Genomic DNA, 57,671 nt, shown 5'->3' on the forward strand with positions numbered 1-57,671 from the left:
CCAGCCGCTCCCGGGTCTTCATGCTCAGCTTCGAGCGGTGCAACGACTCGGCGTGCACTGCCCGGATCGCCTCCGCGACTTCCTCGGTGATCGCCCGGTGCCCGGTCGGCGCCGGCGTCCACCGTCCGTCCGCCATCCCGATCAACCCATGCTCGGCGTACCGAGCGGCCATCCGCTTCAGCGTGCGCTCGCTGACCGAAGCAAGACCCAGGTGCCTGGCCTCCTGGCGTCCCATGGCCTCCAGCTCAGCCACCTTCGCCCGGCGACGCTCCCCCAAGGACGTAAGAGCCGGGTCGTATGCAGGTCGCGGCTCACCCGGCAGGGCCCAGTACCGGCTGCCGCTGCGGTACCCCGTCTCCACTTCGAGCAGGTGCGCCGCTCGAAGCCTCGCTTGCTCAAGCTGAACGCCGTCCAAGTCTTCTCGACGCGGCTGCTGCCCTTCTGCACTCACACCATCCTCCCGGCGGGATAGACCCAGGTGGCGTCTGCAAGCGGTTGTGCCAAGTCCATGGCCAGCCGCCGGTGCCACAGCAGATGCACGGCGTACGCACGAGCGGCCGCCGGCACCGACGTCGCCGCGACCAGATCCCCGAACAGCCGAGGGCGTTCACCAACCAGGTCGAGGACTTGACCCTGGAGATCAAGAGGGTCGGCCATCGGGCGACGCCGCGCGGACAGCGCGTCGAGCCCAGCGCCCACCTGACGGCGCCACCCCGCCACCACCACGTACCGCCACCCCGCCGCGGCCGCGGCCACCGCTGACGCGGCGAACTTCACCGCATCCCGTTCCTTGATCAGATGACCAGGGCGGACATCGATGAGAATCGCCGTCCCCGGCAGGATCGCCAGGAAGTCCGGCGTGTGGTCCATCCAGCCGCCATCGACGGAGAACCGAAGCTTGAACGGCTGGGACAGCACCTCCTCCATCCCGCCGATGAAGTCCTAGGCCAGGAGAAGACGGCGCTCGGCGAGACTTTCGAACCCATGCATGCGGCCCGTGGCCTGGACATACTGCAGGCCGGGACGGTTCCGCTGCCCGGCACGCCACGTGAACCCGCGCACTGGGACCGAGGCCAGGGCGGGCCTACTGCTGAGGTCCCGAACCGAGCACACCACCTGGGCTCCCGACGTCTTCCACGTCACCGTCCACCGCCGGGTCCATCCAGGACGCGTATCCAGGCATCCGGAAGCAGCCGGCTCAACGCCACGGGGCAAATCAAGATCGTCAAGGGTGCAGAGGTGCGACCACACGGGCCGGGGTCCAGGATCTCGTGGCTCGACTGCTGAGTCCATGCAGCCAGCACAGCAGACCCGGGATGGCCTGCACAGGGATTCTCGCGAAGTCATCGCAGGTAGAGGCAGGCGTCGTCATCCCGCGGGCCAACTACAACGCTAAAGGGCCAACTAGAACGCTAAGTCTCAATCCGACTCGTGTGACTTAGCGCTGCAGTTGGCCCCGATGGACAACTAGAACGCTAAATCACGGACACCGTTGACCTGCGGAAATGCCACAGAGGGCTGATGTGGGCGGTCCATGCTCAGGAAGTCGCCGGCGGAGGCAAGGTTGGCGGTCAGGGCGTCGGGGAGGCCTCCGTGAGTGACATCCAGTCGCGGACCGTCTCCTGGTGCGAACCGTTCACCGTGCTCGCGGCCACTGCCTCGGCTTGCTCGATGGAGCATGGCGCTCCTGCGCGGGTGAGCAGGACCAGTGGCCACCCGGGGCCCGTGCCGACTGGCTCGCCATCGAAGGGCGTCCACTCCCAGGGGCCGTCGAACTGCCATGCCCGTCCAGTGGCGTCGGAGACCTCGTCGCCCAGGTCGAGGTGGGCGTAGGGCCGCATCAACAGTTCAAAGTCGAACGGTATCCCGTCGTCGGGATGAATGGTGTATCCCGAGCCGTCGAGATGGCTCCCGTCCGGAAACTCGCGGTAGGACACGCCGCGGCGCAGCACCGCCACCGTCTGTCGCGGGCGGGGCAACCAGCCCGTCTCACGGGGCGGGTCATGCCGATCGACGGCCGTCACGTGGACCACGGTCGGGGGCACTCCAACCCGACAGATGTCGCCTGCCTTCAGATGTTGGGGCAGCGGTTCGGTACGGAACAGTTCCGCCTGCACGTCAGGCGCGACATGCTTGCCAGTGTCCACGCCCAGGGCAACGACGCCGTTCCAGTGGATGAAGTCGCTGTCGCTGTCGATTTCCCACCAGGGCCAGCGCACAGACACGGTGCCCCAGGTCACGCCCTGCTCGACTCTGGCCGGCGTGAAGGGACAGGCGATCGACAACACGTCGCCGACCCGGAAGTCCCGCGCATCCGCATCCATCATCGGGCCAGGGTAGAGGGGGCCTCTTCGCGTTTCTCCGGCGCCTACCCGCCGGGCTGACCCGGGCGTGGGGCCGAGCACGATGCGCACCGGGGCCAAGTACAGCGCTAAGTCACAACTCGCCGCCGATGGACCAACCAACTGGCTTGTTCGAATATGTGTTCGTTACGTTGGCAGAAGAGATTCGGCCAGGTCGGCTGAAACAGGCGACGGCTGGAGGTGCCCCATGGACTGTGGCGTCCACCTGCACGTCGCCAGCGGCTACTCGGCCCGCTACGGCGCCTCACACCCTGTTGACCTGGTGCGACGTGCCGCCGAGCGCGAGATCGGCATGCTCGCGCTCACCGACCGGGACACCGTCGCTGGCACTGTCCGCTTCGCCAAGGCCGCCGCAGCCGCCGGCATCCGACCGATCTTTGGTGTCGACGTCGCAGTCGCACCCTGGACACCGCCGCACCCAGCCGCCACCCGCCCCCGGACTCCGGATCGCGGTGGCGCTCACGTGGTGGAGCCGAAGCTACGGGTGACGCTGCTGGCGCAGCACGCCGCGGGGTGGGCGCGGCTGTGCCGTCTGGTCTCCGCCGCGCATGCAGGTGCGGCTGGCGGCCCGCCAGTGGTGCCCTGGGAGACCCTCGCCACGTACGCGGACAAGGGCCTGACAGTGATGCTGGGGCCGTCGTCCGAACCGGTGCGCGCGTTGACGGCCGGGCGGCCGGACCTCGCCGAGCAGCTGATCGCGCCCTGGCGCGAGCTGGTCGGCGCTGGTCTGCGGCTGGAGGCGGTGTCGTGGGGGCTGTCCGGTACGGGGCCGGGTTCGCTGCGGCTGGCCGCCCGCACGATCGGCCTCGCCGACCAGCTCGGCATCCCGGCGGTCCTGACCAACGCGGTCCGCTACGCCGACGCCGGCCAGCACAAGATCGCCGACGTCCTGGACTCAGCCCGGCTGCTGCGTCCGATCGACCGGCGCCGCCTCGACTGCGGCGAGCGCTGGCTGAAGGGACCGGCCGCATTGGCGGAGGCCGCCGAGCAGATCGCTGAAGCTGCGGGAGCAGGCAGCGGCCGCGCCGCCGCGCTCCTGGCCGAGACGGCCCGGACAGCGGAGGCGTGCGTCGTGGACCCTCGTGCCGACCTCGGTATGGGCCGGCCTCACTTTCCTGAGCCCACGGTCGTAGGCGCCGCCGCGACACCGGGCGGGGCGATGGAGCTGCTGAGGCGCCGGTGTGAGGCCGGCATGTTCGCGCGCGGCCTCGACAGTGACCGGCGGGCTGTCGGCCAGCTGGAGTACGAGCTCGGCGTCATCGGCCAGCTCGGGTTCGAGCCGTACTTTTTGGCGGTCGCCCAGGTCGTCACGGACATCCGAGCGATGGGCATTCGGGTCGCGGCCCGTGGGTCCGGGGCCGGCTCGATGGTCAACCACAGTCTCTTCGTGGCCACCGCGAACCCGCTCACCCACAACCTGCTCTTCGAGCGCTTCCTCTCCGTTCGCCGGTCCTCGATGCCGGACATCGACCTCGACGTCGAGTCCGCGCGCCGGCTGGAGGTGTACGACCGGATCATCGAGCGCTTCGGCGCGGAGCGGGTTGCCGGAGACCTACCGGGCCCGCCACGCCCTGCGCGACACCGGCCTCGCGCTCGGTCTGGCCCCGCAGGCCGTCGACATGGTCGCGAAGTCGTTCCCGCACATCCGGGCCTGCGACATCCGCGGCGCCCTCGCCGAGCTCCCCGAGCTGAAGAAGCTGTCCGCCGAGGCCGGCTCGTACGGCCCGCTGTGGGAGCTTGCCGAGGGTCTCGATGCCCTGCCGCGCGGCTACGCCATGCACCCGTGCGGCGTCATCATCTCCAACTCCTCGCTCCTGGACCGGCTGCCGGTGCAGCCCACCCCGGCCGGGCAGTACCCAATGGTCCAAGCCGACAAGCACGACGTCGAAGACCTCGGGCTCGTGAAACTCGACGTGCTCGGCGTGCGCATGCAGTCGGCGATGGCGCACGCCGTCACCGAGATCCGCCGCACCACCGGCCGCCAGCTCGACCTCGACAACCCCGACCACGTACCTCTGGACGACCGCGGAGCCTTCGCTCTCATCTGCGCCAGCGACACCGTGGGCATGTTCCAGCTGGAGTCCCCCGGCCAGCAAGACCTAGTCGGCCGGCTCCAGCCGCGCGGCGTCCAGGACGTCATTGCCGACATCAGCCTGTTCCGTCCGGGCCCGGTCAAGGGCGGCATGCCCGCCCTCTACATCGCCGCCCGCCACGGCGCCGCACCCCACTACCCCCACCCCGACCTCGAACCGGTACTCGCCGACACCTACGGCGTGACCATCTGGCACGAGCAGATCATCGGCATCTTCGCGGTGATGACCGGCTGCGACCGCGCCCTCGGCGAAGTTGCCCGCCGCGCCCTCGCCGACCCCGAACGGCTGCCCAGGGTCGAGGGCTGGTTCCGCCGCGAAGCCGGCGACCGCGGGTACTCCCCCGCGGTCCTGGAGGAGGTGTGGGAGATCGTCGCGGCGTTCGGCGCGTACGGGTTCTGCCGCGCGCACGCCGTCGCCTTCGCCGTGCCCGCCCTCCAGTCGGCCTGGCTCAAGGCCCACCACCCCGCGGCCCTCTATGCCGGGCTGCTGGAGCACGACCCCGGGATGTGGCCGGCCCGGGTGATCGTCTCCGACGCCCGTCGCCACGGCGTGCCCGTCCTGCCTATCGACATCAACCGATCCGCACCTGACTACCGCATCGAGCAGACCGAGACCGGCGCGTGGGCGGTGCGGATGTCGCTGGCCTCGGTGAAGGGGATCTCGGGCCTTGACCCCGGATTTTGAACACGTCTATGCGGCTTGGGTCAGGGTAGTTGCAGCTGGCTGGAGGTCGTTCTCGTAGGCGATCGGGGACCGGTAGCCGAGGCGGGAGTGTCGGCGGCGGGTGTTGTATCGGGTCAGCCAGCGGAACGCGTCCAGCCTGGCCTCGCGCTCGCTCGACCAGGCTTTGCGGCCTTTGAGTGTCTCCCTCTTGAAGGCGGCGTTGAAGCTTTCTGCGGCTGCGTTGTCGGCGCTGGATCCGATCGCGCCCATGCTCTGCCGGACCCCGGCTGACCTGCAGATTTCAGCGAAGGCCCTGCTCGAATATTGGGATCCGTGGTCCGTGTGCATGATCGCTCCGGCCAGGTTTCCACGGGTCCGCTCGGCTGCCGCCAGGGCGTCGATGACGAGTTCGGTTCGCATGTGATCGGCGATCGCCCACCCGGCCAGCCGGCGCGAGCACAAGTCGATGACGGTCGCGAGGTAGAGCGGCTTCGCGCCGCTGACCGGCAGGTATGTGATGTCGCCGACGTATTTTCTGTTGACGTCGGCTGCGGTGAAGTCGCGTCCGATCAGGTCCGGTGCCTTCGACGCGGCTTGGTCCGCGACGGTGGTGCGGTGCCGGCGGCGCAACCGGACTCCCTCGAGCCCGATGGTCCGCATGATCCTGGCGACCCGCTTGTGGTTGACCACCGGACCCTCCTCGTCGCGGAGTTCCGCGGTGATTCTGGGGGCTCCGTAGGTGCCGTCGGAGTCCTGGTGGATCTTGCGTATCCGGGCCGCGAGCCCGGCCTCGACGCTCTGCCTGGCCGCTCTCGCGGCCGCGGTGCGACGCCAGTAGTAAAAGCTCGACCGGGCCAGGCCGAGGATGTCGCAGAGCCGCTTCACGCCGTGACGGCGCTGGTGATCGTCAACGAACTGGTAGCGGTTCACCAGCGCGTCTCCGTCGCGAAATACCGGGCCGCCTTGCGGAGAATGTCCCGTTCTTCCTCGAGCTCGCGGATCCTCTTGCGGGCGGCGGCCAGCTCCGCCTGAACGGCGTCGCCGACGGCCTGCGAGGCGGCCGGCGGTGCGGAGTGGGCGCCAGGTCGGCGGCCGTCGGCGGCCCGGATCCAGTTCCTCAGCGTCTCGGTGTTCACCCCGAGATCAGCGGCGACCGACTTGATCGTCGCTCCCGGCCTCGACCGGTACAACGCGACCGCGTCCGCCTTGAACTCGGCGGGATAGTGCTTCATCCCCACAGGGACTCCGTTCTCCTGGACCATCAAGATCCAAGTGTCTCCGGTGTCCAAAACCTGGGGTCAAGGTCCCTCCGAGGAGCAGGTCGCCCGGATCGCCGCCGGGCAGCCGTACAACGGTGTCCAAGACGTCTGGACGCGCGCTCGCCCGGCACTGCCGATCGCCGAGCGCCTCATCCAGATCGGCGCCCTCGACCCGCTGCGCGGCCCGCTCACCCGCCGCGACCTGCTCCTGCAGACCGCCGAGCTCCACCGCCACACCCTGGCCCGGCCCGCCACCGGGCAACTGCCTCTCGACGGCGAGCTCGTCACCGCCGCGCCGTCGGGGCTTCCGGAGATGACCAGCCGGGAGACGCTGGACGCCGAGCTGCACATCCTGAAGATCGACGTGTCCCAGCACCTGATGGAGCACCACCACCGGCTGCTCCGCGAGGTCGGCGCCACCGACTCCGCCCACCTCAAATCGCTGCACCCCGGGCAGCAAGTGCTCGTCGCCGGCGTCCGCGCCTCCACCCAGACACCCCCGATCCCTTCTGGGAAGCGCGTCATCTTCGTCACGCTCGAGGACGGCTTCGGGCTCGTCGACATCGCGTTCTTCGACGACAGCCACGACGCCGTCGCCCACACGGTCTTCCACTGCGGACTCCTCCTGGTTCGCGGCACCGTCGAGGCCCGCGGACCGCGACGCACCGTCGTCGGCCAGATGGTCTGGAACCTCGACGAGCTCTCCGCCGCCCGCCGCGACCACGGACCCGAAGCCGTCCTCGCCCTCCTCGGCCAGACCACGCCCGCCCGCACGCCAGCGCAGCCGTCGCGGAGCCTCGCCAACGGGACCAGCGGAGCCCGCCTGCACCCATACGCAGACCTCCAGCCCGCTGGCACCCGCGCCGCCGACCTCAAAGCCCTCGGCTACACCAGCCCCGGATCGGCCGGGTGAGCACCATGACCGAACGCCGGATCCTCCACGCTCACTTCCATTTGCCCCAGGGCGCGCGACCAGACCTGTTTGAGCGCCTCCTCGCGCTCGCTGAGGGGCTCACCCCGCGGGTCCAGGCAATCCCGCCGGACGCCGCGCACCTCGATATCACCGGCTCGCTACGCTACTGGCAGCGCGATGCGGCGGGCCTGGCTGCGCTTCTGCGGATGCGGACCATGGCCCTGTACGGGGTGCAGAGCACGTGCGCGATCGCCCCGACCCGGATGCTGGCGACGATGGCGGCCGCCGTGACCCCGCCCGGCGCCACCACCGTCATCGAGGCCGACGAGGTCCGGACGTGGCTGCGGCCGCGCCCGGTCGCGGCCCTCTACGGCGTCGGCCCCGCCACCGCGGCCAAGCTGCGTACGTACGGTCTGCACACCATCGGCGACCTCGCCGACGCACCCCTGCCCGCGCTGACCCGGATCTTCGGCGCCGCCACCGGCCGCTCCCTCCACGCCCACGCCCACGGCCACGACCTGCGCACCGTCCAGCCCCAGCCGGTCGCCAAGTCGGTGGGCGCGGAGCGGAGCTACGACATGGACGTCCTGGACCCCGTGGAGCACCGCAGGAGTCTGCTGGAGCTCGCCGAGGAACTCGGAGCCCGGCTCCGCGACGAACACCAGGCCACCGGGAACCTCGCCCTGTCCGTCCGGTACGCCGACCGCTCCACGAGCTCGCGCAGCCGTACGCTGCCCGAACCCACCGCCCACACCCGACCGCTCGCCACCACCGCCTACGAGCTGTACGGCCTCCTCGCACTCCAGCGCGCCCGCGTCCGCTCCATCAGCCTGCGCGCACAAGACCTCCGGCCCGAAACCGAGGCCGCGGAGCAGCTCACCCTGGACCCCGCCGACGACCGCGCCCGCGCGCTCGAGGCAGTCACCGACCGCGCCCGCGCCCGCTACGGGCACGGCACCATCCGCCCCGCCGCTCTCGCCGCCACGAGCGGCCGACGGCCGGGCGCACCACCCACGAGAGGACCCCGCTCATGACCACCCCCGCCCCTGCGCCGCGCCCGGGAATCGCGACTTGGAATCCCGACCAGGCCGGACCATGCCGGCGCTGCCAGAGAACATGCGCGAGATACGGAATCGGGGGGAACCCGCTCTGCCAGGAGTGCCGAGTCCTGGTGTTCGCGGCCCAGCAGAAGCCGGCGCACTCGGGATCTTGACGCGGGATGTGGCCGTACCTGTTCCGCCGCCCCGGCGGCGGCGGGGGAGGCTGGTGGTGCCAGGCGCGGAGCGGCGGTGAAGGAGGCCATCCCGAGTGGTCAACCGCCGGCGCCCGGCGGCGCGGCAACTCGCGGCCCGCGTCAGGCCCGGGAGAGGAGCTCGTCGTACTCCACGTCCGACAGGTCGGTGGCCTGTACGTAGATCCCGACGCCGTCGAGCTGGTTCTTCAGGGTGTAGCTGGAGGAGTGCACCATCTTCAGCTTGATCTTGGTGCCCTCAGGGCACCAGGAGATCAGTGCGATCTTGATCCGCTTGCCCTCGCCTTCGGCCTTGGTGAAGGTGAAGTCGTACGCCACGAACCGGGGCTCGTCTGCGGGAAGGTTCTCCAGGAGTCGTCGTGCGTCCACGTTCCGCTGGAGTCGGGAACGATCGCGCTCAGGTCATCGCTGAGCCGGTAGAAGACCGTGTTCACCTTCCGCGTCTTCAGCTCCTGGAACGCCTTGAACACACTGTCTTCCACGGCGGTACCACTGCTCATGCCTGTCCTCCTGCTGGCTCGTCCGTCACGCCTTGTCCGAGTGATCAACGAACCGGCCTTCGGCGAGTTCTGCACGACCTGGAAGGCCTCGTGACCCGGCGGGAGAGGCTGATGGTGCCGGGCCCGGAGCGATGGTGACGGCGGCCCTCCCGGTTGGTCATGACCCGCCCTTCGTCAGGTGCCGGTGATGGGGAAGAGGGTGTCGGCGCCGGTCATTTCCAGCAGCCGCAGGATCTGGGGCTGCGGGTGACGCAGGCTGATGTGGCGGCCGTGGTCGGTTGCGGTCTGGCGGGCGGCGATGAGGACGTTGAGGCCGGAGGAGTCGCAGAAGGACAGGTCGGCCAGGTCGATGACGATCTCGTCCGGCCCGCCGGGCTGGGTGATCACCGTGTCCAGGACACGGTGCAGCATCGGGGCCCGGTCGATGTCCATCTCGCCACCGACGTGCACAACGCAGCGTTGGCCCTCTTCGTCCACCCTGACGTCCGGCTCAGGTCTTTCTCGATCTTCCATGCCGCCCATGATGGTGCAGGCTGGGAGACGGGGGACACCCGAAACGGAGGCCGGTGTGACACTGCACCCTCCGGTAGAGCCGATGCTTGCGCAGGCCGCCGAAGCGATCCCGCCCGCGCACCTACTGGCGGCGGGGGTTGCCTATGAGCAGAAGTACGACGGCCACCGGGCGATCCTCTTCACCCCGCAGGACCCGGAGGCCGGCTGCTGCTGCAGAGCAGGCGCGGCTCCCTGGTCCAGGACCGGTTCCGCGACCTGACGGCGGCCGCCGCCCAGCTCCCCGACAGCCTGGTCCTCGACGGCGAGCTCGTCGTCTGGGACACCGCCGCCGGCCACCTGTCCTTCGAAGCCCTCCAGCGCCGGGCCGCCGCCCGCGGCCGCACCGCAGCCGCGCTCGCCGCGAAGACCCCGGCCTTCTTCATCGCCTTCGACGCCCTGCAGATCGACGGCACGGTACTGCTCGCCCTCCCGTACCGGGAGCGCCGACGCCGCCTGGAGGTCCTGTTCGCATCCCGGGCACTGACCACCCCCTGGACGCTGTGCCCGATGACTACCGACCCGGCCACGGCCACGGACTGGATGGAGCACTGGACGTCGGTTCCCGGCGTCGAGGGCATCGTCCTGAAGAACCTCAGCCAGAGCTACCGGCCCGGCGTCCGCGGCTGGACCAAGGTCAGACGCAGGAACACCACCGAGGCAGTCATCGGCGCCATCACCGGCACCATGGTCCACCCCCAACTCCTTCTCCTCGGCCGCCACGACGAGACCGGCCGCCTCCGCCCCGTCGGCCGCACCGTGCTGCTGAGCCCGGCCGCTGCCCGCGAGCTCGCCGCGCACCTCATCCCGGCCGGTTCCGGTCATCCGTGGACCGGTGCGAGCTTCTCGTCGGCCTGGGGCACCCGCGACGTCCTCGACACCACGCTGGTCGAGCCCGAGCTCGTAGCGGAGATCAGCGCTGACACCTCCGTCGACCGCGGCGGTGTCTACCGCCACCCGATCCGGTACGCGCGCCTGCGCTTGGACGCGGCCATTGAGGACGTGCCCCAGTTCAGCGGAGCCCGGCCGGGGGCTGCACGAGGGCGGGTCTGAACCGTGGCCTGGACGTCCTCGTCTCCGGCTGGTGACACCTGGGCCTCCGAGGGTCACCGAAGAGGTCGAGTGGCGCGGAGCGGGTAGGCGCCCTGTGCTGGAGGGGGGACTCTGGAGGAGGTGACGGCACGTGGCGCGTCCTGTGTGGGCCGGGAATCTGTCGTTCGGGCTGGTCAGCCTGCCCGTGGGCTTGTACACGGCGACCGACAGCCACACGATCCGCTTCCATCAGCTGCAGCGCGGCACCTCCGACCGGATCCGCAACCGCCGCGTCAACGAGCGCACCGGGAACGAGGTCGAGCTCGACGACATCGTGAAGGGCTACGACACCGGCGGCGAGTACGTCCTGGTCGAGCCGGCCGAGCTGGACGACATCGCCCCGGGCCGCTCCCGCTCCCTGGAGATCAACGGGTTCGTCGACCTCACCGAGGTGGACCCGATCTTCTTCGACAAGACGTACTACCTCGGCCCCCGCGGCAAGGGCTTCGACAAGGTCTACAGCCTCCTCGAACAGGCCCTCGCCAAGGCCGGCAAGGCGGGCATCGCCACCTTCGTGATGCGCCAGCACGAGTACCTCGTCGCCCTCAAGGCCGAGAACGGGCTCCTCACCCTGCACACCCTCCACTGGGCGGACGAGGTCAGAGATCCCAAGGCGGAGATCGACGGCCTGCCCGGCAAGGCCAGGACGTCGGACAAGGAGCTGAAGATGGCCGAGCAGCTCATCGGCGCCATGACCATGGCCTGGGACCCAGCCGCCTTCCACGACACGTTCCAAGAGAAGGTCGCCGCCCTCATCGCAGCCAAGAGGGCCGGCGACACCGTGGAGAAGGCCGAACCCGCCGCCGAGCCGACCGGCGCCGTCGATCTCATGGAAGCACTGCGCGCCAGCGTCGAGCGGGCCGCGAGCCCCAAGGCCACCGGCGGCAAGGCCACTACCTCTGGTAAGGCCACCGCCGCGAAGAAGCCGGCGGCGAAGAAGCGGATCCGCTCCGCCCCGAAGAAGGACGACCTGGACGGCCTGTCCAAGGCCGACCTCTACAAGAAGGCCACCGCCGCACACCTTCCCGGCCGCTCGCACATGACCCGCGAGGACCTCGTGAAAGCCCTGTCCCGCACATGACCTGGACACCCGGCTCGCAGGATTTCGAGGCCGCCCGCGCACGTCTCGCGGCAGACCGCGCCGACACCCTGGCGCGGGCAGCCGCGCTGAGCCGGGACTTCGACGGAATCGTCGCAGCGAACGCGCTGATCGCGGTCGATGACGAACACGACCCCGAGGGCGGCAGCACCGCCTTCGAACGCGCCCACGTCGCCGCCCTGATGGCACGGGCGCGAGAGCACCTCGACGACCTGGACCGGGCCCTGGAACGCCTCGAACGAGGCGAGTACGGGCAGTGCGAAAGCTGCGGCGAGACGATTGCGTCCGAACGCCTGGAGATCCGCCCGGCCGCGAGCACCTGCGTCCACTGCGCTCGACCCGGAAGTCTCCACACCAAACGGTAGTGAACCGAAAAGCGGGCTACACGCCTTCCCGCCTGCTCCGATAAGAAACGGGTAAGTTTTGTGCGCATGTTCGAGGGGCGGTCGGGCAGATGAGTGCTCGGAGGTTGATAAATATGGTTCCCCTGCTTCTCGTTCTTCTGCTGATTCTGGTTCTCGCCGGTGCGGGTTTCGCGATCAAAATCCTTTGGTGGGTCGCGATCGCGCTTCTCGTGCTGTGGCTGATCGGATTCCTTGCCCGCCCGAAGGGCAGCAGCGGCCGGTGGTATCGCTGGTAGCTGCCTCACAGAATCGCAGCTCAGATGCAGCATGGCGGTGGCCTGCCCTCCCCGACCGGGGAGGGCAGGCCACCGCCATGCTGCCATGTCCGGGCTCCATCGCTCGATTACCGGGTGAAAACGGATATCGGGGGTAATAGTCACGGTGCCGGGACGGTCGCCGTGACGCAGCAGGGGACCTGCTCACCTCCAACGATCGACGACCGCCCCGGTCCCGCACCTGAATCAGGATGTGTACGGGAAAAAATGCGGGGCAGGCGGAGGTCAGGACGGAACGCGAGTTCCTCTTTGAATGCATTACGGAAAAAGGAGAGTCGGTGGGAAGTAATTCCCCCATCTCCCATTGACCGGAGGAGTTGTTTTTCGCATGACTGAGAACACTTGGGGTTACCGCGAGACCGCCGGCCGTTCGGCTGGTGCCGATCTGACGGGGTACAAGGTCGAGGCGAGCGACGGTTCCATCGGCAAGGTCGACAAGCACTCGGACGAGGTCGGATCCGCCTACATCGTGGTCGACACCGGCCCGTGGATCTTCGGCAAGGAAGTTCTCCTGCCGGCGGGCACGATCAGCCGGATCGACGCGAACGACGAGAAGGTCTACGTCGACCGGACCAAGGAGCAGATCAAGAACGCTCCCGAGTTCGACAAGGACAAGCACCTCGGCGACGCGGACTACCACCGCCAGGTCGGCGGCTACTACGACGGCCCGCACCGCCTGTAAGAGGGTGTGACACTGACACGGGCACCCCAGGGCGGGGGCGACAGCTTCAGCTGTCGCCCCCGCCTTGCTGTCACGCCTCTCGACCCCGAGAGCCAACCGACCGGGGCTCGGGCGTCGGCCTCCCCACCGCGATCCTCCCGGGGTTCCGCGATCGCCCCACGCTGGCGCCGACGTCACCGATAACGTCGTAGCCCCAGTCCAATAGCGGAGGGGTAGGGGCGGATGCCGACCACGGTGGTGGGATTCCGGCTTGGCAAATCGACGACTGGCCGACAGGTGACGGTACTGGTCACCGAATCCGGCGTGCTCCACCGGTCCCACGGCGTCTACGGACAGCCGCCCAAGCTCGGGCCTTGTCACGTTGTCGGTGGTGTGGCTGGTTGATGGTGCGTCAGGGCATGCTGGGGCCCGTTCTGGTCCTGTGCTCAGGATGTGGCGGGCAGGCCGGTGGCGCCGGTGATCTGGTTCCAGATGGTGAAGCGGACGTTCATCTCGAAGCGGTACCGGCCGGCGCTCATCAGATGGCGTGGGGGCGGAAGTGGGGTGAGATCCCGGTGAACGCGGACAGGAAGCGTTGCACCCCGCCGACGCTGCGGAATCCTTTCATCGCGCTTTCACGCTGCCCCGTCGGCTGGTGCGAGTTCTCCGCCCGGTTGTTCAGGCCCTTGTGGGAGCGGTGCTCCACCGCGGGCATCACCTCCCGGTGCGCAGCCCCGTAAGAGCGGAGCTTGTCCGTGACGACCGCCCTGGGGACCTGCCGGGTGGTGGTGAGGAGCCGGCGGAAGAAACGCCTGGCCGCGGCCTTGTCGTGCCGGTTCTGGACCAGGATGTCGAGGACGTTTCCCGTCGGCATCGACGGCCCACCACAGGTACTTCTGGACCCCGCAGATCTTGATGAACACCTGGTCGAGGTGCCACTTGTCGCCGGGCTGCGGGCCTGCGGCGCAGGGCGTTGGCGTATGTCTGCCCGAACTTCAGACACCACCGCCGGACCGTTTCGCAGGAGACGACGATGTCGCGCTCGAGCATCACCTCCTCCGCCTCACGCAAGGAGAGCGGGAAACGGAAATACAGCCACACACAGTGCGAAATGATCTCCACCGGGTAGCGGTGGTTCGCGTACGACGGCGCACTCGACGACACGAACGGACCCTCCCAGACGGACAGCCCGAAGATCATCCCACCCCGCCACCGACAACGTGACAAGGCCTCCCAGACCCCCACCGACAACGTGACAAGGCCGTCCTGACGGCCATCGTCGTCAACATAGAGCGCCGCAGCGGACTACCTTCGCCCGAGAAAGCCCCCACGCCTCGCCGACCGACTGCCTTCCAGAACTACTTCGACCAGCGCGAGATGCCCCGGCCGAAGTCATGGCGCACCCTGGGCCAGGGCTGATTCAAAGTCCAGGCGGCCGCGGCCGAATTCCGGTTCGCCCACGCGTTCGATAAGACATCGCGGCAGGTCATCGAGCGTCCCACGGGTCCGGCGCGCCTGATTGGCCGTCAGGTCCCTGACCAGCGACGATGTAGTCGATCATCGACTTTGAATTAGCCCTGCACCCTGGGGCACCTGACCTCGACGGCTCCAAGATCCCGACAGCGTCAAGCTCAAACGATCACACCCCCGACACCCTGACAGTGCCGGTGACAGCTCCTCTCGGTGCGCTCCAGTGTGAGATCAGAGAACGGGCTGCTCGGCGGGTTCCAGCTTCTGTGTGCCGTTCAGGGTCCGGAAGGAGTGGGACCAGGCTGCCGTGGCGTCCGGGCGGCGCATGTCGGACAGAACGTAGTAGTCCATCTGTGTGCGCTGCGCCGTCACGTCGAGAACGCCGTAACCGTGGGCGTCCATGTCCACCGCCTTTACATGCCAGTTGGCAGCCCTGACGGCTGATTCGGCGGCTAGCGAGACGGTGTCGGCCGGCACGCCCAGCATCTCGTCGAGGTTGTCGGAGGTCACTGAAGTGACCACGAACTCGGTGGCCGCGGTGCCTGAGGCCGGATAAGTTGCCATGTCCATGGGCACGTCGTTGGCCCAGGCCATGTGGATGTCCCCGGTCAGGAACACCGTGTTTTTGACGCCTCGGTCCCTCAGGTGCTGCAACAGCTCCTTGCGGTCGCTCGTGTACCCGTCCCACTGGTCCACGTTGACCGCGATGCCGCCGGCCGGCAGGCCGAGCAGCTTCCTCAGCGGCTTCAGCAGCCTTGCGGGCAGCGAGCCGAAGGCCACCGGCGAGATCATCACCGAGGTGCCGACCAGCTTCCAGGTCGCGTTCGAAGACACCAGTCCGGACTTGAGCCAGTCGAGCTGGGCCCGGCCGGTGATCGAGCGGGTGGGGTCGTCCACTGCGCTGCTGCCCGTCTTGGCCTGCTGCGAGCGGAAGGAGCGCAGGTCCAGCAGGTGCAGATCTGCCAGACTGCCGAAACTCAGCCGCCGGTAGACGGTGCCCGCGATGGAAGGGCGGACCGGCATCCACTCGAAGTACGCCTGCTTGGCAGCGGCAGCCCGGGCCGCCCAGTCGCCTTCGGTGCCCGGGGTGTGGTTCCCGGCACCGCCGGCCCAGGCGTCGTCCGCGAACTCGTGATCGTCCCATATCGCCACGATCGGGTGGGCGGCATGCAGCGCCTGGAGATCGGCGTCCGTCTTGTACTTGCCATGCCGTGCCCGGTAGTCGGCCAGGGAGACAATCTCATGCTTCGGCTCGTGCTGCCGCACGACGCTCTGCGCTTCTGGGTACTCCCCCGTGCCGTACTCGTAGATGTAGTCGCCCAGGTGCAAGATCGCGTCCAGGTCGGCGCGGCCAGCCAGGTGACGGTAGGCCGAGAAGTAGCCGGACTCCCAGTTCGCGCAGGACACCACGCCGAACCGCACTCTGTCGGTGGCAGTGTCGGCTGCGGCGGTGGTCAGTGCCCGGCCGACGGGCGAAATGGCAGTGCCGGCGGTGAACCGGTACCAGTACGGGGTACGCGGGCGCAGGCCGCGCACGTCCACCTTGACTGTGTGGTCGGTGGCAGCGCTCGCGGTCGTGGTGCCGGCAGCCACGATCTGGGAGAACCCGCGATCTGCGGAGACCTCCCAGCCCACTGTCACCGCGGAGCCGCGTCCGGAGCCGGGGACCGCGCCCGGATCCGGAGTGACCCGGGTCCATAGCAGGACTCCGTCGGGCAGCGGGTCCCCGGCGGCAACGCCGTGCAAGAAGGCAGGACCAGCGGCAGCCTCGGCGGCCGGGGCGGTGCTGAGGCCCGCTAACGGCGTGAGTGCCGCGGCGGTCGCGGCACCCAGGACGACGGTACGGCGCCTGGGGCCCAGGGGGCGGCTCGAACTGGCGCCGGAGGAAGCAAGATCTTGAATCATGGACGGGACGTTAGCGGCAGCCGCTCCACCCGGTGCATCCGCCGAATGACGCGGACTGGGCGGACCATAGCCGTAGTCCCTCACGCAGGACCGAGACCCCGCTCCGCAAGCTGAAGCTTCCCCTTGGTCTTGGACACCTGGAGACTGGGACGTGAGGTGGCGTTGTCACGTTAACGGTGCATGGCATGGACGCGTCAGTAGATCCTTCGGTGAGCGCCCCCGGATCGCATCATCAGGCGAGAGATTTTCCGCGTCAAGCACCTCGAATGCGTCCGGGTTTCCTGACGTGGTCACGCCATTTTCAATAACGTGACAGTGCCACGCCAGGATCTTGTGGACCGTGAACGAGACACCGGCCCTGCGCTTGCCAGCCGGCCAGCGCGAGGCCACCCAACGCCAGTCCTCGACCGTCGACAGCGCCACCCCTATGTCGTCGGCGAACCTCTGCAACGACTCCTCGACCGTGAACAGATCCTCGCCGCCCTTGGCCACCGACCCCCCGACCGGCCGCATCGGCTCGATCTCCAACGCCCGGTCACCGAGACCGAACTGGGCCCTCGCAACCTGCTCCACCAGGTCCCTCGCCTCGGCCACGAGCTCCTCGTAACGCGACCGCGAAACGTTCCCCACCCGCTCCGACATGCTGCCTCCACCCCTTGAGGTTCCCGAGCAGACCAGTCACCCGACAGCGACCGCTCAGATAGCACATCAGCCCAGGTCACCACCAGAATGGACGCGAGTGTTCCCCCGGCGGCAGGCGCGAACCAGGGGCGCGCGAGGCGCAACCGGACCAGCCGTTCGACCCTGTACCGAACATGCGGGACGACAGAGAAAGCTGCGGCGTTCGGCTACGGCGTCACCGTGACGGAAATCCCGTGACGCCCGCTCCCTCCATGCCCGCGTCCGGCACCGCGACGAACAGAACACCGCAGACCGACGGAACTCCACCCCCACCGTCCACGCACGACCACACACCGGACACACCGTTTTCTCACCGCGCTGCATGGCCATGACTCGCCGACGGGCGTGATTCGGGGCTCGCCACCACCGTGACCTGCAACGACCCGAACAGAACAGCGCTGCCGCCGACTTCGTCGACGGCAGCAACACCCCACACTCCCGGCAATACCTACGGGCCACCTCGCCACCAGCCATGACCTCAGCATCCCGACCCGCGGACCCTTCGGCCAGGGATCTCAATCGGGCTCTTATCGGGCGTGCAGTGAGAGATCCAGCGCCGCGATCCTCATCGTCTGCGCGGTGACGAAGAGATCGGTGGTCGTGAAGCGCCGCGTGCCGAGTTCACGGGCCACGAACTCACGTACATCTGAGGGTTGCTGTTGGAGCGTCAGTCGTACTGCGGGCGGAATCTCGACGGCTCCGGTGTAGGCGCGAGGGGTTTCGTCCAGACCGGCGGCTCGGGGCATCTGCCGCAGTGCGTCGACCGTGTGCAGGACCAGTTCCAGCCTCGCCCCACTCGCGAAGCGCACCGTCAGCGGCGTCGCACCCGAAGCCACATGGAACCCGTCGACGTCCGCCACGTAGTCGGCTTCCGCTCCTGTGTACGAGTGGGGCGCCGCGGGGGCCAGGGTGTCCGAGGACCGGTCCTCGGGCGGATTGGCCATCAGGGGGCGCTGCAGCGGTTGCTCGGTGGGCACGAACGTCCAGCTCGGGGCGGCCAGGTCTTTCTTCCAGAACCCGGTCCGGCCGTCCTGCAGACCTTCGACCCGTAGCTGGCGTGACAGCGGGCCGGGCCCGGTCTTGTGTACGGAGATGCGGTCGGTTATCCGGCCGGGAACCTTCGGCTGGCGTGTCCACTCATGGGCCGGCAACTGGACCGCGGCGTAGCGGTGGTCGATGCGCGCGGACAGCAGATCCGGTGCGGCGGGGAGCCCACTCTGGTCCTCGTACGAGTACCGGAAGAAGACCGTGTTGGCACCGGACATGTCGAAGTCGTACTGGCGCGTGTACAGGTCCCCGAAGCGATTCGTCACGAAGACAGTCGATCCGCTGGCCGAGAGTTTCACGGCCTGGAAGCGGCCTCCCAGCGGACTCCTGACCTCGTAACTGTGGTCGTTCGGCAGCCACGGGTCCATATACACGATCCTGCTGCCGTCGCCGGTGAGCGCGTAGACCTGGCTGACTTTGGCGGGTTCGATGTGGTGGTCGTTGCCGAAGCCGTCGCGCCAGCGCTGGTCCTCCCGGGCCGAGATGACTGACCACGACCAGTCGATCGTATTCGGCGGCAGCAGGTGCCCACCGCCCAGCCACAGGGGCGTTCCGTACCGGCTGGTCCAGTTCCACATCCGAGGTGACGTCAGAGCGTTGTCCATCGTGTACAGCGCGCCCGCCCGGTCGGTAGCAAGCAGTTCGTCGTCGTCCACCGAGATGCCGGCGATCTGGCCCTTGAGACAGTCGGGCAGCGGTACCGCTCTCCATCCACCCTGCTGATCGCGTGGCTTCACGTAGATGTGGCCGTCAGTGAGGGCGAAGGCCCAGATCCTGTTGAAACTCGCATGCGTGGTCCGGAAGCGCACGTCATCTGGTAGACCAGCCGTGAGCGGTGCGGCGGACAGTTCAACGAGCCCGGCGGCTCCGCCGCTCGGCATGTCGGCCAGTCCCGCGGTACCGAAGGGGACGCAGGCCAGCGCCTGCTGGGCAGCCACCGCCACCGGCGCGGTCGCCACCGCGCCGGTGGCGAGGAGGGAGAGGGCAAGGGGAGGGATGCACCATCTCCACGAATTCGCGGTCAAACCGTCCTCCAGTCCTGCGCACCGCATCCGGCGCGCATGGTGAGTGCAGCTCCAACCTCGGTGCCCCGTCGCGGGCTGATCCGAGCTGCTGAGCAGGGCACTTATCGTGGCCTCCCAGGACCTCCTGCGCACACACTCCATGTCACCGTTCGAGGACGAGTGGCCGGATTCGGCTGTCGTCGCGCTGCATCGTGTGCAGCACCAAGGCAGTCGAGCCCAGCCCGACGGAACTGCCCGAGCGTGACCGCCGCTCTGAGCGCGTCCACCGGGCGGTCTAACGGGGTGCAGAAGTACCTGTGGCGAACTGTGGACGCCAGCGGCAACGTCCTGGACATCCTGGTCCAGGGGCGGCGTGACAAGGCTGCTGGATGAAGGACACGGGGACGGTGCCGCGGGTGGTCGTGACCGACAAGCTGAAGTCGTACGGGGGCGGTGCACCGTGAGGTGATGCCCTTGGTGGAGCACCGTGCGCACAAGGGTTTGAACAACCGGGCGGAGAACTCCCACCAGCCAACGAGGCAGCGGGAACATGCGATGAAAGGCTTCCGCAGCATGGGCGGAGCGCAGCGGTTCCTGGCCGCGTTCACCGGGATCTCGCCTCATTTCCGGCCTCACCGGCACCTGATGACCGCCGCCCGGTACCGCCTCGAAATGATGATCCGCTTCACCATCTGGAACCACATCACCGGCGTGCCCGCCGCAGCCTGAACCATGCCTGCCACCGGACCTCAGCCCACCCGCCATCAACCGATCACACCACTGACAACGTGACGGTGCCCTGCCATAGGATCTTGACATGTATATGCGTCGCAGACATGACAAAGGCAGGGTCGCTGCGTTGCCCCGCGACCCGAGAGCCGACGCCTACCCGATGCCGGCCTATCCGCACGGCTGGTACGCGGTACTGCGCAGCGGCGAGCTCCGCCGGGACGCCGTCGTCAGCCTCCACTACTTCGGACGGGCCCTGATCGCTTTTCGCGACGCCGACGGACGGGCCGCCGTACGGGATGCGCACTGCCCCCACTACGGCGCACACCTTGGTGTCGGAGGCAAGCTGGTCGACGGCACGGTGCAGTGCCCATTCCACGGGTGGAGGTTCGGCCCCGACGGGAGGTGTGTCGAGGCGCCCTTCGCACCGCGGATACCGAAGGTGTCCATCGGCGGCTTCCCTGTGCGCGAGCACAGCGGGCTCGTCTTCGTCTATGCGGGACCAGGGGAACCCGCCTGGGAGGTGCCGGAGATACCGGAAACCCTGTCGCGGCGGTTCGCGAAGCCGATCGACGACGCCTGCCGGGCGCGCATCCACATCCAGGAGATGCGCGAGAACATCGTGGACGAGTCCCACTTCCAGTTCATCCACGGCCAGCGCGAGCCCCTCGTCCAGGACTGGCAGGCCGACGGCCCCCTCGCCGAAGCGCGCGGCCGCATCAGTCGACGCATCTTCGGCCGCGACATCGACAACTCCTTCGACGCTTTCATGTACGGCCCGGGAGTCATGGTGGTCCGCACGCAGGGCCCAGTCGTCTCACTCACCGCCGTCGCCCTGACCACACCAGTGGACGAGCGCACGAGCGAGATGCGGATGCTGTACTACATCCGCAAACCGCGTCGGCTGCCCTTCCTCACCCCCTGCCTCAAACTTGCCTTCCGGGCCGAAGCCCTGGGCGAGGTGCGCGACGAGGTGCGGATCTGGGACCACAAGATCCACCAGCCGCGCCCGGTCCTGCTCCCGCACGAGAAGGGCATCAGGACCCTGCGCCGCTGGTACGAGCAGTTCTACTCCCCGGACTTCGCAGCCGCCCCCGGCCCTACCCCTGCCGCGCCACCGTGTGCGGAGCATGGGCGAAACGTTGGAGACTGATTTCTTCGGGGTGGTTGGGGGTCTGGCCCAGGTTCTGTGGTCAGTAACGCTGGGTGATGGATTCCTCGGGGCAGTGGCGGTTGGAGATCGTCCGGATCTCGTAGGGGCAGTGCCCCATGTGGCTGACTGTGCCGCAGATAGAGGTCGTTCATGCCGAGGCGTCAGGTCCCGTGGTACGGATCGAGGCCAAGCTCGCCACAACGGGTGCCGTGTGCCCAGGCTGCGGGGCGTTCTCGGAGCGCGTGCATGGCTCCTACCTGAGGTTTCCGTCGGATCTACCCAGTTGCGGACGGCCGGTGGTGGTGTCGTTACGGGTGCGCCGGTTCGCCTGCGGGCAGGGGGCGTGTCCGCGGCGGACGTTCGTCGAGCAGGCGGACGGGCTGACCCGCCGGAACGGTCAGGTCACCGAGCGGCAGCGTGCGTCGGTCGCCGGCCTCGGTCTGGCCCTGGCGGGGCGGGCCGGCGCGCGGATGGCCGTGCTTCTGGGTATCCGCGCGAGCCGTAGCACTCTGCTGCGGCGTGTGATGGATCTGCCCGACCCGGCCGTCGGCACCCCGGAGGCGGTCGGGGTCGACGACTTCGCACTGCGCCGGGGCCATGTCTACGGCACGGTGATCACGAACGCGGTCACCCATCAGGTGCTGGACCTGCTCCCGGACCGTGACGCGGCCACGCTGGCACTGTCACGTTGTCGGTGGCGGTCTGGGATGATCTTTGGGCTGTCCGTCTGGGGAGGGGATCCGTTCGTGTCGTCTGTGGTGCCGTCGTACAAGAATCACCGCTACCCGGCCGAGATCGTCGCGCATTGTGTGGCTTTACTTCCGTTTCCCGCTGGGCTTCCGTGAGGTGGAGGAGATGATGCTCGAGCGCGGCGTGGTCGTCTCCTGCGAGAGCATCCGCCGGTGGTGTCTGAAGTTCGGCCAGACCTACGCCAACAGCCTGCGCCGGCGGCGCCCGCGACCCGGCGACAAGTGGCACCTGGACGAGGTGTTCATCAGGATCGGCGGGGTGCACAAGTACTTGTGGCGGGCCGTCGATGCCGACGGCAACGTCCTGGACATCCTGGTCCAGAACCGGCGTGACAGGGCTGCGGCCAGGTGTTTCTTCCGCCGGCTCCCCACCACCACCGGGCAGGTCCCGAGGGTGATCGTCACCGACAAGCCCGCCTCCTACGGGGCTGCACACAGTGAGGTGATGTCCTCGGTCGAACACCGCTCTCACAAGGGTTTGAACAACCGGGCGGAGAACTCCCACCAGCCGACGAGGCAGCGCGAACATGCGATGAAAGGCTTCCGCAGCATGGGCGGAGCGCAAAGGTTCCTGGCCGCCTTCACCGGAATCTCACCCCACTTCCGACCTCACCAGCATCTCATGACCGCTGGCCGCCACCGCCTCGAAATGATCATCCGCTTCACCATCTGGAACCACATCACCGGGTCCGCCGGCATGTCCGCCGTGGCCTGAGAAGCGGGACGCGGAAGGCCCCGACACGCCCTGACATGCCCTGACATGCCATCAAACGATCACACCACCGACAACGTGACAGCACCCCCGGCACGGCCAGATCCACATCCGCGGCGCTACAGACGCTCATATAGCGAAGAACGGGCAGAAAAACCGACGAAATATCGCCATGTTCGATTCAAGGCGTTCGGAGCTGGGAAGTTGCGGCGCAAGACGATCATCACTCACGGCTCTTTCGCCCCCTACCGGCCTGGATTCCCAGGTCGATGCCCATGTGGGCGGGTGGATGCTTCATGTCGTCACGTCGGGCCGCGGTAGAACCGGATGGCCGTCCGGGGGTGGTCGGGCGAGGAGTGGGAGGCCGGAGGTGGAGGGGTAAATTCCGGGATAGGGGCAGCTCGGGGCGGTGTGGGCACCGCAGGTGGCGACCGGTCTTCAGGTGGCCGAAAGTCGCTGTCGGGATTGGCTGGCGGAAGATTCCTACTGCACGGTAACTAAGTCGCGGTTCGGGTAGGCCCCATCCCTACGGACGGCGGCATCTTTTCCCGTTCGAGCGGAACCTTCCGCAGCTAGAAGAGGTAGATCGTGCGTACCGCTTTCATGTCCCTGACCACTGTCGCGGCTTCCGTGGCCGCCGTTGGATTCTTTGGTCTCCAGTCCGCTCAGGCGGCGCCCTCCGAGGCGGCGTCTTCCCAGACGGCAGCCTGTGCCGTGCAGCCGCGGCAGGTGGTGACCACCCCCGACCACTACGCCCTCACCAACCTGCGCGCCGACTACCGCCTGGACACCCCGACGACCAACGCCTATGCCTCATACAAGCTGGACGGTGAGCCCCAGGGGTGCAATGGAGGGGTCTTCTTCGCCCTCGACCTCGTCACCCGCAACCTGGTGCCGATGACGAACAGGGCGACCTCCACGCCGGACTGGAACACCGTCAGCTTCCGGATGACGGCAGGTCAGCGACTCGTGCAGGTGATGTACGGCGACCCCGCCAACCCCTGGGCCGGTACATTCGTCGGATCCGCGGCCAAACTCCTTGCCACCGACCTCCAGACCTACACCGCAACAGCCGGCAACCCCGTAGCCGCCCTCGCCGAAGCCCGCCGCCTGATGAACACCGACGTCACCACCGGCCGCTTCACCCAGTGCACCGAAACCACCAACACCTCCGGCTGGGTCAAGGTCGCGGGCCGCCCCGCGAACGGAACGGCCACCGTCCACGCCACCTGCAACTAGGGCGTGTCCGCAATGTCGATCGGTCGTTACTCCGTTCGTTGTGCGACGTCATGAACTGACTGATCAGGCCTGGGATGTCATCGGGCCGTTGCTGGCTCCGCCCCGGATGGGTCGTCCGGTGCGAGACCGGCGTCAGGTCCTCAACGGGATCCTGTGGAAGCTGTCCACGGGTGCGGCCTGGCGGGATCTGCCGGAACGGTATGGGCCGTGGAAGACGGTCTATGAACGGTTCCGCCGCTGGTCAGCCGACGGAACCTGGGACCGGCTCCTGGCCCACGTCCAGCAGCACGCGGATGCGATCGGCGAGGTCGACTGGACGATCGTCTGCGTCGACTCGACGATCGTGCGAGCTCACCAGCACGCAGCCGGGGCCCGAAAAGGGGGCCCTGGACCGGCGAAGCACTCGGACGCTCCCGCGGCGGACTGAGCACGAAAATCCACCTCTCCTGCGACGGGCAGGGCCGGCCTCTCGCGTTCACGATCACCGGCGGGAACGTGAACGACTGCACGCAGTTCGAGCCGGTCATGGCCCGCATCCGCATCAAACGGTGCGGGCCCGGCCGGCCCCGCACCCGGCCGGAGCGGGTGGTCGGCGACAAGGGCTACTCGTCCCGCAAGATCCGCTCCTACCTGCGGCGACGCGGCATCGCCTGCACGATCCCCGAGCGCGTCGACCAGATCAGCGGGCGTATGCGGCGCGGCGAGAGCCTGTGCCGTTTCGACCGTGCGGTCTACCGGCGCCGCAACGTCGTCGAACGCTGCTTCAACCGGCTCAAGCAGAACAAGGCCCTCGCCACCCGCTACGACAAACGAGCCCGCCACTACAAAGCCCTGGTCACCCTTGCCTGCCTACGGCTATGGCTCCCCAACTGACATTGCGGACACGCCCTAGTGTCTCGTGATTCCGTCGGCGTTACTTGATCTTGTGTGGCAGGGTTGCTTGGTGTGGAGCTCTCCGTAGAACAGGCCGCCGTGTTGCGGGAGTTGGTGAACAGCCGGGATGTACCCGCCGACATAGCGACGCGGGGCCGGATCGTGCTGTGGTCGAGCGAAGGCCGTCGCCGCAAGGACATTGCTGAACTGCTTGGCGTATCGCTGCCGACGGTGGACCGCTGGAAGCGGCGTTATGCCGAGCTCGGACTGGCCGGGCTGGAAGGCGACCGGCCCGGCGGAGCCCGGGAGCAAGTGCCGGCGCGGGTGCGGGCCCGCGTGATCGCGCTGACGCGCATGACGCCGCCGGACGGCACCGGCCTTTCGCACTGGTCCACGCGCGAGTTGGCGAAGTACCTGAGGCGGACCGAGAACATCACCGTGTCTTGGCACTACATCGCGCGGATCTGGCGGGAGGAGAACCTGAAGCCGCACCGCTCCGGCACCTTCAAGCTTTCGAAAGACCCCGCGTTCGCGGCGAAAGTGGCCGATGTGATCGGCCTGTATCTGGCCCCGCCGGGCGGCGCGGTGGTCCTCTCGATCGACGAGAAGACGCAGATCCAGGCGCTGGACCGGACCCAGCCGGTGCTGCCGGTCGTCTTCGCGGCGAGCGAGAAGCGCACCGCCGACTACGTCCGGCACGGCACCACGAATCTGTTCGCCGCCCTGAACGTGATCACCGGCGAAGTACTTGGCGAGTGCAAGCCGACCCGGAACGGCAGGGATTTCCTGGCCTTCCTGAAGAAGGCGGTGAAGCCGCACGCCGGGCAGGACATCCACGTCGTCCTGGACAACCTCTCCACGCACACCACCCCGGAGGTCAAGGAGTGGCTGGCCAAGAACCCGCACGTCCACTTCCATTTCACCCCCGTCGGCTCCTCGTGGCTGAACCAGATCGAGATCTGGTTCGGAATCCTGACCCGGCAGTCCATCCGACGCGGCACGTTCTCCAGCGTCAACGTCCTGATCGCGCAGATCCGTGACTACATCAGCTCCTGGAACGCGACGGCGAAGCCGTTCACCTGGACCGCGACTGCCGGCGAGATCCTTGCGAAGGTCAGACTCGTCGCGACCAACGTGAAGAAACTTGTCAATAACAACTCGAACTGACATGAACAGGATCACGAGACACTAGGAACTTTTCGGGGGCTCTATCAGGATTCAGGCTCTTAGAGCGTCCGCCAGTAGGTGGGTGAAGTGGTGCAGGCACGGTCCCCGATCATGGCGTTCTTCACGCTTCATGATCACTCGGGGTGTACATGCCTGCTGTCCCATCATGCCTGCTCAAGCCCGTCCGCGACCAGTTCCTGGCGCTGCTGCCTGACCGTGAGGAGCGTCATCCGCTGGGCTGTCACAACCCGTGGATAGCCGACGAGGTCGTCTTCGACCGCCTGGTACAGGTCCTCATCTTCGGCTGCGGATACGAACGCGCGGCCGACGAGTAATGCTCCGCCACGACGCTGCGGCGCCGCCGGGACGAGTGGATCAAGCTGGGAGTCATGGAGGAGCTGCGGCTGCTGGTTCTGTCCGCCTACGACCGTGTGATCGACCTGGACCTGGACCACCTCATCGCGGACGGCTGCATCACGAAGGCCCCCTCCGGTGGTGAGTGCGCCGGCAGGAGCCCCGTCGACCGCGGTAAACAAGGCCTCAAACGCTCGCAGTTGACCGAAGCACAGGGAATACCCCTGGTCACCGAGCCCGCACCCGCGAACATCCGTGACCACACTCTCCTGCCCGCCACCCTGGACGCGTACGGTGGTGTGATCGTTTGGTGGCGCGTCAGGGTGTGCCGAGGTTTTCCGTGGCCCGCTGCTCAGGCCGTGGCGGGCAGGCTGGCGACGCCGGTGATGTGGTTCCAGATGCTGAAGCGGACCCTCATTTCGAAGCGGTGGCGTCCTGCGATCATCAGGTGCCGGTGGGGGCGGAAGTGGGGTGAGATCCCGGTGGGGCCTTGACCCCGGATTTTGAACACGTCTATGCGGCTCGGGCCAGGGTAGGTGCTGCTGGTCGGATGGCGTTCTCGTAGGCGATCGGGGATCGCTGGCCGAGGCGGGAGTGCCGACGTCGGGTGTTGTATCGGGTCAGCCAGCAGAACGCGTCGAGCCTGGCCTCGCGCTCGCTCGACCAGCCCTTGCGGCCCTTGAGTGTCTCTCTCTTGAAGGCGGCGTTGAAGCTTTCCGCAGCCGCGTTGTCCGCGCTGGAGCCGATGGCGCCCATGCTCTGGCGGACCCCTGCTGACCTGCAGATTTCAGCGAAGGCCCGGCTCGTGTATTGGGCGGGCCCCTGTCCGCATGGAAGATCACTCCCTCGACCCGGCCGCCGCGGGTGGCCACCGCCATCGTGAGCGCGTCGGTGACCAGCTCGGTCCGCATGTGCGTGGCCATCGAGTAGCCGAGTACCCGGCGCGAGCAGATGTCCAGGACGCAAGCCAGGTAGAGCCATGTGCCGCCGAACTGCACGTATGTGATGTCGCCGCACCACTTCTCGTCCAGGTTCCCGGCGGTGAAATCGCGTCGGACCAGGTCCGGGGCGGGCGGGGCGAGCCGGTCGGGAACGGTGGTGCGCCTGCGCCTGCGCAGGTGCCAGCCCTCGATCCCCTCGCGGCGCATGAGCCGTTCTGGCGTGGATCTCGCGGATCTCCGCGACCAGGGCGTCGTCGTCCGCGCGGCGGACCGCACGGGCCTCGACGCCGGCCAGCCACCGGTAAAAGCCCGAGCGCGAAACCCGAAGGACACGGCATATCCGCTGCACGTCGAAGTCGGCGCGGTGGACGGAGATGAAGGTCCAGCGGCCGGTCATGCCCTCATCTCCTTCGCGAAATACTGGGCCGCCCGCCGCAGGATCTCCCGCTCGAGCTCCCACTCCTTCTCGGCCTTCCGTAGCCGGCCGAGCTCGGCACGCAGCCGCACGAGCTCCTCGTCCCGACTCTCGGCCGCCTCGCTGTCACGGCCGCGGCCACCAACACGGCCGGCCTGTTCATCGGCCTGACGCACCCAGGACCGCAACGTCTCGCCGGTCACCCCAACGTCCGCCGCAACAACCGCATACGTGCGCCGACCAGCGGCCGCGCGAATCAGCGAATTCCGCGCCACGGCCGCAGGCTACCGCCAGCTCACCACCTGGGCTCGCTCCTTCGGCACGCTCCGGCGGGCCGGCGTGGAGTGCACCGGCTCCTACGGCGCCGCGCTGGCCCGTCACCTGAACGCCGAAGGGATCGAGGTGACCGAGGTCAACCAGCCCGACAAGGCCGCCCGGCGACGGCCCGGTCGAGACGCTACGGCTGTACAAGCTCGCGAAAGGATCCGCGGTCAAGGCCCGCACCCAGGCCATCAACCAGCTCAAAAGCGTCCTGATCTGCGCCGAAGCTGCCCTGCGCGAGAACCTTGCCGGGCTTGCCAACCCCCACCTGATCAAGCGCTGCGCGCAGCTCGACGACACGCAGGACGGCGGGCCTGCCGACGCGGCCCGCCCACACCCTCAGGCTGCTCGCACACCGTATCCAGCACCTGACCGAGGAGATCGAGAGCCTGGTCAAGCGCATAGCCGCGACGGTGCGAGCCAGCCACCCCGATCTGCTCGACGCCCGCGGTATCGGCCCGGACAGTGCCGCGGCCCTGCTGATAGCGGCCGGTGACAACCCCGAGCGCCTCACCAGCGAGGCCGCGTTCGCCGCCCTGTGCGGAGTCAGCCCCGTCGAGCAGTCCTCAGGCAAGACCCAACGCCGCCGGCTCAACCGCGGCGGCGACCGCCAGGCCAACGCCGTCCTCTACCGCGCCGTCCTAGCCCGCCTGCGCTGGGACCCACGCACCCAGGACTACCTGCAACGACGCCTCACCGAAGGCAAGCCACGCCGCGAGATCATCCGATGCCTCAAACGCTACCTAGCACGAGAGGTCTACCGGCTCCTCACCCCCACCCCAACCGCAGCTTGACATCCATAGGGGCATCAGTGCCCCATGGAGGGATGCAGCCGGGGGAGGCCTGCGCGACTGGGGTGCGTGGAGCCACCCTTGCCTCGGCGCATACCGCCGGACAGCATCCCTGGTGAGTGGTGTCGGCGGTTGCCGAAGGGGCCGACCATATCCGTCCAAAGACAGGCTCTATTGGGCCCCGACGGGCATCACGGCTGTTTTCGGATGCTCCGCAGATGCGGTGAACGCGCCTGGTCAACTACATGGGACAGCGGGTCGGGCCCCATTGCGCTCTCCGGCGTGGAACACACCGGCGGACGCCAATTGGCCGGGGGGCGCCGCCGGATCGCATTAGCGGCAACCGCACTACTGTTCACACCGACGATCTTCACTGAGAGTGGTGGGAAGGCAGTGGCCCGTCGCGCAGGTGTCTCCTCCGGCCCCGGGCTTCGGTCTGCGCGGGCGGTGCCTTGAACGCCGGGGTGGTCCTGATGTCTGCCTCGGAGGGGCGACAGCGTAGGGTCTGGCGCCGGATGCTGCGGTGGCGAAGTGTGTGGACGCCCCGGAAGCGGACGTCCCCGGGGTACGTCAGTCTTGCTCTACAGGGATGCGATCGCGGTGACGGGGTTCGGTGGCCAGGTGGCCGGTTACACGCTGGTCCGGCGGCGTAGGGCTCCGCCGCGTCCGCGCAGGGTGATGCCGGTTTCGGTGAGGATGCGGTGGACGAAGCCGTAGCTGCGTCCGTTGGCTTCGGCGAGGCTGCGGATGGATTCTCCGCTCTCATACGCGCTCTTGAGGCGGGCGGCGACCGTCTCGCGTTCCTCACCGGTGATCCGCTGGCCTTTGTCCACGGGGGTATGTCTCCGGCACTGTCACATTATGAAAAATGGCGTGCACATGGCAGCACATCTGGGTGCCTGGGCCCGCTCCGCGGCGGAAGATTTTATGCAGAAACGGCGATCGGAACCCTTTCGTCGGAAGATTCACTGGCATGCCCACGCCATGCGTCGATAACGTGACAGTGCCGTCGGACCGGGAACGCCCCCGGCCGCTTGACCGGCGGCGCCACTGCCGCAGGCGGCCCGACGGCCCGGCGGCCCCGAACGGTCGAACCGACCGTTCGGGGCTCTTCGTCATGTCACGGGTGTGGCGTGCGCCCCGCAGGGAAGCTTCTGGTCTACGTCGGCGTTGAGAAGGAAGACCATGGGAAGCCAGAAGTTCACCATTCCCCCGGTGCGGAGCAGCTTTCGCTGGCGCATCAACCCGCACCACTCCGCCGAAATGGACGCCGACGCGAACACGTGGGCGTTCGGGCTGTTCAGCGACGATCCCCGCGTGCCGGCGCCGGTCCACGCCGACAACTACACGACGTGGGCAGCGCTGTGCTTCCCCGATGTGGACCGTGACCTGCTGAACCGCTGGTGCCGCTTCAACGCGCTCTACACGGTCATGGAGAACAAGCAGGAGGCCCTGTACGAGACGAGCGGCGCGGGCAGCGCCGAACGGCTTTGGGAACGCACGGTCATGCTGCTCTTCCGGCAGTCGCACGGCGCCGACGTGTTCGCCGCCGGTGACTGGGGCGACGGACTGCCCCGGTACAACCTGACGGCGGCGATGGAGATCGCCGAGAGGCTCCCGGAGTCGCTGGCCCGGTACTTCCTGCGGCGCATCGCGTACATGGCGCAGGCGCAGTACCAGGAAGACCACGCGATCCGGTCGCCCCGCATGGGGTGGGGAGAGTATCTGGAGTACCGGCACGTCAACTTCGGCGTCCCGCTGTTCACCGCGACGATTCCCGCGCTGCTGGAGCGAAACCTTTCCGCAGAGGAATGGGATTCGGCCGAGCGGAGTGAACTCGACCGGCTGACGGCGCATCACAGCTGCCTCGTCAACGACCTGTACTCGTTCCGGAAGGAATGGAACGACAGGAACGGGAAGAAGGAACACGTTCAGGCCGTTTCGGTGCTGCAACACGTCTACGGCCTGGGCATACAGGAAGCGCTGAACAAACTCGTCGAGACGATCGAGGAGACGGAACGGCAGTACGTCGCTCTCCGCTCGCGCTGGGCCCTCACACCGGAAGCCGATGAGTACTGCGACCGCCTGGAGGACATCAGCGCGGGGAACCTGCGCTACCACCAGACGTCGCCCCGGTTCCACGGGGGCGGTTTCGAGGGCGTGTTCACCGGTGGGGAACTTCAGGTGACCGCAAGGCGATCGGGACGCACTCAGCCGGCCTCGGCCGGGGCATAGCGGCAGAGCGGGGCCGTCCCCTGACGGGTCGCGCGCCTGGCTTCGGCGAACAGTTCGTGCGGCGGGACCGGGGACAGCAGGCGCAGGAACGGCATCTCCGGCTCCGAACGTCCGACGGAGACCCCGTGGGGGCGGAGCTTGACGGTTTCGAGGGGCAGATGCGGGACCTTGAGGGCGGTCCACGGGCCGGGCACGAAAGCCATCCTACCGGCGCGGGCCCGCCGCCCGGTCTCGACCGCGCCCGCCGCCCACCTGCTGTCCGCCGTCACGGCCGCCGGCGGGACCGTCAGCCAGCTGCGGGTACCGGACAAGACCAACGAGATCTCCGCGTTCACCGCCCTGCTGGCCCCGTTCGACCTGGGCGGCACCACGGTGACCGCGGACGCCCTGCACACCCAGCGCGAGCACGCGAAATGGCTGGTGGAGGTGAAGAAGGCGCACTACCTGTTCGTGGTCAAGGGAAACCAGCCGAACCTGCACGCAGCGCTCAAGGCTCTGCCGTGGAAGGAGGTGACCGCCCGCCGCTACGACCGCGGGCGCGGCCACGGACGGCACGAGACCCGCTCGGTGTGCGCACGCTCACCGTCACCAGCCTTCACCTGGACTTCCCGTACGTGGTCCAAGCGGTGAAGATCCTTCGGCACCGCACGGACCTGAAGACCGGCAAGGTCACCCGGCAGACCATCTATGCGATCACGGATATGACGGCACGCGAGGCATCACCGCAGGTCATCGGTCGTATCGCCAGGTCACAGTGGGGCATCGAGGCCGTCCACCACGTCAGAGACGTCACGTTCACCGAGGACGCCTCCAGGATCCGGACCGGGCACGGCCCGGCCAACATGGCCACCCTGCGCAACCTCGCGATCAACAAGCTCCGCGAACACGGCCACACCAGCATCGCCGCCGGCCTCCGCGAGATGTCCTACGAGCCCTTCACCCGCCCCCTCGACCTCCTCGGCATCGTCCCCTGACCAGCAACTACACCAAGATCAAACGACTTTGGAACAGCCCTGCCTGGGTCGCCGAGACACCCAGATCGCCGGACAGGGCGACCTGACCGGTGACAGCAAGACCGACCTCGTCGCGCGGAAGCCGAACGGGGAGCTGTACCGGTACGCGGGCACGGGGAACGCCTCCGCACCCTTCCAGAAGCCCGTGAAGATCGGCTGCGGCTTCCAGGCCTACAACATCCTGTAGAAGCGGAACACGGAGGGCCGCACAGCACACATGGCGGTCAACGCCCGAATGAAGATCCACGTGGTCCTCGCGGCCGCCGGGCCGGAGCCAGACGAAGCAGACGAACTCGTCGGCGCGATGGAGGCCGGAGCCGCCGCGGAGCGCACTGCTGGGTGGAGGAGCTGCTCGGTTGGGGCCCGGCGTAGGGCGACGGGTGGGACGGGGCTGTGGACCGGGCGCTGGACGTCCTGGGCTCCACCGCCGACAGCGCCTACCGGCAGCGGGGGCGTTCCCCCGTCACCCGGTCGCTGCTGGTCGGCGGGGAGATCCTCCACAACCGGATCGTGGCTGCGGAGCAGGCTGCCGAGACTTGCCCTCCGGTGGCGAGGAGAGCGACTGTGGGCACAGGCGACTGATCCACCTTCACCCCGAGCTCAGCGGCAACCTGTTGCGGGGCGTGGGAACGGGCCTGTGTTGCGGAGGCTCAGGCACCGAAGACCGGCCTTACAGACGGCGTCGCACTTCGCGTCCCTGCCGAGCCGCCGGTCAGTATCACGCCCCGCACGCGGAGCCGGGCGGGCTTTGCGACTCGGTGTAACTGCCGGGCGCCGTGTGTTGAGCCGGTGCCGGTGCCGCCGGGTTTCTAGCCGCGCGCAGACCTCAGAAGGCGGCCGAAGGACCTCTCCTCGAAGAGCCATCCGTACCGGGCACCGGTGATCTGGGTGCCGTTGATGACGACCGTGGGAGTGCCGGGCCCGCGGGGGTCATCGCCGCCGGCGGCCTCGTACGCCTTCTCCGATGCGACGACGAAGCCGCTGTACTTCATCGTCGCCACCGCGGAGTCGAAGGCCTCGCTCCGCAGACCGGGGACCTGGTCGGCCAGAGCCAGAAGAGAGTTGTTGGTGTACCCACCAGCGCGCTCGCTCTTTGCCATGTTCTCCAACAGCACCGCGTGGTACTCGGTGAACAGGCCGGCCTCCAGCGCTGCGCGCAGGGCGTTGACCGCCTTGTTCGAGCCGTCACCACCCACGCGGTCGTCCCTGAAGGACGCGAAGGTGTACTCGGTCCTGGCTTCACGGCGCAGCGTCATCGAGCGGAGCACCGGCGCTCCGCTCGCGAACTCGTCCACGTACGGGCAGCGCGGGTCCTCGTACAGCCGGACCGTGGTGGCCGCGGCCGGGTCTCCCACCACGATCGTGGTGCCGTCCGCGGCCAGCGTCTCCGGCAGCTCGCCGACTACCGCGTACGGCACCGGGCGAGGTGTGTTTGCGTTCTTGGCGTTAGTGGACAGCGCTGTCTGCGCGCAGCCGGCCGTCATGACGACGGCGATGGCGGCCACCGTCGGCGTGGCGGCCAGTGCTCGTATACCTCTCACCTGCTGGTTCCCTCCCCTTGTGGGTGCAGACTCTAGGCTCTGCAGGTCACAGGTCGCGCCGTGGTTTCGTACTACGGCACGGCGGACCTGGATATCGGGGAACCCTGGCCGCCCGGTGGGTGATCACCCGGTGTCAGATGATGCCGGCAGGATCGGCGCTGTGAACGATATTCGCACTACGCCGCCGCGGCCGCTCGACGTGGCCTCGGTCTTCCCACACTGCCGTTCGGCCTTGTCGGCTATGAAGTTCCCCCCTGAACCTGGACAGCGGGTGGTTACGCTGCGGGGGTGAGGTCGTGGGTCGCCAGCGCTCTGGTTTCGAGTGGGGTGACGTAGCCATACACGGGGTGCTTGCGCAGCCGCGTGCGGTTGTATTCGACCTCGATGAAGCGGAAGACGTCGGCGCGGGCCGCCTCGTGGGACTCCCAGACGGTGGTCCCGATCTCCGCTTTCAGCAATCCGAAAAAGCTTTCGGCTGCGGCGTTATCGTAACATGAGCCCGTTCTGCCCATGCTCTGTCTCAGGTTCAACTCCCATATGAGCGTGCGGTATTCGCCTGATGTGTATTCAGATCCGCGGTCCGAGTGGGCGATACAGCCCGGCTTGAGGGCGCCGCGGCCGGCGGCCATTTTCAGGGCGCCGGTGACGAGCTCGGCGCGGTGGTGGTCGGCCATCGCGTACCCGATCACCTCGCGAGTGGCCAGGTCGATGACGGTCGCCAGATACCACCAGCCGGCGAGCGTCGGCAGGTACGTGATGTCCGAGACCAGCTTCGTGCCCGGCTCAGCCGCGGTGAAGTCGCGTCCGACCAGGTCCGGGGAGGGTGCCGCCCTGCGGTCTGCCTTGGTGAGGTTTCGGCGCTTGCGGCGGGTAATCCCGCGGATGTCGTGCTCGCGCATCAGCCGCTCGACCTTCTTCCGGTTGACCCTCCGGCCCTTTCGGCGCAGGGCCGCGGTGATCCTCGGGGCGCCGTAGGCACGACGGGATTCCTCGTGGACCTGCCGGATCTCGGCCACCAGCTCGTCCTCCTCGCGCGCTGTGACGGCGGCGGCCGGACGGGCGGCGAGGTAGGCGTAGTAGCCGGAGCGGGAGATCTCCAGGGCCCGGCACAACAGCGAGACACTGTAGCCGTCAGGGCGTTCGGGGCCGGCCTTCTCCGCGTCGACGAACGCGTAGCGCGTGGCTGCGTCTACTTCGTCTTGCGGTTCGCGAAGAAGGCGGTCGCTTTTCCCAGTACCTCGATGGTCTGTTCCATCTCGCGGACCTTGCGGCGCAGGCGCGCCAGCTCCTCGCGCTCGGCCGTGGTCAGCGCGCCCGCCGGCCCCTGGCCGCGGTCGGTCTTGTCCTGGTTGACCCAGTTACGCAGTCCCTCGGGGCTCACGCCAATCTCCCGGGCGACCTCGGTGACCGTCTTGCCCGACGAGTGCACCAGGGCCACCGCGTCGCGCTTGAACTCGGCCGTGTACCGCTTGCTCGTGTTGCTCTTCTTGCTCACTACCTGGGACTGCTTCCTCCGGGACTGTCCGTCCCAGTATCAGGCTGTCCAGCTCAGAGGGGGAACTTCAGCTATGCGTCAAACGACGAGCTAGATCACCGACGGCCCCGCAGTGGCGGGTTGCCGGATGCTGCGGGAACAAACGACCACGCCCTGGGTGTCGTATCGTGGCGGGGTTCCTGTGCCGAGGTTTCGGTGGCAGTGACCGGATTTCCTGTTCCTTCTGTGTGTCGATCTTGGGGTGACTTTTTATTAACCAGGCCATGTAGTCGTCCGTGTTCCCCGCGTGCTGTGTTGTCGCACGTGTCCGGGGGCGGACGTCGCGCTGGCCTGAGTTGCGTCACCGTTCCCCGCAGTTTTCTTCCCGGGTGCAGCTCTGCCGTCTGCCCCGGGTTTCGTGTTTTCCGGCCCCGGTGCGGCTGTCGGCAGGGCTCCCCGATTCCTTTTGGATCAGGAGTTTCCCCTCGTGTCTTCCTCCGCGCTCGACAACGAGCCAGAGCACACCACCCGGCACTCGAACCACCCAGCACCCCACCCCCCGAAAATGGCCCTGGCGGCCTGGATCGCGCTCCTGGTGCTGCTGACCGCCGAGCTGATGAACATGCTCGACCAGTCGGTCGTCCTGACCGCGCTGCCGGCCATCCAGGAGTCGACCGGTGCCGGATCGGTCGCGGTGCAGTGGCTGACCACCGCCTATTCCCTCCCTGTCGCCGTCGGGCTGATCACCGGCGGACGGCTCGGTGACATCTACGGCCGCCGCAGGATCCTGCTCATCGGCACCGTCGTGTTCACCGCCGCCTCCCTGCTGTGCGCACTGGCCACCGGCCCGGGCGTGCTGATCGGCGCCCGCCTGCTCCAGGGCGTCGGCGTGGCCGTGATGATCCCGCAGGTCCTGGCGACCATGCACGTCACCTTCGAAGGCCACAATCGCAGCAAGGCATTCGGCCTGTACGGGGCCGTCCTGGCCATCGCCAACGTCCTGGGCCCGGTCCTGGGCGGCGTACTCACCCAGGCCGACCTGTTCGGGCTGTCCTGGCGGCCGATCTTCCTGGTCAACGTGCCCGTCGGGCTGGCCGTACTCCTCCTCGGACGCACATTCATCCCCGAGTCGACCCTCCGCAAGGCCGACCGCCTCGACCTGGCCGGCATGCTGCTGTCCGGCCTGGCCATCGTCCTGATCCTCTTCCCGCTCACCGAGGGCCACGCCCACCGATGGCCGCTGTGGTGCTTCGCCATGCTCGCCGCCGGCGTCCTGGTCCTCGGCGTCTGCCTGCGCCACCAGCGGCGCAGGCAGGACAACGCCCCGCTGGTGACCCTGTCCCTCTTCCGGGTCAGGCAGTTCTCCGGGGGCATGGCCGCGGACCTGATGCACGGCCTGCTGTGCGGCCTGTTCTTCATGACCTGGACGCTGTACCTGCAGCGCGGACTGGGACTGAGCCCGCTGGAGGCGGCCGTGGCCTTCGTGCTGCTCTCCGTGGGAGAACTGGGCGGCGCGACCATCGCGGCGAAGACCGCAGGACGTTTCGCCCGCCGTCTGCCGCAGGCCGGAGCCCTCATCGCGACCGCTGCGATGTCCGCCTACGGGCTCCAGACCGGCAGCCACCAGGCCGATCTGACCCTGCTGGCGATGACCCCTCCGGTGGTGCTGATCGGCTTCGGCCTGGGCATGGTCTCCGGCCCGCTCGCCGATCTGTCGCTGGCCGGGGTCCCGCACGAGGACGCCGGCTCGGCCTCGGGCCTGTTCAACACCGCCATTCACCTGGGCATCGCGCTGGGCACCGCGCTCACCGCCGTGGTGTTCTTCGCCATCACCGGCGGCTCCCCCGACGGCGCGGCCAACCGCGACGCGTTCGTCACCGTGCTGTGGTGGGTCTGCGGCCTCCTCGCCCTGATGTGGGCCCTGATGTTCTGCCTCCCCAAACAGGCCGACAACCAGGCCCACTGAGCCACCCCCAGATCCCGGCCGGCACATCGGCCGGGACCCGGGCCCTCAGCCGTCCTCGACCTCGGCGGCGGCACCGGGGTCCCGGAAGGGACCTCCGTGCGGCGGTTCGTGAGTCTTCAGCTCGATGGTGGCCTCGTCGGTGGGCCGCATCGGCTTGAGTTCGCGGCGGATGCGTGCCTGGTCGGCGATCACGAGTACATCGCGGGCGTCGGTCTCTCCCTCGCCTCGGTATCCGTCGTTGGCCCGAAGCGGCCGGCCGGGGCCGGGCCTGGTGGGTTTCGGTGCACCGGCTGGCGTGCCCGTCTTCGCGCGCAGGTTCCTGAACCCCCGGCGGATCCGGGCCAGCGTGGGTTTTCTCAGTTCTAGCTGTCGCGCCGCGCATGGTTGCTAGCTTCACAGAATGACTGCTGTGACATTCGACGATGCTGTCCGAGCCCGGCTACAAGCCCCCAACATCTGGTACGTCGGCACCGTGTTCGCCGACGGAGCACCTCAGGTCAGCCCGATGTGGGTGGATCTGGAGGGTGAGCGGGAGCTGACGTTCACCACCTCAGTGGGCCGGGTGAAGGAGGAAAACCTGCGCCTCGACCCCCGCGTCTATCTGTCGCACGCGGACGCCACCAAGCCCCTCGACCGAGTGCAAATCAGCGGTGTCGTAGCCCGGTTCATCAACGGTCAAGAGGCACACGATCGGATGGACCAGCTGGCCCGCAAGTACCTGGGCAAAGAGCGCTACGAATGGCTCATGCCGGGGGAACAGCGAGTTTCGGTGATCGTGCGCCCACTCAAGGTGCGGCACATCGTAGGGGTGGAGCGGTTCCGGCCCGGCGGCCCCGTCCCTACTCCCTGAATGACTGGTAGACCGGTGCTGGCGGGCCTTCTTCCGCTGGGCCTGGCTCGTCATGGCCGCACACGCGCAGCTCCGTCTCTCCCGTCCGGCCGCGCGAGATGTCCACCGGGCGGATCGGCGCGGCTCAGGGTGTGCGTAAGGTCGGCACGAGCCGTGGGCGCCACGCTCCGGGTGGTGACCTTGTGGGAGGAAGACGTGGAGACTGATACCCGGCGACGGTCGCACTCTGATGCGGGTGCTCTGGGTGACAGGTTGAACGGTCTGCGCGAGCGCGGGTTCGCCCGCTACGGCGCGGAGCAACTCGGTATCGTCCCGACCGGCTCCACGGCGAGGGACTTGGCCGGGATCGGGGAGGTCTGCACGGCTCTGCCACCCGACCCGTACGCGCCGGGAACGAATCGGTTCCGCCGGTACTCCCACGCCGTGTACCTGCCGTGGAAGGACGAACTGTCCTGGATTCCGGGAACCCCCGACCCCGTGCACGGTACGGTCACCGACTTCTCCCAGGGCGATGACGACCCTACCCACCCGCGGACAGGGCGCGTGCTCCCCGGCATCCCCGAGGCGCTGCGCGGCAACGCTCTGCTGCTGCGACTCCTGCGCTGGGACATCGACCAGGTGCTGTCGCTGAAGGATCTGGGGAGACGGCCGCTGTGGGCCGGTGTCCACCTGATCAGGCTCGGCGTCGACCATCTCGGTCAGGACGCCGTTTCCTCCCCGGACTGCCTGCACCAGGACGGAGGTTCGGCCAGCACGTTCACTTTCGCTCACCTGATCAGCCGTACCAACGTCACCGGCGGGCAGAACGTCATCGCCACGCCGGGCAGTGCGGGCCTGCAACCCGAGGACCCGTGGACGGACATCCACGCGCGCTTCACCCTCACCGACCCACTGGACGGGTACGCCGTCCACGACCACAAGGTCAGCCACTACGTCGGCCCGGTCCGAGCGGGCTCCGAGCCCGGGCCGGGCGAACGGTCCATCCTCATCATCGGCATCGCCCCGTACGTCCCCCAGCTGTGACATCGCCCCCACTACAGTTTTGGTTGCCCCGCAAGGGGGCGCCCGACCTCCGGAGTTGGCATGCCTTTCTCTCCCCGTCGTTGATGGTTTGCGAGGTGGTGTCACCGGCTCCGGAAGTATCGACAGACCGCTGATCAGGGTGAAGTTCCCCCCTGAACCTGGACAGCGGGTGGTTACGCTGCGGGGGTGAGGTCGTGGGTCGCCAGCGCTCTGGTTTCGAGTGGGGTGACGTAGCCATACACGGGGTGCTTGCGCAGCCGCGTGCGGTTGTATTCGGCCTCGATGAAGCGGAAGACGTCGGCGCGGGCCGCCTCGTGGGACTCCCAGACGGTGGTCCCGATCTCCGCTTTCAGCAATCCGAAAAAGCTTTCGGCTGCGGCGTTATCGTAACATGAGCCCGTTCTGCCCATGCTCTGTCTCAGGTTCAACTCCCATATGAGCGTGCGGTATTCGCCTGATGTGTATTCAGATCCGCGGTCCGAGTGGGCGATACAGCCCGGCTTGAGGGCGCCGCGGCCGGCGGCCATTTTCAGGGCGCCGGTGACGAGCTCGGCGCGGTGGTGGTCGGCCATCGCGTACCCGATCACCTCGCGAGTGGCCAGGTCGATGACGGTCGCCAGATACCACCAGCCGGCGAGCGTCGGCAGGTACGTGATGTCCGAGACCAGCTTCGTGCCCGGCTCAGCCGCGGTGAAGTCGCGTCCGACCAGGTCCGGGGAGGGTGCCGCCCTGCGGTCTGCCTTGGTGAGGTTTCGGCGCTTGCGGCGGGTAATCCCGCGGATGTCGTGCTCGCGCATCAGCCGCTCGACCTTCTTCCGGTTGACCCTCCGGCCCTTTCGGCGCAGGGCCGCGGTGATCCTCGGGGCGCCGTAGGCACGACGGGATTCCTCGTGGACCTGCCGGATCTCGGCCACCAGCTCGTCCTCCTCGCGCGCTGTGACGGCGGCGGCCGGACGGGCGGCGAGGTAGGCGTAGTAGCCGGAGCGGGAGATCTCCAGGGCCCGGCACAACAGCGAGACACTGTAGCCGTCAGGGCGTTCGGGGCCGGCCTTCTCCGCGTCGACGAACGCGTAGCGCGTGGCTGCGTCTACTTCGTCTTGCGGTTCGCGAAGAAGGCGGTCGCTTTTCCCAGTACCTCGATGGTCTGTTCCATCTCGCGGACCTTGCGGCGCAGGCGCGCCAGCTCCTCGCGCTCGGCCGTGGTCAGCGCGCCCGCCGGCCCCTGGCCGCGGTCGGTCTTGTCCTGGTTGACCCAGTTACGCAGTCCCTCGGGGCTCACGCCAATCTCCCGGGCGACCTCGGTGACCGTCTTGCCCGACGAGTGCACCAGGGCCACCGCGTCGCGCTTGAACTCGGCCGTGTACCGCTTGCTCGTGTTGCTCTTCTTGCTCACTACCTGGGACTGCTTCCTCCGGGACTGTCCGTCCCAGTATCAGGCTGTCCAGCTCAGAGGGGGAACTTCATGGGCATGGTCACCGGCCTTTCCGAAGGTCGGGAGGCTCTTCGTCATGTGGATGTGGCGATCGATGCCGTGGGACGCCGGGCGACAGGGACGACCGGAGGACGCACGTGATCCGTCCATTTCTCTGTACATGAGCAGACGCTATCCACCGGCCCGGCAGTACGGGCGCCGTCGCCTGTTCGGGCCAGAGCACATGGTCCAGGGTGTGTCGCCAAACCAGTCCCAACGGCCCCGCTCGCCGGCACACGAGTCTCCTACCCCGCTAACCCGGCGGATGTCGGCACTCGAGGGGTCACGCCCTCGCCCACGGCAGGGTGTTCGGGTGGCGAGCGGGGATCGCTGTGTCCGCCGAGCCGTAGTCGCAGCGTGGCCATCGTGTCCGCGGACGCCGGACTGGCACGCTGATCGGCGGAGCCCGCCCGGGTCCTCCTTCGCGCGTCGGCCGGGGTGGCCGCCGCCCCGGCCGTCCTTACAGAGGGATTTAGGGTCCAGCGTCCAAGACGGTCCGGCAGCGAACGCGTCTGATCCCTCCGCTGCGTCTAGCCGGTGATCACACCGGGAGGGGGCGGAGGCAGCGGGGGCGTGCTGGGGAAGGCCGGAGTTCCCCCAGCCGGCGAACCCGCCCGCCCGCCCGAGGTGCTTCCGTAGAACGCGTCCGCGATGGCGGTCAGCGCGGGGGCAACCCCGGGAGGCATCTCGTTGACAGTGCCCGACGCCGGGAAACCGAACGAGAGCATCAACTGCTTCAGGGCCACCACCATGGGTGCGGGAAGCCTGTCCAGCGCGGCGATGATCTGCTCGCCCGCGGGAATGCCGTCCGAGGAGACATTCCCCGTCTGCGTGTCGTCTGCCATCGTCTTCGCCCTCCAAAGGGGTACACGGGTCGTTCCATCGCTTCTGCTCACTGGAGAGAGATCAATGCGGAAACGCAGCCGACTCGGCCTTGGACATGTTGCTCAAGTCGACCCAGCCCTCGGCCACACGACTGATGCGCCGGGCCCCGGGTATGGCTGGGAGCCGGCAGCGTGATCCGGCTGCAGGCGCAGTCGCTTCGTCAGGCCGGTCACCGGCCGGGCGCCTCGGCGAGGATCTGGTCGGCAGCCAAGTGCGGACATCCGCGGACGTGCCAGGTCACCGACAGCACACCGCCGGCAGCGAACAGCGTCCTCGCGTCGCCGTCCCGGTCCGTGGCCTTGCAGTGCGGGCAGACAACAACCCGCGGACGGGCAGCCTCGCGCACGGCCCTCACCCCTATCCCGACGGCACAACCGGTCCGCCGGCTCAGGCCAGAACTATCAAATCCGCAAGCGGTCTGCCCGCTTACTGGCGGGTGTGCGCCAAAATTTTCCCAGACCCCCTTTCAGCGGCCGGACGCTGCGCCGCTCCTTCGGACAACAACGCGCCCTGCAGTCGGCCGGACGCAGGCTGGACAGACGGCCGGGCAGAGGGTGGGCGGTCAGCGGGTCGTCACTCGCAGGCCACGCCGTCGCCGTCCCGGTCGAGGTGTGAGCCGTACCCGGCATCGCCACGCCGGATCGGCGCCGCGCCAGCATCCCGGACAGCCATGCAGTTCTGGTAGTGGACGCTGCCACCATCCCCGCCCACGGAGCCCAAGCTCCCGGAAGGCCCCGCTGCCTGAAGACGGCCTGGAGACGGCAGGTGGATCGGCCGGGATCTACGCCTGCCGTCATCGTCTCCAGGCAGCCTTCGCAGCGGCGACCGCTCACGCTCCTGACGACGCCCCAGCTGTGGGATAGACCACCCCGGCTCGCTCCGCGCATCACCACGGCGCGCGGCCCGCCTTCCCCGGCCTGTTCGAGCACCCCGTGAACCTGCTGGAGTGATCACCAGCCGGGCCGGGCGCCGGTCATTCCTGCCCCTGCGGCCTCGCTGATCGGACCCGGATCCAGCACGCCGACAGAAGGCGGCGAAGAACGCGGCTGATGCAAGGCACCTGGGGCCACCAGTCACGGGCCGGGGGCTCGGCCGAGCCGGCGAAGTCGAGCGCGATGACGACGTTTTCGGGGGATCCGGACACCGCGTTCTTGTCCCCGTAGAGGGCGTCGTCAGCCGCGGAGGTGGGGCGGTGAAGTGGTCACGCGAATGCGGTACCGGGGACTTTTCCGGGTGGATCGGGGCTCGTCAAGAGGCGTATTAGTGGGACTTTCGCGACCCTGCGGCCGTCGCGGAAAGTGGCGTCACGTCGTCGTTGATCGACCGATCCGACTGAGGAGACTGACCACCGCATGGCCACTCACGACCACGGGCCGCTGCCCCTGACCACGCCGCAGAACGGCGTCTGGTTCGCGCAGCAGCTCGACCCCACCCGCATCGACTACACCATCGGCGAGTACCTGGAGATCCGCGGGGCGGTGGATCCGGCTCTGCTCTCCGAGGCGGTGCGCACCGTGGTGGCCCAGACCGAGACACTGTGCGTGCGGTTCGCCGAGGTGGACGGGGTGGTGCACCAGATACCGGCCGGGCCTCCGCCGCTGCGGATGGACACGGTGGACGTGAGCGCTCACCCCGATCCGGACGCTGAGTCCGAGCGGCTGATGCGCGCCGAGCTGGGCCGGCCGACGGACCTGGCGAACGGGGACGTGTGCCGTCAGCTGCTCGTGCGGACCGGTCCGCAGGTCTACCGCTGGATGCAGGGCTACCACCACCTCGTGGCCGACGGGGTCACCGGCTCGATCCTCGCGCGGCGCACGTCCGAGGTGTACTCGGCGCTGGTCGCGGGAGAGCCCGTACCGGCCCCCGGCAGCACCCCGTGGGAGCGGATCGTGGCCGATGAGGAGGAGTACGCTCGCTCCGAGCGGTGCGCGGCGGACCGGGAGTTCTGGCGGGCCCGGCTGGAGGGCGCCCCCGAGCCCGTTTCCTTTACCGGGAGCGCCCCGGCGCCGGCGTCCGGTACCACGGTGCGGGTGAGCGGCGAGCTCGACCCCGCCGACGCCCGCACCCTGCGCGAGGCCGCGCGTCGGCACGGGACTCGCTGGTCGGCGCTGGTGATGGCCGCGGCCGCCGCCCACCTGCACCGTGCCGGCAGCACCGATGACGTGGTCCTCGGCCTGCCGGTCACCGGCCGCACCACCCACGACGCCCGCCGGACGCCCGGCATGTTCTCCAAGGTCCTGCCGTTGCGGCTGACGGTGACCGGGGACACCACGGTCGGCGCACTGGTACGGAACACCTCCGCCGGCATCAAGGAAGCCCTGCGCCACCAGCGGTACCGGATCGAGGAGTACACCGGGACCGGGCCACGGTCGTGGGACGCAGCGGTCAACCTCATGTCCTTCGACTACGAGTTGTCCTTCGCCGGCGCGCCCGCGTCGGCGCACAACCTCGCGGTCGGACCCGTCGAGCACGTCTCCCTGAACGTCTACGACCGTGGCGGCGACAGCCCGTTGACCGTGCAGGCCGAGGGCGACGTCGCCGATATCGGCGCTGACGAACTCGACGCGCTGCGCGTGCGGTTCACCCGGTTCCTGGTCGCGCTCGCCGCGGCCGATGACGAGGCCCCGGTCGGCTCGCTGCCCTTCCTGACCGCCGAGGACACGGAGCGCCTCGCCGGTCTCGCCGAGGGGGGCGGCGACCCCGCTCCGCCCGGCGGGCTGCTGCACACGCTGTTCGAGGAGGCGGCGGCGCGGGCACCCGGGTCGGTCGCCGTGGTCTGCGCCGGCGAGGAGGTCACCTACCGCGAACTCGACGCCTGGGCTTCGGACATCGCGGACCGGCTGCGGCCGGCCGTGGAGCCGGGCACCCCCGTCGGTGTGTGCGTGGAGCGCTCCCCCGCGATGGTCGCGGCCCTGCTCGGAGTCCTGAAGGCCGGCGGCTGCTACGTACCGCTCGATCCCGGCCTGCCGCCGGAGCGGATCGCGTACGTCGTGCGCGACGCGGGGCTGTGTACGGTCGTCGCCGGGGCCGGGACTCGTGACCGGCTGCCGCAGGACCTGCCGTCCGTGGTCCTCGCGGGAGCGGTGGACGACCCGGTCCGCGGTGGCCGCGGGGGTACGGCCGTGCCGTCGGCCTCCGCCGCCTACCTGCTGTACACCTCGGGCAGTACGGGCGAGCCGAAGGGCGTCCTCGTCCCGCACGCGGCGGCCGTCGACTTCGTACGCGGCCACCTCGCGCTGTGCGGTGCGGGCGAACACGCCGGATCCGCGGCGGCAGCGGGAGCCGGGCGTACGGAGCGGTTCCTCGGCTTCGCCTCGGTGTCCTTCGACGTGTCGGTCCTGGACGTCTTCGGCTCCCTGCTGAGCGGTTCCACCCTGGTGCTCGCCACCGACGCCGAGCGGGTCGACGTCGACCGCCTCCAGGCTCTGCTCGCCGAGCACGCGGTGACGGTCGCCGACCTCCCGCCGGCGCTCCTGCCGCTGCTGGACCCGGCCTCCCTTGCCGAGCTGCGTTTCCTGTCCACGGGCGGCGAGGCCCCGTCCGGGGATGCCGTCGACCGCTGGGCGGTGGACGGCCGCGAGGTCTGGAACGCCTACGGGCCCACCGAGGCGGCCGTGTCCGTCACCATGCACCGGGTGGTTCCGCCCTCGCACGGCCGGACCCCGCCGATCGGGCGGCCGATGGCCCGCCACCGGGCGTACGTGGTGGACCGGGACCTGCGGCTGCTGCCGCCGGGGGCGACCGGCGAGCTGTGCGTGGCCGGTGCGGGGCTCGCCCAGGGGTACGCGGGGCGCGCGGCCATGACGGCCGAACGGTTCGTGCCCGATCCGTTCTCCGGTGTTCCCGGTACGCGGATGTACCGGACGGGCGACCTCGTGCGCTGGTCGGCGCGCGGCGAACTGGAGTTCCTCGGTCGGGTGGACCGTCAGGTCAAGATCAACGGCCACCGGATCGAGCTGGGCGAGATCGAGGCCGTGCTCGGCCGGCAGCCCTCGGTCGGTCAGGCCGCGGTGATCGTGCACGCGCCGGCCGGCGCCGCCCGGCGGCTGGTCGCCTTCGTGGCACCGCCGCAGGACGGTCCGGCGCCCGAACCAGAGCAATTGGCGGCGGAATTGGGCCGGGTCCTGCCCGGCTACATGGTGCCCCGCACCATCGTCGCCGTGGACCGGCTGCCGCTCACCCCGGGCGGCAAGGTGGACCGCGCGCGGCTCCACGTACCGCAGGCCGCGGCGCGTCCGGAGCGCCCGCAGCGCACGTACGGGGCCGTCGAGGTGGCCCTCGCGGCGCTATTCTCCGAGGCCCTCGGCGTCACCGCCGCTCCCGACGACAACTTCTTCGAGCTCGGCGGTGACAGCATCACCGCCCTCACCCTGACCAGCCGGGCGCGGGCGCGCGGCTTCTCCTTCACCTTGCGCGACGTGTTCGCGCACAAGACGGCGGGCGCCCTCGCCGCGGCCGTGGGTGAGCCGGCCAACGGTACGTCCCCGTCCGCCGCTCCGGCCCCTGACGCGTGCGGTCCGCTGCCGGCGACGCCGGTCATGCGCTGGCTGCTGGACGGACCGGGCCCCATCGGGCGCTTCAGCCAGTCCATGGTGCTGGCCCTGCCCGGGCACGCGGACGACGCGACGCTCGTACGGGTCCTGCAGTCGGTCGTGGACCGGCACGCGGCGCTGCGCCTCGGCGTGGCCGCCGGTTCCGAGGGACCGCTGTGCACGGTCGGCGAGCCCGGTTCGGTCGACGTGTCCCGGCTGTACCGCACCGTGGCCGTGGCGGGGCAGGACGCGGCCGCCCGCGCCGACGCCATGGCCGAGGCGGCGCGGGAGGCGGCCGGGCAACTGGACCCCGCGGCCTCGGTGATGCTGCGGGCGGTGCGCTTCGACGCCGGTGGTGCCGGACCGGACCGGCTGCTGCTGTGCGTGCACCACCTGGCCGTGGACGGGGTGTCCTGGCGGATCCTGACGGCGGACCTGGCCGACGCCTGGGAGGCCGCCGTGGCCGGGCGGCCGCTGCCGGCCGCCGACGGGGAGGTGTCGTTCCGCGTCTGGGCCCAGCACCTCGACCTCATGGCGCAGGACCCGCAGGTGCTCGCCGAACTCCCCTTCTGGCGCTCGACGCTGGCGGCTCTTGGGGCGGGGGCGGACCCCGAGGCGCCGTGGAACCGGGTCCCCGACCCGGTGAGGGACACCGCGGGCACCGCCCGCACGCTGACGCTCGACCTGCCGCGCGAGGTCGCCGGCCCGCTGCTGGCCGGGGTGCCCGGCGCGCTGCGCACCGGGCCGGCCGAGGTACTCCTCGCCGGGCTGGTCCTCGCGGCCCACCGCCTCCGGTCCCCCGGGAGCGCGGCCGGGCCGCTGCTGGTCGACCTGGAGGGCCACGGCCGTGGCGACCGCACCGGCCGCCACGACCTGGCGCAGACCGTGGGCTGGTTCACCACTCAGTACCCGGTCCGCTTCGATCTGGACGGCCTTGACCTGGACGCGGCGGCCCGGGGCGGCGAGGCGCTCGCCGAGCTGGTCGCCCGGATCCACACGGTGGTCGCTTCCGTACCGGACCACGGCACGGGCTTCGGCCTGCTGAGTCGCCTCAATCCGCGGACCGCCCCGGAACTGTCCGCACTCCCGCGCCCCCGGGTCCTGTTCAACTACCTCGGCCGGTTCTCCGGCGGTGACGAGGCGCCTTGGAGCCCCGCCCCCGAGGCGGGCGGACTGCGGGCCGACGTGGACCCGGCGATGCCCGTCGAGCACGCCGTACAGATCGACGCCCTGGCCGTGGACGGCGCCGACGGTCCCACATTCACCGCGGCCGTCACCCATCCTCGGGCCCTGCTGACCGACGCCGAGGCGGACGCCCTGGTGGCGGCCTGGGGGGAGGCGCTGCGCCTGCTGGCCGCCTGGACGGGAGCCGCCCGGCCCCGCCGCCTCACCCCCCGGGACCTGCCGCTGGTCCGGCTGACGCAGCCTGAGACGGACGCCCTGTCCGCACGCCACGCCGGGCTCGTCGACGTACTGCCGCTCTCACCGCTCCAGGAGGGCCTCTTCTTCCACTCCGCCTTCGACACGGGCGCGCTGGACGCCTACACCGGCCAGCTCGTCCTCACTCTTGAGGGCCCCGTCGACGAGCGCACCCTGCGGACGGCGTGCGACGGACTACTGCGCCGCCACAGTGCACTGCGCTCCGCCTTCACCGACCAGGGGCTGGACCGCCCGGTGCAGGTCGTCCTCGAATCCGTGGAGGCGCCCTGGGAGACGGTGAACCTCGGCGGACTCGGATCCCCGGACGGGCAGCGGGAGTGGGAGCGGCTGCTGGCGGCCGACCGGGCCCGCAGCTTCGACCTCGAGCGGCCCCCACTGGTGCGCTTCACCCTGGTCCGGTTCGGCACCGACGAGCACCGGCTGGTCATGACGAACCACCACATCCTGTGGGACGGCTGGTCCTCGGCGGTCCTCCTGCGCGAACTGCTCGCGGGATACGCCGAATGCACCGCGCACGCCGGGGGGAACGGGCCCGGGGAGAGCGGCCCCGTCGCGGAAGGGGCCGCGTACCGCTCCCACCTGGACTGGCTGGCCCGCCAGGACCACCGCGCCGCCGAGGCGGCCTGGAGCGGCGCGCTGGCCGGTCTGGCGGAGCCGACGCTGCTGGGCGCGGCCGACCCCCACCGGATCGACGCCCTGCCCGAGCGGGCCGCGGTGGAGCTGTCGGCGGAACTGACCGCGCGGCTCACCGCACGGGCCCGTACCGCGGGGATCACCCTCAACAGCGTCGTCCAGGGCCTGTGGGCGGTGCTGCTGGGCCGGGTGACCGGGCGGGACGACGTGGTGTTCGGCGGGACCGTTTCCGGGCGCACCGCGGACGTCGCGGGCATCGAGGAGATGGTCGGGCTGCTGATCAACACGCTGCCCGTGCGGTTCCGAATCCGGGAGGACGAGCCGCTGCTGGCCGCGCTCGCCCGGTTCCAGGACGAGCAGGCGGACCTGATGGACCACCAGCACGCCGGACTGGCCGGCATCCAGCGCGCAGTCGGGCTGGGCACCCTCTTCGACACGACCGTCGTCGTCGAGAACTATCCGCTCGACCTGGAATCGATGCGGGACCTGGCCGGCGGGCCGCGACTGATTGGGGTGGAGGGTTCGGACGCCACCCACTACACGGTCAACCTCATCGTCCTGCCCGGGGAGCGGCTGCGGCTGCACCTGGACCACCGTACGGACATCCTCGACGCGCGGACGGCGCGCAGTCTGGGCGAGGCGCTGGAGCGGCTGCTGACGGCCGTCGCCGATGCCCCCTCCACCCCGGTCGGGGAGGTGGACCTGCTCTCCGCGGAGCAGCACCGGCTGATCCGGGAGTGGAACGGCACAGCCGTGCCCGTCCCCCACACCACGCTGGTGGAGCTGTTCGCACAGCAGGTGGCCCGGACGCCGGACGCCCCGGCGACCGTCTTCCGCGGCGAGCGCCTGACGTACGCGGAGCTCGACGCCCGCGCCGAGCGGCTGGCGCGGGAGCTGTGCGACCGGGGCGCCGGTCCGGAGCGGATCGTCGCGGTCGCCCTGCACCGCTCCACCGAGATGGTGGTCTCGCTGCTGGCCGTGCTGAAGTCCGGGGCGGCCTACCTTCCGGTGGACCCCTCGCTGCCGGCGGACCGGATCGCGTACCTGCTGTCCGACGCCGAGCCCGTCCTGCTGCTCGCCGACGACACCGTGGCGGCCGCGCTGCCGGCCGCCGCGAACCTGCCGCGGCTCGATCCGGGGGCCGTCCACGGCGGGGGCCGCGGTGCGCGGCTGCGGGCGCCGCTTCCCGCGCACCCCGCGTACGTGATCTACACGTCCGGGTCGACGGGGCGGCCCAAGGCCGTCGTCGTCGAGCACGCGGCGATCGTCAACCGGCTGCTGTGGATGCAGGACCGGTACCGGCTGGGCGCGGACGACCGGGTGCTCCAGAAGACCCCGTTCGGTTTCGACGTGTCGGTGTGGGAGTTCTTCTGGCCGCTGCTGACCGGTGCGGCCCTGGTCGTCGCGGAGCCCGGCGGACACAAGGACCCCGCCTACCTCACCCGGGTGATCCAAGAGGAGGTGATCACCACCGTCCACTTCGTGCCGTCCATGCTGGCGGCGTTCGTGGAGGACCCGCAGGCCGGCCGCTGCCGGTCGCTGCGGCGGGTCGTGTGCAGTGGCGAGGCCCTGCCGGAAGAGCTGAAGAACCGATTCCTCGACGTGGTCGACGTTCCCCTGCACAACCTGTACGGACCCACCGAGGCGGCCGTGGACGTCACGCACTGGGACTGCCTCCGCGAGGAAACCGGGCCCGTGCCGATCGGCCGGCCGATCTGGAACACCTCGCTGCGCGTGCTCGATCCGCGGGGGCGGCCCGTCCCGGTGGGCGTGGCGGGCGAGCTGTACCTCGCGGGCGCGGGACTGGCCCGCGGCTACCTGCGCCGCCCGGCGCTGACCGCGGAGCGCTTCCCCCTCGATCCGTTCGGCCCGCCGGGTTCGCGCATGTACCGCACCGGTGACCTGGCCCGGCACCGGGCCGACGGTTCCGTGGAATACCTCGGCCGCACCGACGACCAGGTCAAGATCCACGGCTTCCGGATCGAGCTCGGCGAGATCGAGACGGCACTGTGCCGGCTTCACGGGGTGGGACGCGCCGCGGTGGTCGTCCGCGAGGACGTCCCGGGCGAGCGCAGGCTCGTCGGGTACGTCGTCCCGGAGGCCGGGGCCGCCCCGGAACCGGACCCGGGCCGGGAACCGGGACGGGCCCGGTCCCTGGGCCCGGAGGCGATGCGCGCCGAACTGGCGCGCTCCCTGCCGGAGTACATGGTGCCGCTGCTGGTGGTCGTGGACGCGCTGCCCGTCACGGCGAACGGCAAGCTCGACCGCAGGGCGCTGCCGGAGCCCGCCGCGGAGACCGCCGCCACCGGGTACGAGCCGCCCGCCGGGGAGACCGAGGAACTGGTCGCCATGGTGTGGGCCTCCGTACTGGACGCGCCGCGGATCGGCCGCCACGACGACTTCTTCGCCCTCGGGGGGCACTCGCTGAGCGCGACCCGGGTGGCGGCCCGGCTGCGCCAGTCCCTCGGGCTCGATCTGCCCCTGCACACCCTCTTCGAACAGCGGACCGTCGCCGCCCTCGCCACCGCCGTCGAGACGGTGCTGCTGGCCGCACTTGAGGCCGAAGCCGGCCCGTTCGACGCACAGACCGCCACCGTCGACGCCATCGACGGCGTTCCTTCACTCGTACTTCAGGGAGAGACCTCGTGACCACCCAGGAGAGCCTTCCCGCCGGCGTCGACAGCCGGCTGGCCGCCGCCCGCGAGCTGCTGCGGCGCCGTGTGCGCGCGGCGCTGGACGATTCGGCGGCCGGCCCGGTGACCGCCGCGTCCCCCATCACGGGCACCGACGGCCACGGCCTCGCACCCGTCACACCCGTCGCACCCGTCGCCTCCTTCGCCCAGGAGCGGATGTGGCTGGTGGACCGGATGAGTAACGGCACCCCCGGCTATGCGATCCCCGAGGTCGTCCGGCTGCGCGGCCCCCTCCGGCCGGACCTGCTGCGCCGGAGCCTGACCGCCGTCGTAGCCCGCCACGCACCGCTGCGCACCGTCTTCGAGGAGCGCGACGGCGCCCCGCACCCCGTGGTCCTGCCCGCACCGGAGGCCTTCCCGCTGCCGGTGCTCGATCTGGGCGAGCCCCCCCTCGCCGGACTGGAGGAGCGGGCCCGCGCCCTGGCCCGGGAGGAGGTCCGCAGACCCTTCGACCTGGCGACGGGCCCGCTGCTGCGCGCCCTGCTGATCCGGCTCGGCGCCGAGGACCACCTGCTGGTGCTGGTGGTCCACCACATCGCGACCGACGGCTGGTCCATGGGACTGCTCTGGCAGGAGCTCTCCGAGGGCTACGCGGCCCTGCTCGCGGACCGGCCGGTCCCGCGGGCGCCGCTCCCCCTCGACTACCAGGCGTACGCCCGTACCCAGCGCGAGCGGTTCGCGAGCGGTGCGATGAACGGGCAGCTGCGCTGGTGGGAGAAGTCCCTCGCGGGGCTGGAGCCCCTCGAACTGCCCGCGGACCGGCCCCGGCCCACCCGCCGCAGCGGCGATGGCGCGAGCCTGGACTTCGCCCTCGACGCCCGGCTCACCGCACGGCTGCGCGGGATCGCCGAGAGCAGCGGCGCCACCCTGTTCATGACCCTGCTGGCCGGCTTCCAGGCCACCCTGGCCCGCTTCTCCGGCCGCACCGACATCGCCGTCGGCACTCCGGTCGCCGGGCGCGACCGGGTGGAGCTGGAGCCCCTCGTCGGGTTCTTCGTCAACACCGTGGTGCTGCGCGCCGACCTGTCGGGCGATGTGGGGTTCCGCGAGCTGCTCGGCCGGGTCCGCCGGGCGACGGTGGACGCGTACGACCACCAGGAGGTGCCCTTCGACCGGCTTGTGGAGCACCTGAACCCCGAGCGCGTCGGCGACCGCAACCCGCTCGTGCAGGTGATGTTCGCGTCGGCGCCGGACGAGACCGCCGGGCTGCGGCTGCCGGGCCTGGACGCACAGGTCGTGCGGAGCGACTTCGGCGGATCCCTCTTCGACCTCGGCATCTTCGTCTCCGAGGGCGCCGAGACCTGCTCCGGCTCGCTCGTCTTCGACACCGACCTGTTCGACCGGGCCACCGCCGAACTCGTGCTCGGCCACTACCTGGAGCTGCTCGCCTCCGCCGCCGAGGAGCCCGACCGGCCGCTGGCCGAGCTGCTGCCCTCCGCCCCGACCGCGGCCCGGCTCGTCGCCGAGGGCCACGGCGCGGCCCGCCCCGACCTCGCCCCGGCCACCCTGGTCGAGCTGTTCGCCGAACAGGCCCGGCGCGCCCCCGCTGCCGAGGCCGTGGTCTGCGGCACCGACCGCCTGAGCTTCGCCGAACTCGACCGCCGGTCGGATGAGTTGGCGGCCCGGCTGGCCGCCGCCGGGGTGGTGCGCGAATCGCCGGTGGCCCTGCTGATGGAGCGCTCGGTCCACCTCCCGGTAGCGATCCTGGCCGTCCTGAAGGCCGGCGGGCTCTACGTGCCCCTCGGCGAGGGATTCCCCGTCACACGGCTGCACTGGATACTGGAGCGGACCGGCGCCCGCCTGCTGCTCGCCGACGCGGCGACGGCCGGCCACGAGGCCGTCCGTACCTCGCCGGTGCCGGTGCTCGACGCGGCGGCCCCGGTGGACGGGGCCCCGGTGGACGGGGCCCGGGCCGCCGCGCCGGGTCCGTACCCGTCCTGCTCGCCGGACCAGTTGGCGTACGTGATGTACACCTCCGGTTCCACGGGCGAGCCGAAGGGCATCGGCGTCACGCACGCCAACGTCGCGGCGCTCGCCCGGGACGCCTCCTTCGGCGCCGCGCACCGCCGGGTGCTGGCGCACTCCCCGCTCTCGTTCGACGCCTCGACCTACGAATTGTGGGTGCCGCTGCTCTCCGGCGGGCAGGTGGTCCTGGCGCCGCCCGGCCGGGTGGACACCGCGGCCCTGACCCGGCTGGTGCAGGAGCACCGGATCACCTCGCTGTTCCTCACGGCCGCCCTCTTCAACCTGGTGGTCGAGGAGTGCGTGGAGCTCCTGACGCACGTGCGGGAGGTGTGGACAGGCGGTGAGGCCGCCTCCCCGCACTCCTTCGCCCGGGCCCTGGAGCAGGCACCCGAGACCGTCCTCGTCAACGTCTACGGGCCCACCGAGACGACGGTCTTCGCCACGCGGCACCGGCTGGACCCGCGCGCCGGAGCCGTCGTGGACGGCCGGATCCCCATCGGCACCGCACTGGACGACACCCGCCTCTACGTCCTGGACGAGCGCGGTCGCCCGGTGCCGCAGGGCGCCGTGGGCGAGCTGTGCATCGGCGGCACCGGAGTGGCCCGCGGCTACCTGGACCGGCCCGGCCTGACCGCGGGGCAGTTCACCCCCGACCCCTACGGCGTCCCGGGCGCCCGGATGTACCGGACGGGCGACCTCGCCCGGCGGCGCCCCGACGGGGCCGTCGACTACCTGGGCCGGAGCGACCAGCAGGTCAAGATCCGCGGCCATCGGATCGAGCCGGGCGAGATAGAGGCCCAGCTGACCCGCTGCCCGCAGGTCGGGCACGCCGCGGTCGTGGTCCGCGAGGACGTCCCCGGCGAGCAGCGGCTCGTCGCCTACGTGGTGCCCGCGGAGGGGCAGCGGGCCGAACCGGCCGAGCTGCACCGGGCGCTCGCCGCACGGCTGCCCGCGTACATGCTGCCCTCGGCGATCGTGCCGCTCGACGCGCTGCCGGTCACGCCGAACGGCAAACTGGACCGGCGCGCGCTGCCCGCTCCGCCCGAGGAGGGAGTGCGCCGGGCCGAGTTCGCCCCGCCCGCGACGCCGGCGGAGGAACTCGCCGCGTCGGTGTGGTGCGAGGTGCTGGGTACCGAGCGGATCGGCCGCCACGACGACTTCTTCGCGCTCGGCGGGCACTCCCTGCGGGCCACCCGCGCCGTGTCGCGGCTCGGTGCCCGCCTGGGTACCGGGGTGCCGCTGCGGCTGCTCTTCGAGCACCCGACGCTGGAACGGTTCGCCTCGGCGCTGGACGCCTTGCGCGCGGAGGCGGCCGGCCCGGCCCGGGCCACCGTCACGGCGATCGGCGCCCGGCCCGACGGGGAACCCGCGCCGCTGTCCTTCGCCCAGCAGCGCCTGTGGTTCCTGGACCAGCTCCAGCCCGGCCGCCCCGACTACAACATCCCCGTCACGGCCCGGCTGCGGGGCCCGCTGGACGCCGACGCGCTGACCGCCGCGCTGAGCACGGTGGTGACCCGGCACGAGGTGCTGCGCTCCCGGATCACCGAGGGCCCGCGAGGTCCCGTACAGACCGTGGAAGCGCCGGAGGTCTTCGTCCCCGTCCGCACCGACCTGGGCGACCTGCCCGCGGAGGAGGCCCGTTCACGGGCGCTCGGCCTGGCCCACGCGGATGCCGCCGCCCCCTTCGACCTGGGCTCCGCTCCCCTACTGCGGGCCCGGGTGGTGCGGGTCGCGGACGACGAGCACCTGCTCGTCCTGGTCCTGCACCACACGGTCGGCGACGGCTGGTCGATGCCGGTGCTGTGGCGGGAGCTGTCCGGTGCCTACGCGGCGCTGCGCCGCGGTGAGCGTCCCACGCTGCCGGAACTGAGCCTCCAGTACGGGGACTTCGCGTTCTGGCAGCAGAACAGGCTGGCGAACGGCGAAGCCGGCGCGGGGATCGCCCACTGGCGCGAGGCGCTGGCCGGGCTCCCGGCCCTGGAGCTGCCCACCGACCGGCCGCGGCCGCAGGTGCGCTCCGGTGCGGGCGACTCCTTCGTCTTCGAGGTCCCGGCCGAACTCGCCGGGCGGCTCGGCGTGCTGGCCCGTGAGCGGGGCGCCACCCTCTTCATGGTGCTGCTGGCGGGCTTCCAGGCTTTGCTGGCCCGCTATACGGGCCAGGCCGACATCGCGGTGGGTTCGCCCATCGCGGGCCGTGACCGCACCGAACTGGAGCCGCTCATCGGCTTCTTCGTCAACACCCTCGTCCTGCGCACCGACCTGTCCGGCGACCCGGCATTCGGTGAACTGCTGTGCCGGGTGCGCCGCACCGCGCTCGCCGCGTACGAGCACCAGGACGTCCCCTTCGACCGGCTGGTGGAGGAGCTGCGGCCGGAGCGCGACCTCAGCCGCAACCCGCTGTTCGAAGTGCTGTTCCAGCTGCATCCCGAGCAGCTCGCCGCCCTACCGCTGGACGGTGTGGAGGTCGAGGACCTCGACACGTCCAACGCGACGGCCAAGTTCGACCTCAGCCTGGCGATGACGGAACACCCCGGCGGTCTGACCGGCACGGTGCAGTACGCGACGGACCTCTTCGACCGGGCCACGGTCGAGCGGTTCGGCGCGCACTACCTGCGCCTGCTGGCCGGCGCCGCCAAGGAGCCCGACGCACCGCTGTCCCGGCTGGACGTCCTGTCCCCGCAGGAGCACGCCGCCCTGCTCGGGGAGGAGCCGGAGCCGCCCGCGGACCGGCCGGCGGACCGGACCCTGCACTCCCTGGTGGCGGAACAGGCCCGGCTGCGGCCGGACGCCCCCGCCGTGACCTGCGCGGGCCGCACCACCAGCTACGCGGAGCTCGACGCGGCCGCCAACCGGCTGGCCCACCGGCTGCGGCAGCTCGGGACCGGCCCCGAGACCACGGTGGCCGTGCTGGCCGGCCGCGACCTGCGCATGCTGGTCTGTGTCCTCGCGGTCCTGAAGGCCGGCGGCGCCTACCTGCCGCTCGACGGGGGGCACCCGGCCGAGCGGGTCCGCACGGTCCTGGCCGACAGCGGCGCCCACCTGGTACTGACGGCGGGCCTGCCCGGCGGGCTGGCCGCGGACCTCGCCGGCGCCGTGCCGGTCCTGGACCTGGATGCCGAGCAGCACCGGGTGGACGCACTGCCCGCCACGGCGCCGCCCGCCGCGGCCTCCCCCGCCCACCTCGCCTACCTGCTGTACACCTCCGGGTCCACTGGCCGCCCCAAGGGCGTGGCCGTCACGCACGCCGCGATCACCGGCTATCTGGCGGCGCTGACCTCCACCTTCGGTCTCGGGCCCGAGGACGCGGTGCTCGCCCGTACGGCGCTGACCTTCGACCCGTCGGTCCGGGACCTGTTCGCCCCGCTGACCTCCGGCGGCCGGATCGTCCTCGCCTCCCAGGACGAGGCCGGGGATCCGGACGCCCTGGCCCGGCTGCTGCACGCCGAGGGCGTGACGGCGCTGCTGTCGATCGTCCCGTCGATGCTGGAGCCGCTGATCGGCGCCGTGGCCGCGGGAGAGGGGCCGTCGCCGGCCCTGCGGCTGGTGATGACCACCGGTGAGGCGCTGACGCCGGGGCCGGCCCGGGCCGCGCGCACCCTGGGCACGCCCGGTCGACTGCGGCTGGTCAACCAGTACGGTCCGACGGAGTGCACCAACACCACCACCTACCACGAGGTGACGGACGCCGACATCGAGGCGGGCCGCATCCCCATCGGGCGGCCGCTGCCCGGAGCCCGCGTGCTCGTGCTCGGCGAACGCCTCGAACCGCTGCCGCGGGGCGCGATCGGTGAACTCTTCATCGCCGGACGCGGGGTGACCCGCGGCTACCTCGGCGATCCGGCCCGCACCGCCGAGTCGTACCCGCCGGACCCGTACGGGCCGCCCGGCGCGCGCATGTACCGCACCGGTGACCTGGCGCGGCTGCGCTCCGACGGGGTGCTGGAGTTCCACGGCCGCCGGGACAACCAGGTCAAGGTCCGGGGTCACCGCATCGAACTCGGTGAGGTCGAGGCCGCCCTGCTGCGCCACCCGGACGTCGCCCGGGCCGTGGCCGCCGCGCACGGCGAGGGCGCCGACCTGACGCTCGCCGCGTACGTCGTCTGGCGGGAGGGCACCGGCGATCCGGCCGCCGTACTGGACTTCGTACGCGCCGCCCTGCCGGCCGCGATGGTGCCGGCCGCGCTGGTGGTGCTGGACGCGCTGCCGCTGACGCCGAACGGGAAGACCGACCGCAGGGCGCTGCCCGCGCCGGAGCCCGGCACGGCCGGCGGCCACCGCGTGCACGTCGCCCCGCGCACCGCGCTGGAGCGGACGGTCGTCGAGGTCTGGGAGGAGGTGCTCGGGGTGGGCTCCATCGGGGTCCGCGACCACTTCTTCGAGCGCGGCGGGCACTCCCTGCGCGCCACCCGGGTCGTCTCCCGGCTGCGCGCCCTGCTGGAGCTGGACATCCCCGTGCAGCTGCTCTTCCGGCACCCGGTGGCCGAGGACCTGGCCCGGGCGCTGGCCTCGCTGGGTGCGGCGCACGCCTCGGAGCCGGTGATCCCGGCGCTGCCCGTGGGGCCGGGCCCGCTGTCCTTCGGGCAGCAGCGGCTGTGGCTGCTGGACCGGCTCCAGCCGGGCCGGCCCGACTACAACATGCCCGGCGCCGTGCGGTTGACCGGGGAGCTGGACCGCGCCGCGGCGCTGGCCGCGCTGGAGGACGTTGTCACCCGGCACGAGGTGCTGCGTTCGCGGATCGAAGAGAGCGAAGAGAGCGAAGAGAGCGAAGAGAGCAAGGAGACCGAAGGGAGCGGCGCCGAGGGGGTGTTCGCGGCCCGTGTCGTGCCCGGTCCGGCCTCGATGTTCACCCCACTGTTCACCGACCTGTCGGAGCTGGGTGCGGCGGTGGCCGGGGAGCGGGCGCGGGAGCTGGCGGTTCAGGACGCCGCGCTGCCCTTCGACCTGGCCGCGGCGGGCCCGCTGCGGGCCCGGCTGGTGCGCATCGCCCCGCAGGAGCACCTGTTGGTGATCGTCGCGCACCACATCGCCTTCGACGGCTGGTCGGTGGGCGTGTTCTGGCGGGAGTTCTCCGCCGCCTACCGGGCCCGTACCCTCGACGGAGCCAAGCCGCTGCCGCAACTCGCCGTCTCCTACCGCGATTTCGCGTCCTGGCAACGTGAACGGCTGAGCGGTGACGCCCTCGCGGAGACCCTGGAGTACTGGCGCGGCCGGCTCGACGGGCTCGCCCCGCTGGACCTGCCCACCGACCGGCCCCGGCCGGCCACCCCGTCCGGGCG

39 protein-coding genes and 14 pseudogenes (2 of these 53 cut by a window edge) are annotated in these 57,671 nt (G+C 70.0%); 27 read left to right on the forward strand and 26 right to left on the reverse strand.

Annotation, left to right across the window (positions count from 1 at the left end; all coding sequences use genetic code 11):
* The 3 genes from OG435_RS00640 to OG435_RS00650 form a co-directional block, all read right to left on the reverse strand.
* Window positions 1-253, reverse strand: the 5' portion of a protein-coding gene (locus OG435_RS00640) for a hypothetical protein (RefSeq protein WP_266874757.1). The gene continues 1,289 nt to the left of window position 1, outside the view; the window shows 253 of its 1,542 coding nt (coding positions 1-253); the start codon lies at window positions 251-253; the stop codon falls past the left edge of the window.
* Between the two features lie 194 nt (window positions 254-447).
* Window positions 448-927, reverse strand: coding sequence for a hypothetical protein (locus OG435_RS00645; RefSeq protein ID WP_266874758.1), 480 nt, complete (start codon window positions 925-927; stop codon window positions 448-450).
* 644 nt (window positions 928-1,571) lie between these two features.
* Window positions 1,572-2,327, reverse strand: coding sequence for a hypothetical protein (locus tag OG435_RS00650; protein ID WP_266874759.1), 756 nt, complete (start codon window positions 2,325-2,327; stop codon window positions 1,572-1,574).
* A 223-nt stretch (window positions 2,328-2,550) separates the two neighbouring features.
* On the opposite strand from OG435_RS00650, the pseudogene dnaE reads away from it, so the two are divergent.
* Window positions 2,551-5,119: pseudogene (gene dnaE, locus OG435_RS00655) on the forward strand (DNA polymerase III subunit alpha); the annotation flags it as partial.
* Window positions 5,120-5,146: 27 nt separating this feature from the next.
* Here the strand turns inward: dnaE and OG435_RS00660 are convergent.
* Window positions 5,147-6,357, reverse strand: a protein-coding gene (locus tag OG435_RS00660; protein WP_266874760.1) for an IS3 family transposase whose coding sequence is annotated in 2 segments (ribosomal slippage) — window positions 5,147-6,066 and window positions 6,066-6,357 — 1,212 coding nt in all. Because the reading frame shifts where the segments join, the coding sequence is not laid out codon by codon here.
* A 64-nt stretch (window positions 6,358-6,421) separates the two neighbouring features.
* Here OG435_RS00660 and OG435_RS00665 point away from each other — a divergent pair.
* Together OG435_RS00665 and OG435_RS00670 are read left to right on the forward strand one after the other, a co-directional pair.
* A pseudogene (locus OG435_RS00665) lies at window positions 6,422-7,291 on the forward strand (DNA polymerase III subunit alpha); the annotation flags it as partial.
* A gap of 5 nt (window positions 7,292-7,296) precedes the next feature.
* Window positions 7,297-8,325 (forward strand): DNA polymerase Y family protein, encoded by a 1,029-nt coding sequence (locus OG435_RS00670; protein WP_266881486.1) that lies wholly within the window; start codon window positions 7,297-7,299, stop codon window positions 8,323-8,325.
* 320 nt (window positions 8,326-8,645) lie between these two features.
* On the opposite strand, the gene OG435_RS00675 is transcribed toward OG435_RS00670, so the two are convergent.
* From OG435_RS00675 to OG435_RS50030, 3 genes are all read right to left on the reverse strand, one after another.
* The gene (locus tag OG435_RS00675; RefSeq protein ID WP_266874761.1) at window positions 8,646-8,912 is read right to left on the reverse strand and encodes a hypothetical protein; all 267 of its coding nucleotides are present in this window, start codon (window positions 8,910-8,912) and stop codon (window positions 8,646-8,648) included.
* Between the two features lie 305 nt (window positions 8,913-9,217).
* A complete protein-coding gene (locus tag OG435_RS00680) occupies window positions 9,218-9,556 on the reverse strand; it encodes an STAS domain-containing protein (RefSeq protein WP_266874762.1) in 339 nt (112 codons plus the stop codon).
* Between the two features lie 141 nt (window positions 9,557-9,697).
* On the reverse strand, window positions 9,698-9,892 hold the full coding sequence (locus OG435_RS50030) for a hypothetical protein (protein ID WP_323187765.1): 195 nt from the start codon (window positions 9,890-9,892) through the stop codon (window positions 9,698-9,700).
* Here OG435_RS50030 and OG435_RS00685 point away from each other — a divergent pair.
* The 5 genes from OG435_RS00685 to OG435_RS00705 all read left to right on the forward strand — a co-directional run bounded on the left by OG435_RS00685 (window position 9,812) and on the right by OG435_RS00705 (window position 13,144).
* On the forward strand, window positions 9,812-10,645 hold the full coding sequence (locus OG435_RS00685; RefSeq protein ID WP_323187930.1) for an ATP-dependent DNA ligase: 834 nt from the start codon (window positions 9,812-9,814) through the stop codon (window positions 10,643-10,645). The genes OG435_RS50030 and OG435_RS00685 overlap by 81 nt on opposite strands.
* Window positions 10,646-10,775: 130 nt before the next feature.
* Window positions 10,776-11,765: a Ku protein gene (locus tag OG435_RS00690; protein ID WP_266874763.1), complete on the forward strand. Its 990-nt coding sequence runs from the start codon at window positions 10,776-10,778 to the stop codon at window positions 11,763-11,765.
* Window positions 11,762-12,148, forward strand: coding sequence for a TraR/DksA family transcriptional regulator (locus OG435_RS00695; protein ID WP_266874764.1), 387 nt, complete (start codon window positions 11,762-11,764; stop codon window positions 12,146-12,148). The genes OG435_RS00690 and OG435_RS00695 overlap by 4 nt, the downstream gene beginning before the upstream one ends.
* 113 nt (window positions 12,149-12,261) lie before the next feature.
* Window positions 12,262-12,423, forward strand: coding sequence for a hydrophobic protein (locus tag OG435_RS00700; protein ID WP_266874765.1), 162 nt, complete (start codon window positions 12,262-12,264; stop codon window positions 12,421-12,423).
* 367 nt (window positions 12,424-12,790) lie between these two features.
* The gene (locus OG435_RS00705) at window positions 12,791-13,144 is read left to right on the forward strand and encodes a PRC-barrel domain-containing protein (protein ID WP_266874766.1); all 354 of its coding nucleotides are present in this window, start codon (window positions 12,791-12,793) and stop codon (window positions 13,142-13,144) included.
* Between the two features lie 425 nt (window positions 13,145-13,569).
* On the opposite strand, the pseudogene OG435_RS00710 reads toward OG435_RS00705, so the two are convergent.
* The 4 genes and pseudogenes from OG435_RS00710 to OG435_RS00725 all read right to left on the reverse strand — a co-directional run bounded on the left by OG435_RS00710 (window position 13,570) and on the right by OG435_RS00725 (window position 19,185).
* Window positions 13,570-14,323 (reverse strand): annotated as a pseudogene (locus OG435_RS00710) (IS6 family transposase).
* A gap of 501 nt (window positions 14,324-14,824) precedes the next feature.
* Window positions 14,825-16,498, reverse strand: a complete 1,674-nt coding sequence (locus OG435_RS00715; protein ID WP_266874767.1) for an alkaline phosphatase D family protein — start codon at window positions 16,496-16,498, stop codon at window positions 14,825-14,827.
* Window positions 16,499-16,663: 165 nt separating this feature from the next.
* The gene (locus OG435_RS00720; RefSeq protein WP_266874768.1) at window positions 16,664-17,140 is read right to left on the reverse strand and encodes a hypothetical protein; all 477 of its coding nucleotides are present in this window, start codon (window positions 17,138-17,140) and stop codon (window positions 16,664-16,666) included.
* 566 nt (window positions 17,141-17,706) lie between these two features.
* Window positions 17,707-19,185, reverse strand: coding sequence for a hypothetical protein (locus tag OG435_RS00725; protein WP_266874769.1), 1,479 nt, complete (start codon window positions 19,183-19,185; stop codon window positions 17,707-17,709).
* A gap of 342 nt (window positions 19,186-19,527) precedes the next feature.
* Between OG435_RS00725 and OG435_RS00730 the strand changes: the two are divergent.
* The 8 genes and pseudogenes from OG435_RS00730 to OG435_RS00765 form a co-directional block, all read left to right on the forward strand.
* Window positions 19,528-19,959, forward strand: a pseudogene (locus OG435_RS00730) (IS6 family transposase); the annotation flags it as partial.
* Window positions 19,960-20,089: 130 nt separating this feature from the next.
* Complete coding sequence (locus tag OG435_RS00735) at window positions 20,090-21,112, forward strand: Rieske 2Fe-2S domain-containing protein (RefSeq protein ID WP_266874770.1); 1,023 nt, start codon at window positions 20,090-20,092, stop codon at window positions 21,110-21,112.
* Between the two features lie 116 nt (window positions 21,113-21,228).
* A pseudogene (locus OG435_RS50595) lies at window positions 21,229-21,432 on the forward strand (transposase family protein); the annotation flags it as partial.
* Window positions 21,433-21,819: 387 nt separating this feature from the next.
* Window positions 21,820-22,576, forward strand: a pseudogene (locus OG435_RS00745) (IS6 family transposase).
* Between the two features lie 711 nt (window positions 22,577-23,287).
* On the forward strand, window positions 23,288-23,812 hold the full coding sequence (locus OG435_RS00750; protein WP_266874772.1) for a hypothetical protein: 525 nt from the start codon (window positions 23,288-23,290) through the stop codon (window positions 23,810-23,812).
* A 106-nt stretch (window positions 23,813-23,918) separates the two neighbouring features.
* Window positions 23,919-24,685, forward strand: a pseudogene (locus OG435_RS00755) (IS5 family transposase).
* A 99-nt stretch (window positions 24,686-24,784) separates the two neighbouring features.
* The gene (locus OG435_RS00760; RefSeq protein ID WP_430625738.1) at window positions 24,785-25,852 is read left to right on the forward strand and encodes an IS630 family transposase; all 1,068 of its coding nucleotides are present in this window, start codon (window positions 24,785-24,787) and stop codon (window positions 25,850-25,852) included.
* A gap of 149 nt (window positions 25,853-26,001) precedes the next feature.
* A pseudogene (locus OG435_RS00765) lies at window positions 26,002-26,499 on the forward strand (IS5/IS1182 family transposase); the annotation flags it as partial.
* Between the two features lie 59 nt (window positions 26,500-26,558).
* On the opposite strand, the pseudogene OG435_RS00770 reads toward OG435_RS00765, so the two are convergent.
* The 4 genes and pseudogenes from OG435_RS00770 to OG435_RS50610 form a co-directional block, all read right to left on the reverse strand.
* Window positions 26,559-26,690: pseudogene (locus OG435_RS00770) on the reverse strand (IS6 family transposase); the annotation flags it as partial.
* A 29-nt stretch (window positions 26,691-26,719) separates the two neighbouring features.
* The gene (locus OG435_RS50600) at window positions 26,720-26,962 is read right to left on the reverse strand and encodes an integrase core domain-containing protein (RefSeq protein ID WP_430625549.1); all 243 of its coding nucleotides are present in this window, start codon (window positions 26,960-26,962) and stop codon (window positions 26,720-26,722) included.
* 62 nt (window positions 26,963-27,024) lie between these two features.
* Window positions 27,025-27,354: pseudogene (locus OG435_RS50605) on the reverse strand (DDE-type integrase/transposase/recombinase); the annotation flags it as partial.
* Between the two features lie 186 nt (window positions 27,355-27,540).
* A complete protein-coding gene (locus OG435_RS50610) occupies window positions 27,541-27,837 on the reverse strand; it encodes a hypothetical protein (RefSeq protein ID WP_430625789.1) in 297 nt (98 codons plus the stop codon).
* Here OG435_RS50610 and OG435_RS50035 point away from each other — a divergent pair.
* A pseudogene (locus OG435_RS50035) lies at window positions 27,794-28,677 on the forward strand (IS110 family transposase). The gene OG435_RS50610 and the pseudogene OG435_RS50035 sit on opposite strands and share 44 nt — an antisense overlap.
* Window positions 28,678-29,303: 626 nt before the next feature.
* On the opposite strand, the gene OG435_RS00785 reads toward OG435_RS50035, so the two are convergent.
* Window positions 29,304-29,507: a helix-turn-helix domain-containing protein gene (locus OG435_RS00785; protein ID WP_266874774.1), complete on the reverse strand. Its 204-nt coding sequence runs from the start codon at window positions 29,505-29,507 to the stop codon at window positions 29,304-29,306.
* 430 nt (window positions 29,508-29,937) lie between these two features.
* On the opposite strand from OG435_RS00785, the gene OG435_RS00790 reads away from it, so the two are divergent.
* Window positions 29,938-30,909 (forward strand): terpene synthase family protein, encoded by a 972-nt coding sequence (locus OG435_RS00790; RefSeq protein ID WP_266874775.1) that lies wholly within the window; start codon window positions 29,938-29,940, stop codon window positions 30,907-30,909.
* Here OG435_RS00790 and OG435_RS00795 read toward each other — a convergent pair.
* Window positions 30,885-31,103: a hypothetical protein gene (locus tag OG435_RS00795; RefSeq protein ID WP_266874776.1), complete on the reverse strand. Its 219-nt coding sequence runs from the start codon at window positions 31,101-31,103 to the stop codon at window positions 30,885-30,887. The genes OG435_RS00790 and OG435_RS00795 overlap by 25 nt on opposite strands.
* Here OG435_RS00795 and OG435_RS00800 point away from each other — a divergent pair.
* The 4 genes from OG435_RS00800 to OG435_RS00815 all read left to right on the forward strand — a co-directional run bounded on the left by OG435_RS00800 (window position 31,078) and on the right by OG435_RS00815 (window position 32,504).
* Window positions 31,078-31,539 (forward strand): ISAs1 family transposase, encoded by a 462-nt coding sequence (locus tag OG435_RS00800; RefSeq protein WP_266874777.1) that lies wholly within the window; start codon window positions 31,078-31,080, stop codon window positions 31,537-31,539. The genes OG435_RS00795 and OG435_RS00800 overlap by 26 nt on opposite strands.
* The gene (locus tag OG435_RS00805) at window positions 31,536-31,883 is read left to right on the forward strand and encodes a hypothetical protein (RefSeq protein WP_266874778.1); all 348 of its coding nucleotides are present in this window, start codon (window positions 31,536-31,538) and stop codon (window positions 31,881-31,883) included. The genes OG435_RS00800 and OG435_RS00805 overlap by 4 nt, the downstream gene beginning before the upstream one ends.
* Before the next feature lie 28 nt (window positions 31,884-31,911).
* Window positions 31,912-32,109 (forward strand): hypothetical protein, encoded by a 198-nt coding sequence (locus tag OG435_RS00810; RefSeq protein ID WP_266874779.1) that lies wholly within the window; start codon window positions 31,912-31,914, stop codon window positions 32,107-32,109.
* A 206-nt stretch (window positions 32,110-32,315) separates the two neighbouring features.
* Window positions 32,316-32,504 carry a hypothetical protein gene (locus tag OG435_RS00815; protein WP_266874780.1) on the forward strand — a complete coding sequence of 63 codons (189 nt, stop codon included), beginning with the start codon at window positions 32,316-32,318 and terminating at the stop codon, window positions 32,502-32,504.
* Between the two features lie 227 nt (window positions 32,505-32,731).
* Here the strand turns inward: OG435_RS00815 and OG435_RS00820 are convergent, their stop codons facing one another.
* From OG435_RS00820 to OG435_RS00830, 3 genes and pseudogenes are all read right to left on the reverse strand, one after another.
* Window positions 32,732-33,463, reverse strand: coding sequence for a DsbA family protein (locus OG435_RS00820; protein WP_266874781.1), 732 nt, complete (start codon window positions 33,461-33,463; stop codon window positions 32,732-32,734).
* Between the two features lie 275 nt (window positions 33,464-33,738).
* Window positions 33,739-34,617 (reverse strand): annotated as a pseudogene (locus tag OG435_RS00825) (IS3 family transposase); the annotation flags it as partial.
* 35 nt (window positions 34,618-34,652) lie between these two features.
* Window positions 34,653-34,958 (reverse strand): transposase, encoded by a 306-nt coding sequence (locus tag OG435_RS00830; RefSeq protein ID WP_266874782.1) that lies wholly within the window; start codon window positions 34,956-34,958, stop codon window positions 34,653-34,655.
* 466 nt (window positions 34,959-35,424) lie between these two features.
* On the opposite strand from OG435_RS00830, the gene OG435_RS00835 reads away from it, so the two are divergent.
* Entirely contained in the window at window positions 35,425-36,903 is a 1,479-nt protein-coding gene (locus OG435_RS00835; RefSeq protein WP_266874783.1) for an MFS transporter, read from the forward strand.
* A gap of 45 nt (window positions 36,904-36,948) precedes the next feature.
* On the opposite strand, the pseudogene OG435_RS50615 reads toward OG435_RS00835, so the two are convergent.
* Window positions 36,949-37,251 (reverse strand): annotated as a pseudogene (locus tag OG435_RS50615) (IS110 family transposase); the annotation flags it as partial.
* 52 nt (window positions 37,252-37,303) lie between these two features.
* Between OG435_RS50615 and OG435_RS00845 the strand changes: the two are divergent.
* Window positions 37,304-37,753, forward strand: coding sequence for a TIGR03618 family F420-dependent PPOX class oxidoreductase (locus OG435_RS00845; RefSeq protein WP_266874784.1), 450 nt, complete (start codon window positions 37,304-37,306; stop codon window positions 37,751-37,753).
* Between the two features lie 252 nt (window positions 37,754-38,005).
* Window positions 38,006-38,776 carry a 2OG-Fe dioxygenase family protein gene (locus tag OG435_RS00850; RefSeq protein ID WP_266874785.1) on the forward strand — a complete coding sequence of 257 codons (771 nt, stop codon included), beginning with the start codon at window positions 38,006-38,008 and terminating at the stop codon, window positions 38,774-38,776.
* 173 nt (window positions 38,777-38,949) lie between these two features.
* Here the strand turns inward: OG435_RS00850 and OG435_RS00855 are convergent.
* The 5 genes and pseudogenes from OG435_RS00855 to OG435_RS00875 form a co-directional block, all read right to left on the reverse strand.
* Window positions 38,950-39,828: pseudogene (locus tag OG435_RS00855) on the reverse strand (IS3 family transposase); the annotation flags it as partial.
* A 35-nt stretch (window positions 39,829-39,863) separates the two neighbouring features.
* Window positions 39,864-40,169, reverse strand: a complete 306-nt coding sequence (locus OG435_RS00860) for a transposase (RefSeq protein ID WP_266874782.1) — start codon at window positions 40,167-40,169, stop codon at window positions 39,864-39,866.
* Between the two features lie 608 nt (window positions 40,170-40,777).
* Window positions 40,778-41,092 carry a hypothetical protein gene (locus OG435_RS00865; protein ID WP_266874786.1) on the reverse strand — a complete coding sequence of 105 codons (315 nt, stop codon included), beginning with the start codon at window positions 41,090-41,092 and terminating at the stop codon, window positions 40,778-40,780.
* A 209-nt stretch (window positions 41,093-41,301) separates the two neighbouring features.
* On the reverse strand, window positions 41,302-41,478 hold the full coding sequence (locus OG435_RS00870; protein WP_266874787.1) for a hypothetical protein: 177 nt from the start codon (window positions 41,476-41,478) through the stop codon (window positions 41,302-41,304).
* A 227-nt stretch (window positions 41,479-41,705) separates the two neighbouring features.
* Complete coding sequence (locus tag OG435_RS00875) at window positions 41,706-41,804, reverse strand: excalibur calcium-binding domain-containing protein (RefSeq protein ID WP_323187766.1); 99 nt, start codon at window positions 41,802-41,804, stop codon at window positions 41,706-41,708.
* A 680-nt stretch (window positions 41,805-42,484) separates the two neighbouring features.
* Between OG435_RS00875 and OG435_RS00880 the strand changes: the two genes are divergently transcribed.
* A complete protein-coding gene (locus OG435_RS00880) occupies window positions 42,485-50,386 on the forward strand; it encodes a non-ribosomal peptide synthetase (RefSeq protein WP_266874788.1) in 7,902 nt (2,633 codons plus the stop codon).
* On the forward strand, window positions 50,383-57,671 hold the 5' portion of the coding sequence (locus OG435_RS00885; protein ID WP_266874789.1) for an amino acid adenylation domain-containing protein. The gene runs 3,301 nt beyond the window's last position; the window shows 7,289 of its 10,590 coding nt (coding positions 1-7,289); its start codon is at window positions 50,383-50,385; its stop codon lies off the right edge, out of view. The genes OG435_RS00880 and OG435_RS00885 overlap by 4 nt, the downstream gene beginning before the upstream one ends.

The organism is Streptomyces sp. NBC_01264, assembly GCF_026340675.1.
Classification (GTDB): Bacteria; Actinomycetota; Actinomycetes; order Streptomycetales; family Streptomycetaceae; genus Streptomyces.

Coding starts and splice junctions, on each gene's coding strand:
- OG435_RS00700 (WP_266874765.1), top strand. CDS start 12,262: ATGGTTCCCCTGCTTCTCGTTCTTCTGCTGATTCTGGTTCTCGCCGGT.
- OG435_RS00845 (WP_266874784.1), top strand. CDS start 37,304: ATGACTGCTGTGACATTCGACGATGCTGTCCGAGCCCGGCTACAAGCC.
- OG435_RS00880 (WP_266874788.1), top strand. CDS start 42,485: ATGGCCACTCACGACCACGGGCCGCTGCCCCTGACCACGCCGCAGAAC.
- OG435_RS50600 (WP_430625549.1), bottom strand. CDS start 26,962: ATGGGCGCCATCGGCTCCAGCGCGGACAACGCGGCTGCGGAAAGCTTC.
- OG435_RS00705 (WP_266874766.1), top strand. CDS start 12,791: ATGACTGAGAACACTTGGGGTTACCGCGAGACCGCCGGCCGTTCGGCT.
- OG435_RS00720 (WP_266874768.1), bottom strand. CDS start 17,140: ATGTCGGAGCGGGTGGGGAACGTTTCGCGGTCGCGTTACGAGGAGCTC.
- OG435_RS00670 (WP_266881486.1), top strand. CDS start 7,297: ATGACCGAACGCCGGATCCTCCACGCTCACTTCCATTTGCCCCAGGGC.
- OG435_RS00650 (WP_266874759.1), bottom strand. CDS start 2,327: ATGATGGATGCGGATGCGCGGGACTTCCGGGTCGGCGACGTGTTGTCG.
- OG435_RS00715 (WP_266874767.1), bottom strand. CDS start 16,498: ATGATTCAAGATCTTGCTTCCTCCGGCGCCAGTTCGAGCCGCCCCCTG.
- OG435_RS00645 (WP_266874758.1), bottom strand. CDS start 927: ATGGAGGAGGTGCTGTCCCAGCCGTTCAAGCTTCGGTTCTCCGTCGAT.
- OG435_RS00865 (WP_266874786.1), bottom strand. CDS start 41,092: ATGGCAGACGACACGCAGACGGGGAATGTCTCCTCGGACGGCATTCCC.
- OG435_RS00680 (WP_266874762.1), bottom strand. CDS start 9,556: ATGGAAGATCGAGAAAGACCTGAGCCGGACGTCAGGGTGGACGAAGAG.
- OG435_RS00695 (WP_266874764.1), top strand. CDS start 11,762: ATGACCTGGACACCCGGCTCGCAGGATTTCGAGGCCGCCCGCGCACGT.
- OG435_RS00790 (WP_266874775.1), top strand. CDS start 29,938: ATGGACGCCGACGCGAACACGTGGGCGTTCGGGCTGTTCAGCGACGAT.
- OG435_RS00875 (WP_323187766.1), bottom strand. CDS start 41,804: ATGGCTGTCCGGGATGCTGGCGCGGCGCCGATCCGGCGTGGCGATGCC.